This window comes from Pseudothauera lacus (assembly GCF_003034845.1).
In the GTDB taxonomy this organism is placed as follows: Bacteria; Pseudomonadota; Gammaproteobacteria; order Burkholderiales; family Rhodocyclaceae; genus Pseudothauera; species Pseudothauera lacus.
Genome location: NZ_PZKC01000002.1, coordinates 281442 through 337085 on the forward strand (window position 1 = coordinate 281442; position 55644 = coordinate 337085).

Consider the following 55644-nt stretch of genomic DNA (forward strand, 5'->3'; position numbering starts at 1 on the left):
GCCTGATCTGCAACAGCCGCAACACCGACCGCGAAGACGAGCTGATCATCGCCCTGGCCGAGAAGCTGGGCACCCAGATGATCCACTTCGTGCCGCGCGACAACGTCGTGCAGCACGCCGAGATCCGCCGCATGACCGTCATCGAGTACGACCCCAAGGCCAAGCAGGCCGACGAGTACCGCATGCTGGCGAAGAAGATCATCGAGAACACCAAGTTCGTGATCCCGACGCCTTGCACCATGGACGAACTCGAAGAGCTGCTGATGGAGTTCGGCATCATGGAAGTGGAAGACGAGTCCATCGTCGGCAAGACCGCCGCCGAGCTCGCCGCCGAAGCCGCTGCCGCCTGATCGTCCGCCAGGGCGAAACCCGCCCGGCGGCGCGCGCGCCGCGTGTTGCCGCCGGGTATCGAGCAAACCTAAGCATGCCGTGCACGGATTGGTGTCGGCATGGACAGGAGAAGCAGGATGTCTACGCTCACCCGTGAAGAAACCGAGAGCCTGATCCAGGAGGTTCTCGAGGTTTATCCCGAGAAGGCCAAGAAGGACCGCGCCAAGCACCTGGCGGTCAATGACCAGTCGATCGAACAGTCGAAGAAGTGCATCACCTCCAACCGCAAGTCGCAGCCGGGCGTGATGACCATCCGTGGCTGTGCCTATGCCGGTTCGCGCGGCGTGGTGTGGGGTCCGGTCAAGGACATGATCCACATCTCCCACGGCCCGGTCGGCTGCGGTCAGTATTCGCGCGGCGGCCGTCGCAACTACTACGTCGGCGCCACTGGCGTGAATACCTTTGCCGAGATCAACTTCACCTCCGACTTCCAGGAGAAGGACATCGTCTTCGGCGGTGACAAGAAGCTCGCCAAGATCATGCAGGAGATCGAGCAACTGTTCCCGCTGCACAAGGGCATCTCGGTGCAGTCCGAGTGCCCGATCGGTCTGATCGGCGACGACATCGAGGCCGTCTCCAAGAAGGCTGCGAAGGAAATGAACAAGGTCGTCGTGCCGGTGCGCTGCGAAGGCTTCCGCGGCGTGTCGCAGTCGCTCGGCCACCACATCGCCAACGACGCCATCCGTGACTGGGTGCTGTCCAACCGCGACGGCCAGCACTTCGAATCCACCCCCTACGACGTCACCATCATCGGCGACTACAACATCGGCGGCGACGCCTGGGCTTCGCGCATCTTCCTCGAAGAGATGGGCCTGCGCGTGATCGCCCAGTGGTCCGGTGACGGCACCATCGCCGAAATGGAAAACACCCCGAAGGCGAAGCTGAACCTGCTGCACTGCTACCGCTCGATGAACTACATCAGCCGCCACATGGAAGAGAAGTACGGCATCCCCTGGATGGAGTACAACTTCTTCGGCCCGACCAAGATCGAGGAAAGCCTGCGCCGCATCGCTGCCTTCTTCGACGACTCCATCAAGGAGAAGTGCGAGGCGGTGATCGCCAAGTACAAGCCGATGATGCAGGCCGTCATCGACAAGTACAAGCCGCGCCTGCAGGGCAAGAAGGTCATGCTCTACGTCGGCGGCCTGCGTCCCCGCCACGTCATCGGTGCGTACGAAGACCTCGGCATGGAAGTGGTCGGTACCGGTTACGAATTCGCCCACGGCGATGACTACGACCGCACCATCAAGGAAATGGGCAACGCCACGCTGCTGTATGACGACGTCACCGGCTTCGAGCTGGAAGAGTTCGTCAAGCGCATCAAGCCCGACCTGGTCGGCTCCGGCATCAAGGAAAAGTACATCTTCCAGAAGATGGGCATCCCCTTCCGCCAGATGCACAGCTGGGACTACTCCGGCCCCTACCACGGTTATGACGGCTTCGCGATCTTCGCGCGCGACATGGACATGACGCTCAACAACCCGTGCTGGGGCAAGCAGACCCCGCCGTGGAAGAAGAGCGCCGACGCCGACGAAGTGAAGGCCGCCGCCTGAGCTCATAGCCATCAGGCGGGTGCCGGCCCCAAGACGGCACCCGCCGCAAGGAATCAACCTCATGCCCGCGTCCACGGATGAGTGGCGCAGGCCAAGGAGCCTCAAATGCAGATCGTTGACGACATCAAGCCCTGCTACCCGCTGTTCCGCGATGACGACTACAAGGAGTCGCTGAAGAACAAGCAGGACCTGTTCGAAGAGAAGGTGCCCGACGACAAGATCGCCGAAACCTTCGAGTGGACCACCACCAAGGAATACCAGGAGCTCAACTTCGCCCGCGAAGCGCTCACCATCAACCCCGCCAAGGCCTGCCAGCCGCTGGGCGCGGTGCTGTGCGCGCTGGGCTTCGAGAAGACCCTGCCCTACGTGCATGGCTCGCAGGGCTGCGTGGCCTACTTCCGCACCTACTTCAACCGCCATTTCAAGGAGCCGATCGCCTGCGTGTCCGACTCCATGACCGAAGATGCGGCGGTGTTCGGTGGCCAGAAGAACATGTTCGACGGTCTGGAGAACGCCAAGGCGCTCTACAAGCCCGAGATGATCGCGGTGAGCACCACCTGCATGGCCGAAGTCATCGGTGACGACCTCAACGCCTTCATCAACAACTCGAAGAAGGAAGGTCACATCGCCCAGGACTACCCGGTGCCCTTCGCCCACACCCCGTCCTTCGTCGGCAGCCACACTACCGGCTGGGACAACATGTTCGAGGGCATTGCGCGCTACTTCACCCTCAACACCATGGAAGGCAAGGCCCCGGGGCAGAACGGCAAGCTCAACTTCGTGCCGGGCTTCGAGACCTACCTGGGCAACTACCGCGTCATCGCCCGCATGATGAAGGAGATGGGCGTCGAGGCGAGCATCCTCTCCAACCCCACCGAGGTGCTCGACACCCCGTCGGACGGCGAATACCGCATGTACGCCGGTGGCACCACGATGGATGAGGTGAAGGACGCCCCCAACGCGTTCAACACCATCCTGCTGCAGCCGTGGCAGCTGGAAAAGACGAAGAAGTTCGTCGAAAACACCTGGAACCACGAGGTGCCCAAGCTCAACATCCCGATGGGCCTGGCCTGGACCGACGAGTTCCTGATGAAGGTCTCCGAGATCACCGGCAAGGAAATCCCCGCTTCGCTGGAACTGGAGCGCGGCCGCCTGATGGACATGATGCAGGACAGCCACACCTGGCTGCACGGCAAGAAGTTCGCCCTCTACGGCGATCCGGACTTCGTCATGGGCATGACCCAGTTCCTGCTCGAACTCGGCGCCGAGCCGCTGCACGTGCTCTCCAACAACGCCAACAAGCGCTGGGGCAAGGCGATGGACAAGCTGCTGGCCTCCAGCCCCTACGGCGCCAAGGCCAAGGTGTATGTCGGCAACGACCTGTGGCACCTGCGCAGCCTGTGCTTCACCGAGAAGCCCGATTTCCTCATCGGCAACTCCTACGGCAAGTACATCCAGCGCGACACCGCCCACAAGGGCCCGCAGTTCGAAGTGCCGCTGATCCGCCTCGGCTTCCCGATCTTCGACCGTCACCACCTGCACCGCATGACCACCCTGGGCTACGAGGGCGCGATGTACATCCTCACCACCCTGGTCAACGCCGTGCTCGAGAAGCTCGACGACGAGACCCGCGGCATGGGGACCACCGACTTCAACTACGACCTCGTCCGCTGAACAGCGGCCGTTGCGCGGCGCCGCCCCCGCAAAGGGGGCGGCGCCCGTCCAAGGAGTTCACATGGCCAACATCATGATCCGCAAGACCGCCGAGGGCGGGCTGTCGTTCTACCTGCCCAAGCGCGACCTGGAAGACAACATCGTCTCGATCGAATTCGACCAGGCCGACAAGTGGGGGGGCGAGCTGAAGCTGGCCAACGGCGGTACCTACTACGTCGACCCGATGGATGCACCGCCCAAGCTGCCGATCTCGGTGCGGGCGAAGCGCGTCGACGCCCCGGAATGACACGCTAGGAGAAACATCATGGCGCTCAAGATCCTGCAATCCGAATGCACCTCCTGTGGGGACTGCAAGCCGGTATGCCCGACCAAGTCGATCACCGACAAGGGCGGCATCTTCAAGATCAACCCGGATTCCTGTACCGAGTGCGAGGGCGAGTTCGACGAGCCCCAGTGCGTTGCAGTGTGCCCGGGAACCGACAGCACCATCGTCCCGCTCGCAGCCTGAGCCGGACCCCGGCGCTGCGGCGGCAGCCGTCGCCGTGGCGCCCCGCATACCCTGGAGAGCCCCGCCATGAACGCCCCCGTACCCAACGGCAGCCCGGTCTCGCGCGAAACCGCGCTGCGCATCGCCATGGCCGCGCGCACCCTGCCCGGCGTCAATGTCGCCGCCTTCGTCCATGCGCTCGGTGAACGTCTCGGCCTGCCGGTCACTGACGAGAAGCTCGCGCGCATGACCGTGGCCGATCTCAAGGCCATGCTGCAGGGCGACGAGATTGTCGACCCGGGGGTCGAAGGCAGCGTGCTGAAGAGCGCCGTACGCTACCTGTGGGGCGAGGGCCTCGCCGACGACGCGCCGCTGCCCGACAGCGACGTGCCGCAGGGCGCCGGCGCGCTGACCGTGGCGGTGGCTTCCAACAGCGGTGAACAGCTCGATGGCCATTTCGGCTCGTGCAACCGTTTCCTCATCTACCGCGTCGCCGAAGACGGCATCTGGCTCACCGGCGTGCGCTCAACGCTGGAGGCCGACGGCGCCGAAGACCGCAACGCCGCCCGTGCCGAACTGCTCGCCGGCTGTCAGCTGGTGTACGTGCAGTCGGTCGGCGGTCCGGCCGCCGCCAAGGTGGTCCGTGCCGGTGTCCATCCGGTGAAATTTCCCGCCGGCGGGGCGGCGCGCGAGGTACTCGCGCAACTGCAGCGCGTGCTCGGCAGCCCGCCGCCGTGGCTGGCGCGTGCCCTGGGCCGCGAGGCACAGTCGCTGGCGCGCTTCGTGCCCGGGGCCGAGGCCGAGGCCGAAGCATGAACGCCGGGATCGTTGCCGAGGCCTGCGCGCTGATCGCCCGTCTCGGCCATGGCGAGGCCGGCCTCGCCGCGCTGCGCCAGCAATGGCCGGCGCTGCGCTTCGTGGCCTGCGCCGATGACGACGTGCCGCCGCGCCTCAAGCCTGCCGCCAGCGGTGAGGGCTGGGCGCTCTACTACATCGCCGGGGGCGAGCACTGCCTGGCGCTGAGCAGCGATCCGCAGACCGCCATCGGGCTGGTGCTGGCCGAGTGCGCGCCCGACGACTGAAGGCGCGCATGGCATAGAATCGCCGGGGTGAGTACGTCCGCCCCGCACTGCCGCCTCTTTCTCGCCCTGTGGCCAGGGCAGCGCCTGCGCACGGCTCTAGCACGCCATCGCGACGCCTGGAGCTGGCCGCCTGCGGCGCGGCGGGTACGCACCGACAAGCTCCACCTCACCTTGCACTTCATCGGCGCCTGGCCGCAGGCGCGGGTGGACGCGCTGGCCGATGCGCTGGCCGTACCCTGCAGGCCCTTCACCCTCACTCTTGGCCGCGCCGTGCCGTGGTCCGGCGGCCTCGCGGTGCTGGAGCCGTGCGCTGCCGATAGCGCCCTCGGCGAACTCCATGCCAGCCTCGCCGCGGCCCTGGAAGCGGCTGGCGCGGCGGTGGAAGCGCGCCCCTTCCGTCCCCATCTGACCCTTGCGCGACGTTGCGCCGGCGCCCGTCCGCCCGCACAGGAGCCCGCATTGCGCTGGCCAGTGAGCGGGTACGTGCTCGTGGCTTCCGCCGCGGATGGCAGCTACCAGATACTGCGCCGTTACCCCTGCGCGCTCCGGGGCGACTGATGACACGCATCTTCGGTTTCCCGCCCATCGCCACCGCGCAGGCGCGCATCCTCATTCTCGGCAGCATGCCGGGGCAGGCCTCGCTCAAGGCCGGCGAGTACTACGCCCATCCGCGCAATGCCTTCTGGCCCATCATGGGGGAACTGCTCGGCTTTGCCGCGCAGGCCGACTACGGCACTCGCGTTGCCGCCCTCGACGCTGCCGGGGTGGCGGTGTGGGACGTGCTGAGCTCCTGCGTGCGTCCCGGCAGTCTGGATGCCGACATCGACACGGCGACCATGGTGGCGAACGATTTTCGTGCCTTCTTCGCCGTCCATCCGCGCATCCGGCGGCTCTATTTCAACGGCGCGGCAGCCGCAGCCAGCTATCGCCGGAGCGTTCTTCCGCAAGGCGAGTGGGCGGATTATCCGGCGCTGCGCCTGCCGTCCACCAGCCCCGCCCACGCCGGCCTCTCCCTGGCCGCCAAGATCGCCGCCTGGCGCGCTCTGGAGCGCGATCTGGGGGAGTAAAAAGGACTCGTTCCGGTTAATGACATACGGGAATTGCGGCGCGCTTTCAAACTTAATGTGGTTCAACTAAAGTTGGAAAAAATGCATCCGTAAACGGATCATCGCAATCCTCCGCCGCAGGCGGGGGCTGTGTCGCTGTCAGCCGGGGTCCATGAGGCCGCTCCCGATGGCGTGAAGTGAGTGGAAGGCGCCCAGAGAATGCGCCCACCGTAATTTCGCTTGTCAGGGAGAGTCATCATGCTGGATGCAATGAAGCTGAGGACGAAGATCGTCCTTCTGGTGCTGGCCGCCTTTCTCGGCCTGAGTACCGTCATCACCCTCGGTGCCATCGCCGTGCGCGGCGATCTGATGGATGCGCGCAAGCTGCAGATCAAATCGGTGGTCGAGTCCTCCCTGCAGATTGCTGCCGCCTACCATGCGCGCGCCGCCGCCGGTGAACTCAGCGAGCGCGAGGCACAGGAGCTGGTCAAGCGCGCGATGCACGACATGCGCTTTGGCGGTGCCGACGGCAAGGCCGAGTATGTCTACATCTGGTCTACCGACGGGGCCTCGGTGATGCACCCCATCCGTCCGGAGTGGGCCGGGCGCAACATGACTGCCGAGATCAAGGACGGCCAGGGGCGTTACACCATCCGCGACATCCTTGCGGTAGCCAACAGCGCCGGCGCCGGCTTCGTCGATACCTCCTTCCCGCGCCCCGGGACCACCGCGGCGGTGGACAAGCTGCAGTACGTTGCCACCTTCAGGCCGTGGAACTGGGTGATCGGCACCGGGGTGTACGTCGATGACGTCAAGACCGCCTTTGTCGCCCGTCTCAGCGTCGACCTGGCCATCAGCGGCGTGATCATGGTGATCATCGTCGGCCTCGGCGTGCTGATCGCGCGTTCGGTGCTGCGCCAGATCGGCGGCGAGCCGGCCGAGGCGCTGGCGATCATGGAGCGCGCGGCGGCTGGCGACCTGACCGTGGACGTGCACGCCGCGGCGCCCGACAGCATGCTCGGCGGCCTGTCGCGCATGCTGCGCTCGCTGCGCGAGATCGTCGCTCAGATCGCCAGCGGCGCGCAGACCCTGAAGGACACCGCGGAGAGCATCTCGCACGCCTCCGGGCAGGTGGCGGTGGCCTCCAGCCGGCAGGCCGACTCGACCTCGTCGATGGCGGCGGCGATCGAACAGATGACGGTGTCGATCAACCACATCTCGGATTCCGCCCGCGACACCGAGGACAACTCCTCGGCAGCAGCGCATATGGCCGAGGGGGGTGAGCAGAAGGTTGCCACGGCGACCGACGAGATGCAGCGCATCGCCGGCACGGTGTCGACCGCCGCGGACAAGATCCGCTCGCTCGAAGCGCGCACCAACGAGATCTCCTCGATCGCCGGGGTGATCAAGGAAATCGCCGCGCAGACCAATCTGCTTGCCCTCAACGCCGCCATCGAGGCGGCGCGTGCCGGCGAACAGGGCCGTGGCTTCGCCGTGGTCGCCGACGAGGTCAGGAAGCTCGCCGAGCGCACCTCGGCGGCCACCGAGGAGATCGGCGGCATGATCGGCGCCATCCAGGGTGACACCAGCAGCGCGGTGGGCACCATGGACCAGGCCCTGCCGCAGGTCGAACGCGGCGTTGAACTGGCCCAGGAAGCGGCGCAGTCGCTGCGCGACATCCGCGACGGGGCCAGCACCACGCTGTCGCGCATCCGTGACGTGGCGCTGGCCACGCGCGAGCAGAGCGCGGCGAGCAACGCCATCGCCCAGCAGGTCGAGAGCATCGCGCAGATGGTCGAGGAGACCAGCGCGTCGATGCAGCAGACCGCCGAATCGGCGCACAGCCTGGAGCGCGTGGCGCGCGACCTCGGCGACCTGGTGGCGCGCTTCCGCTACTGAGGCGCCCGCTGCCCGGCGGCGCGGTGTTCCGCCTGCCGGAGGCGGCGGCGAAAGCGTGCTCAGGCCGGCGGCAAGCGGCGCATGATGTCGAGAAATGCGCCAAGGATTGGCGATTCATCGTTGCGGCGATAGAGGCAGGCCAGTTCGATACCGGGCGGCGGGTCGGCCTTGATCTGCCGGTAGATGACCCCCGGCAGTTTCAGGCTGCTCGCCGCCTGCGGCGTGACGCAGATGCCGAAGCCGCTTGCCACCAGGGCTATCGCCGTGACCACATCGGTGACTTCCTGGACCACGTTCGGCACTCCACCAGCGCTCCGGATCAGGTTCAGCACATCGTGGGCAAAGCTGACTCGCGTGTTGCGTGGATAGAGGATCAGTGGCTCGTCGACGATCTCTGTAATGCGGATGGACTTCTGTCGTGCCAGCGGATGCTTGCGATTGAGGGCGATCACCAGCGGCTCGAAATGGACGGTTTCGACCACGATGTCGGGCTCCGTCGGTACATGGCGGTTGAAGCCGACCGTGATCTGGTGTGCTCGCAGTGCTTCCGTCTGCTCGGCCTTGGTCATCGGATAGAGCGCAATCTCGACTTCCGGATACTGATTGCGGAACTCCAGCAACAGGCGGGGGATGTGGTTGAGGATCGCTGATCCGAAAATGCCGACATCCAGCCTGCCGATCTGCCCGCGTGCTGCCTTGCCGGTGCGCTCCTCGGCGACCTTGACCATCCCGAGGATGCGTTGCGCCTCCGCCAGCAAGGTCTTTCCTGCAGTAGTCAGCTCAACGCCGCGGGTGCTGCGCAGGAAGAGGCGGGCGCCGATGATCTCTTCCAGTTGCTGAATCTGACGGGTCAGCGGCGGCTGGGAGATGTGCAGGCGCGCTGCTGCCCGGCCGAAGTTCAGCTCCTCGGCGAGGGCGACGAAGTACCGCAGGTGGCGCAGTTCCATGGTGTGTCTGATGATACCTGTCAGGTATCAATCCATGCAAATTAGGAATTAGACGGCATGGCGTGAGGCTCGTAAGGTTCGCCTTGGTCGGTTACGGCAAGAAACGGCATCAAGTCGTTCGGGAGACAAGGACTTGGACAAGCACCGGATCACCATCGAGGATACGTGCGAAAGCTATCTGCAGTCAGGTCTGCAGACGGTGCTGGCGGGCATGGCGGCACTTGGTCGCAAGCACATTCCGGTCGGCTGTCACGGCGGCGGCTGTGGTGTCTGCAAGATTCAGGTGACCGCAGGAACCTACGAAAAACGCGTGATGAGCCGTGCGCACATCAGCGCAGAGGATGAAGCCAGTGATCGCGTCCTGGCCTGCAGAATCTGGCCCACCAGCGACTTGCGGCTGAAGGTGCTGGGCAAGATGGGCAAGAGCCTTTGCTGTGAGACTGCGGCATCGGGAACAGCCAACCCGTCGTCAAAAAAACTCTGAAGGAGGAGGTAAGGAAATGGCATTGACTGGAGTATTGCGTCCGGGCCACGTGCAGATGCGGGTGCTGGATCTGGAAGAAAGCGTCAAGTTCTACGGCGACGTACTCGGCCTCGTCGAGACCGGCCGTGATGCGCAGAACCGGGTCTATTTCAAGACCTGGGACGAACGTGACCACAACAGCTTCATCATCCGTCAGGCTGACAAGGCTGGCCTGGATTTCTACGCCTTCAAGGTCGACAGCAAGGCATCGCTCGACAAGTTCGAAGCCGATCTGCGCGCCTACGGCGTCAGCACCGAGCGCATTCCGGCCGGCGAAATGCTCGAAACCGGCGAGCGCGTGCGCTTCGAGATTCCCAGCGGGCACCTGATCGAGCTCTATGCCGAGAAGAAGGATGTCGGCAACGGCTTGCCCTACGTCAACCCGGAAGCCTGGACCGCACTGGCCGAGAAGGGCATTGCGCCGATCCGCATGGACCACATCCTGCTCTACGGACCTGATATCGAGAAATCGCAGAAGATCTTCGAAGATGTGCTCGGCTTCTACCTGGTCGAGCATGTGGTGCTGGAAGACGATACGACCGATCTGGCCATCTGGCTGTCCTGCGCCACCAAGGCACACGACCTCGCCTTCGTTCGCCATCCTGAGCCGGGCAAGGTGCACCACGTCGCCTTCCAGCTCGAAAGCTGGGAGCGCGTGCTGCGGGCCGCCGACATCATGACCATGAACAAGGTCACCATCGACATGGGCCCCACCCGCCACGGCATTACCCGCGGCACCACCATCTATGCCTTCGATCCATCCGGCAACCGTTTCGAGACCTACTGCGGCGGCTACTCGTCCTACCCGGACTGGCAGCCGATCAAGTGGACCGTCGACGAAGTCGGTCGCGGCATCTTCTATCACGACCGCAAGCTCAACGACGCGTTCCTGTCGGTGGTGACCTGAGCAATGGAAGTCGCGTCGACAACGCCTGGCATTACCTGGGCAGCGGCCTCTGCTGCGGCGCAAGCCGCAGTACGCCACGCCGAGTCCAAGGGCTGGAAGATCAACGTTGCAGTGGTTGATCGCAGCGGCAGTCTGATGGCTTTCCTGCGCATGCCGGGCGCCTTTCTGCATTCCATCGACCTGGCCATCGACAAGGCCTACACCTCAGCCAGCTTTGGTTTTCCGACCAAGGCGTGGATGGGCGCCGTCGGTCACGACGAGGGCATGAAGCTCGGTTTCTCCAGCCAGCCGCGCCTGATCGTCTTTGGCGGAGGCTTGCCGATAGGCATGGGCGACGACTGGATTGGCGGTATCGGGGTTTCCGGCGCATCGGAAAGCGAAGACGAGGAATGCGCCAGGGCAGGACTGGTGGCCATCGGCCTCGCCGCATGACAGTTCTGAATGAGGAGCAGCATGAAGCAGATTGACAATTTCATCGACGGTGCCTACGTCGGCGGCAGTCGGCGCTTCGACAAGCGTTCGCCGTTGAACAACCACATCATTGCCAGTGTTGCCGAAGCGGGACGGTCCGAAGTCGATGCCGCCGTGCAGGCGGCCCGGGCTGCGTTGGCCGGGCCCTGGGGCAAGCTCGCCGTCAATGAGCGTGTCGATCTGCTGTACGGCGTTGCCAACGAGATCAACCGCCGCTTCGACGAATTTCTTGAAGCGGAGTGCGCCGACACCGGCAAGCCGATGAGTCTGGCGCGGCACATCGATATCCCGCGCGGCGCGGCCAATTTCAAGGTCTTTGCCGACACGGTGAAGAACGTGGCCAGCGAGTGCTTCGAGATGTCCACGCCGGATGGGCACGGTGCCATCAACTACGCCATCCGTCGGCCGGTCGGTGTGGTGGCGGTCGTCTGCCCGTGGAATCTGCCGCTGTTGCTGATGACCTGGAAGGTCGGTCCGGCGCTGGCCTGTGGCAATACGGTGGTGGTCAAGCCTTCCGAGGAAACGCCGCAGACGGCGACCCTGCTTGGTGAAGTCATGAACGCCGTTGGTGTGCCGAATGGCGTATACAACGTGGTGCACGGCTTTGGCCCCGATTCGGCGGGGGAATTCCTCACCACCCACCCCGGTGTCAACGCCATCACCTTCACCGGCGAAACCCGTACCGGCGCCGCCATCATGAAGGCCGCCGCCGAAGGTGCCCGCCCGGTTTCCCTGGAAATGGGGGGCAAGAACGCCGCCATCGTCTTTGCCGATTGCGACTTCGACGCTGCCGTCGAGGGCACGCTGCGCTCCTGCTTCGCCAACTGCGGGCAGGTCTGCCTCGGCACCGAGCGCGTCTATGTCGAACGGCCGATCTTCGACAAGTTCGTCGCAGCGCTGAAGAAGGGTGCGGAAAGCATGAAGCTCGGCGCGCCGGCGGATCCTACCACCGGCCTGGGGCCGCTGATTTCCCGCGAGCACCAGGACAAGGTGCTTTCCTACTATGCCAAGGCCAGGGCCGAAGGCGCCACCATCGTCACCGGTGGCGGCGTACCGGACATGCCGGGCGATCTGGCTGACGGCTGCTGGGTGCAGCCGACGATCTGGACCGGGCTGTCCGACGAAGCCTCGGTCTGCCGCGAAGAGGTATTCGGCCCCTGCTGCCATGTTGCGCCCTTCGACAGCGAAGAAGAGGTCATTCGGCGCGCCAACGACAACGTCTATGGCCTGGCGACCGCCATCTGGACCACCGATCTGGCGCGGGCCCACCGTGTTGCCGGCAGGGTCGAGGTCGGCATTGCCTGGGTCAACAGCTGGTTCCTGCGTGATCTGCGTACCCCCTTCGGCGGTGCCAAGCAGTCCGGTATCGGCCGTGAAGGCGGCGTTCATTCACTGGAGTTCTACACCGAACTCAAGAACATCTGCATCAAGCTCTGACCATGGACAAGTCACTCATCCTCACTCTTGGCGACGAGCTCTTCGCGGCACTGACCTCCGGCCAGGCCGTCGAGCCGCTGACCACGCGCTTCCCGGATATCAGCGTCGACGACGCCTATCACATTCAGCAGCGCATGATCGCGCGCCGGCTGGAGCAGGGCGAACGGGTCGTCGGCAAGAAGATCGGTGTGACCAGCGCAGCGGTCATGAACCTGCTCGGTGTGCACCAGCCCGACTTCGGCTACATGCTCGACAGCATGAGCTTCAGCGAAGGTGAGGCGGTGCCCATGGAGCGGCTGATCCAGCCCAAGGCCGAAGGCGAGATTGCCTTTGTCATGAAACGCGACCTGATGGGCCCGGGAATCACGGCTGCCGACGTGCTGGCTGCAACCGAAGGCGTCATCACCTGCTTCGAGATCGTCGACAGCCGCATCCGTGACTGGAAGATCAAGATCCAGGATACCGTCGCCGACAACGCTTCCTGCGGTGTCTTCGTGCTCGGTGACCGCCTGGTCGATCCGCGCCGCGTCGATCTGGCCACCTGCGGCATGGTCCTGGAAAAGAACGGCGAGATCGCCTGCACCGGCGCCGGGGCGGCCACGCTCGGCAATCCGGTCAACGCCGTCGTCTGGCTGGCCAACATGCTCGGCACCCTGGGCATTCCCCTGAAGGCCGGCGAGATCGTGCTGTCCGGCTCCCTGGGGCCAATGATCCCGGTCCAGGCCGGCGACAACCTGCGTTGCACCATCGGCGGCATCGGTGGCTGCTCGGTGCGCTTCATCTGACTCCAGGCAAGGGAAGTTCATGTCCAAGAAAATCAAGTGCGCACTGATCGGCCCCGGCAACATCGGCACCGACCTGCTTTACAAACTCAAGCGCAGTCCGCTCCTGGAACCGGTCTGGATGGTTGGCATCGACCCCAGCTCGGAAGGCCTGCAGCGGGCGCGCGAGCTCGGTCTGAAGACCACTGACCAGGGTGTCGACGGCTTGCTGCCGCACGTCGAAGCCGACGGCATCCAGATTGCCTTCGATGCCACTTCTGCCTACGTGCACGCCGAAAACTCGCGTCGGCTGAACGAGCGCGGGGTGATGATGATCGACCTCACGCCGGCGGCCATCGGCCCGTACTGCGTGCCGCCGGTCAATCTCCAGCAGCACATCGGTCAGCGCGAGATGAACGTCAATATGGTCACCTGCGGCGGTCAGGCGACCATTCCCATGATCTACGCGATTTCGCGCGTGCAGGCGGTGAAATACGGTGAGATCGTCGCCACCGTCTCGTCGAAATCGGCCGGTCCCGGCACGCGCAAGAATATCGACGAATTCACCCGTACCACCGCCAGCGCTGTCGAGAAGGTTGGCGGAGCAAAGCAGGGCAAGGCGATCATCATCATCAACCCGGCCGAACCGCCGCTGATCATGCGCGACACGGTCCACTGCCTGACCGAGGAAACGCCCAAGGCACAGGAGATCATGGATTCGGTGCACGACATGATCAAGGAGGTGCAGAAGTACGTGCCCGGCTACCGCCTGGTCAACGGGCCGGTGATCGATGGCAACCGTGTCTCCGTCTTCCTGGAGGTGAAAGGCCTGGGCGATTTCCTGCCGACCTATGCCGGCAATCTGGACATCATGACGGCCGCCGCCGCCCGCACAGCGGAGATGTTTGCCGAAGAACTCATCAAGGGTGCAGTGACGCTCCAGTAAGGAAATGACCATGAATCTGCACGGCAAGAAAATCACCGTCCACGACATGACCCTGCGGGACGGCATGCACCCCAAGCGTCACCTGATGACCCTGGATCAGATGCGCAGCATCGCCACCGGCCTGGACGAAGCGGGTGTGCCGCTGATCGAAGTCACCCACGGCGATGGTCTGGGGGGGTCTTCGGTGAACTACGGTTTCCCGGCGCACACCGATCAGGAATATCTGTCCACCGTCATTCCCTTGATGAAGCAAGCCAGGATCTCGGCCCTGCTGCTGCCCGGGATCGGCACCGTCGACCACCTCAGGATGGCGCACGAACTGGGGGTGCGCACGATACGCGTGGCTACCCATTGCACCGAGGCCGACGTCTCCGAACAGCACATCACCCTGGCCCGCAAGATGGACATGGACACCGTCGGCTTCCTGATGATGAGCCACATGGCCTCTGCCGAACGACTGGTCAAGGAAGCGCGCTTGATGGAAGCCTATGGCGCCAACTGCATCTACGTCACCGACTCGGCCGGCCACATGCTGCCGGGCGATGTCAGGGAGAAGCTCGGCGCCGTGCGTGCCGCCCTGAAGCCGGAGACCGAGCTGGGTTTCCACGGCCATCACAACCTGGCCATGGGGGTTGCCAACTCCATTGCCGCTGTCGAGGCCGGTGCCGTGCGCATCGATGCCGCCGCCGCCGGTCTGGGGGCGGGGGCCGGCAATACGCCGATGGAAGTGTTTGTCGCCGTATGCGACATGATGGGTATCGAGACCGGTGTCGATGTCGCCAGGATTCAGGATGTGGCGGAAGACCGCGTGGTGCCGATCATGGATCACCCGATCCGCATCGACCGCGATGCGCTGACGCTGGGGTATGCCGGCGTCTATTCCTCCTTCCTGCTGTTCGCCAAGCGGGCAGAGAAGAAGTACGGCATTTCGGCGCGCGACCTGCTGGTCGAACTGGGCAAACGCGGCATGGTCGGCGGCCAGGAGGACATGATCGAGGATGCGGCGCTGACCATGGCCAAAGAAAGGGGGATAAGCGCATGAAACTTGATCAGGCCAGCATCCTGCAACTCGCCGAACACCTGGAAGACTGCGAGCTCGAAGCACGGGATACGCTCAAGGTCACCGACCAGCATCCGGACATGGACTGGGACGACGCCTACGCCATCCAGGACGAGATCCGCCGCCGCAAGCTGGCCCGTGGGGCCCGCATCGTCGGCCTCAAGGCCGGCCTCACCTCGCACGCCAAGATGAAGCAGATGGGCGTCGAGTCACCGGTTTTCGGTTTTCTCGCCGACACCTTTGTCGTGCCGGATGGCGGTGAGGTGAGGATGGATGAATTGATCCACCCCAAGGTCGAACCGGAGATCTGTTTCGTCACCAAGGCGCCCTTGCGCGGCCCCGGTTGCCACATTGCCGCCGTTCTGGCGGCGACCGATTTCGTCATGGCCGGTATCGAAATCATCGATTCCCGCTACCGCGACTTCAAGTTCGACCTGAAGAGTGTCGTTGCCGACAACTGCTCATCCTCACGCTTTGTCGTGGGTGGCCGTATCGCTGATCCTGCCGATGTCGACCTGCGCACCCTGGGCGTGGTCATGGAGAGGAACGGCCAGCTCATCGGCCTCGGCGCCGGCGCTGCCGTCCTTGGTCACCCGGCTGCCGCCGTGGCCATGCTGGCCAACCATCTGGGTGCGCGTGGCGAGGAGATTCCGGCGGGCAGCCTGATCCTGTCCGGTGGCATTACCGAAGCCGTCGCCGTCGAACGCGGCGACCACGTCAACCTGAGAATTCAGGATCTGGGCTCGGTCGGCTGCAAGTTCATCTAAGGAGATTATCGTGCCCATTGCCCAGATCTACCTGCTGGAAGGGCGTACCGACGAGCAGAAGCGCGCGGTCATCGAGAAGGTGACGCGTGCTTTGCAGGAAGCTGTCGATGCGCCGGCTGAGAACATCCGCATCTGGATCCATGAAATACCGAAGACGAACTGGGGGATCGCAGGCGTCACCGCAGCGGATCTGAACCGCTGACGGCCAGCAGGAGAGGCCTCCCGTCAGGGGGCAGGCCGTCCGCCCGCTGAGTGCGGGTGCGGCGGGTTATCATCGCGGCCATGAGTGACGCCGCGCCTCTCGATGTCTTCACCTGCCCGCTCGACGGCATCCGCCTCATCGAGGCCTCCGCCGGTACCGGCAAGACCTGGAGCATCTGCGCGCTCTATCTGCGCCTGCTGATCGAGCGCGAGCTCGACATCGAGCGCGTGCTGGTGGTCACCTTCACGCGCGCCGCTACCGCCGAGCTGTCGGCGCGCATCCGCGAGCGCATCGTGGACACCCTGCGCGTGCTCGATGGCGGCGCGTGCGGCACCGACCCCTTCGTGCCCGACCTGCTCGCCGCCGCGGCACGTGCCGGCCAGACGCCGGCCGCCTTGCAGGCCCGCCTGCGCCACGCCCTGCAGGTTTTCGACGAAGCGGCGATCTTCACCATCCACGGCTTCTGCCAGCGTGTGCTGGCCGACACTCCGTTCGCCGCCGCGCTGCCCTATGCGCTCGAACTGGTCGAGGACGACAGCGCGCTGCGTCGCGAGGTCGCCGAGGACTTCTGGCGCCGCCGCGTCGCCGGTGCCGCGCTGCCGGCCCTGCTGGCTCGCGAGCTGGGCGCGCGCGGCGACTGTCCGCAGCGCTGGGCGGGCGTGCTGCAGCGCTACATGGCGCGCCCATGCGCACAGGCACTGTGGGATGCGGTGCCGGCGGACGCTCTGGAGCGTGCGACGGTGGACCTGGAGGAGGCCTGGGCGGCGCTGCCCGCGGCGGCTGTTGACGAGGCTGTGGCGGCACTGGCGGCCCCCGCGGTGAAGCTGCACCGCAGCACCTACAAGCCGGAAGCCATCCTTGCCGCGGCCCGTCAGTGGCGGGCGTGGCTGGCCAGTGGCGATCCCGCCGCGCCCCTGCCGCCGGCGCGCGAACGCAAGCTCCAGCTGCTTGCCGCGAGCATGCTGGCGGAGAAATCTACCGGCGGCGCGGCCCCGCCCGCGCATCCCTTCTTTGCTGCCGCGCAAACCCTGCTCACCGCCCGCGAGGCCTGCGAAGAGGCCGTGCACGGCGCGCGCCAGCAACTGCTGCGCGCCTTTGTCGACGAGGCCGCCGCTGACCTGCGCGCGCGCAAGCTCAGCCGCCGCCAGATTGCCTTCGACGACATCCTGTGGAACGCCCGCGAGGCCCTCAGCGACGGCGCCCGGCCGTGGCTCGCCGCCGACCTGCACGCGCGTTATCCGGTGGCCCTGATCGATGAATTCCAGGATACCGATCCGCTTCAACTGGAGATTTTCTCCAGCATCTACCAGCGTCCTGCGGCGCGTGGCACGCTGTTCCTGGTCGGTGACCCCAAGCAGGCCATCTACAGCTTCCGCAGCGCCGACCTGTTCACCTATCTGCAGGCCCGCAGCGAGGCCGATGCGCGTTACGCGCTGGCCCACAACCAGCGTTCGGCGCCCGCGCTGATCGACGCCTGCAACCGCCTCTTCGCCGCCAACCCGGCGCTTTTCATGCTCCCCGGCCTGGACTACGTGCGCGTCGCTCCGGGCAGCCGGCAACGTCCGCCGCTGACCGATGCAGGCAGCAGCGACGGCGCCGCACTGCGGCTGTGGCAGCTTCCGCCGGCGGCCGATGACCCCGAACGCCGCCTCAGCCGGGCGCAGGCGCTTGAACGCGGCGCCGCCGCCAGCGCCGCGGAGATCGCCCGTCTGCTGGACGGCGCCGGGCGCGGCGAAGTGCGCATCGGCGAGCGCGCGCTGCTGCCGCAGGACATCGCCGTGCTGGTGCGCAGCCACCGCCAGGGCGCGCTGATGCGCCGCGCCCTCGGCGCGCTGGGGGTGGGCAGCGTCGAACTGGCGCAGGCCAGCGTCTATCTCAGCGCCGAGGCCGAAGAGCTCGAACGCGTCCTGCTGGCGATCGCCGAGCCGGGGCGCGCACCGCGTGTGCTCGCCGCCCTCGCCACCGTCGCCATGGGGCGCGATGCCGCCACCCTGGCGGCACTGGCTGCCGACGAGCGCCGCCTGCCGGAGGAGCTGGCGCGCTTTGCGCGCTGGCGCGAGATCTGGCTGAGCCGCGGTTTTGCCGTCATGCTGCGGCGCTGGATGGTGGACGACGGCGTTGCAGCGCGCCTGCTCGGCAGCGCCGATGGCGAGCGCCGCCTGACCAATCTCATGCATCTGGCCGAGCTGTTGCAGCAGGACGCCGGCAGTGCCGCACCGGAAGCCCTGCTGCGCACCCTGGCGGCGCGGCGTGGCGGCGAAGGCGGCGGCGAGGCCGCCCAACTGCGCCTCGAATCCGACCGCAATCTCGTCCACATCGTCACCATCCACCGCGCCAAGGGGCTGGAGTACGGCGTGGTGTTCTGCCCCTTCCTGTTCGACGGCCACGTGCGGCGTGAGGGCGACGAGGGGCTGCGTGCCTGGCATGGCGAGGACGGCCGCCTGTTCCTCGATGCCCGCCGCCAGCTCGATGACGATGAGGCACAGGCGGTGGCCGCGCGCATCCGCCTCGAAAGCGCTGCCGAGGATCTGCGCCTGATCTACGTTGCGCTGACCCGCGCGGTGTATCGCTGCTACCTGGTCGTGGGTTGCTACGGCCGTCAGCACGGGCGCGGTTACAGCCACAGCGAGAGCACGCGCAGCCTGCTCAACTGGATGGTCGCCGGTAGCGGCTGCGCGCCGGGGGCGTGGTTCGACGGCAGGCCTGCGGTGGCCGACATCGAGGCCGCCTGGCAGGCGCTGGCAGGCGCGGCGGACAGCGCCGGCGCGCCCGCGATCAGCATCGCCACGCTGCCCGCCGGCAACACCGTGGCACTGCCGCCGGCGTTCGTCGGTGCGGCGCAGCCGGAGGCCCTGGTGCCGCCGCCGCTGCCGGCAGGGTGGCGCATCGGCAGTTTCAGCGCGCTGATCTTCGGCGCCAGCCACGAACAGGCCGCGCGCGACCACGACGCCCATGCCGGCACGGAGGTGGCGCTGCGCGACGACGCCGGGGCGCAGCCGGAGGCCAGCGACATCCTGCGCTTTCCGCGCGGCCCGGCCGCTGGCGACTGCATCCATGCGGTGTTCGAGCGCCTCGTGTTCACCGCGCCGGAGAGCCGCGCGGGTGCCATTGCGCGCGCCCTCGCAGAGCATCCGCAGAGCCTTGCCGGCGTCTCCGAAACCGAGGCCGGACCCCGCCTGCAGGCCATGCTGGCAGGCATGGTGGATGACGTGCTGGCCGCCGAGATCGTCCCCGGCCTGCGCCTTGGCAGCGTGCCGGCAACGCGCTGCAGCGTCGAGCTGGGCTTCCACCTGCCGGCCCCGCAGCTCGATGCGGCGGCCCTCAACGCCTGGCTGGCTACGCACGGCTACGACATGCCGCAGCTGAGCTTTGCGGCGCTGTCGGGCTACCTGAAGGGCTATATCGATCTGGTCTTCGAACATGACGGGCGCTACTGGGTGGCGGACTGGAAGTCCAACCATCTCGGCGATCGAGTCGAAGACTACGCTGCGCCCGCCCTCGATGCGGCGATGCGTGCCCACGGCTACCATCTCCAGCACCTCATCTACACCCTCGCCGTGCACCGCCACCTGCGCCGCGCGCTGCCGGACTACGACTATGAGCGCGATTTCGGCGGCGTGCTCTACCTCTTCGTGCGCGGCGTGCGCCCGCACTGGCGCGTCGATGGCGCCGCCGCCGGGGTCTGGCGTCACCGCCCGGCGGCGGCGGTGATCGCCGCCTTCGATGCCCTCGTCGGCGCGGTCTCCACGCCCGTTGCCGACGCCGTCTGAGCCCGCGATGTCCGACCACGCCGCCCTCGACCTTGCCACCGGCTTTGCCGAGCACCTCGCCGACTGGGCGCGGGCGCTGGGCGCGCCGCCCGCTGCGCTGGCAGCGCTGCGCCGCGTCGGCCGCCAGCTCGCCCTTGCCGGCAGCGCCGGGCACGTCTGCGTGCCGCTCGCCGAGCTTGCCGAGGACGGCGATGTCGCCGGCCTGCGCGCCACCCTGCTGGCCAGCGCCGTCGTCGATGCCGGCCCGCCGCCCTCCGGCAGTGCCCGGCCGCTGGTCGTCGATGCCGACGGCCGCCTCTACCTGCGCCGTCATTTCGATCTCGAAGGGGCCCTCGCGGACCTCTTGCGCGCGCGTGCCGCGGCGCCCGACGCGGTGCTCGACGAGGAGGCGGTGGGGGCGCTGCTGGCACGCTTCTTCCCGCCTCGCGCCGGCGCCCGCCCGGATCGCCAGCGCCTGGCCGCGGCGCTGGCGCTGCTGCGCCCGTTGACGGTGATCAGCGGTGGCCCCGGCACCGGCAAGACAACCACCGTGGCGGCCCTCCTGGGTTGCCTGCTGAGCCTGCAGCCGACGCTGCGGGTGGCGCTCGCGGCGCCCACCGGCAAGGCCGCCGCACGCATGCTCGAAGCCCTGCGCGCGCGCGCTGCGAGTCTGCCCGCCGCGCTGCGCGCCTGCCTGCCCGAGGAAGCGTGGACGGTGCACCGCCTGCTCGGTGTCACCGCCACCAGCGGGCGCTTCCGCCACCATGGCGGGCATCTGCTGCCGTTCGACGTGGTGGTGGTTGACGAGGCCTCGATGCTCGATCTTGCCCTCGCTACCAGTCTGGTAGAGGCGGTGCCGCCGGGGGCGCGTCTGATCCTCCTTGGCGACAAGGATCAGCTCGCCGCCGTCGAGGCCGGCGCGGTGTTCGCCGAACTCTCCGCCGGCAGTCGCTGGCGTGCCTCCACCGCGGCGCGCCTGGCCGCACTGGCAGGGGCGCCGCCGGTTGCGGATGGCGAGGCAGGGGCCTTGCCCGACAGCGTGGTGTGGCTCACCGAAAGCCACCGTTTTGCCGCCGGCTCCGGCATCGGCCGTCTCGCCACCGGTATCAACGGCGGCCATGCGGCCGCCACCCTGGCTTGGCTGCGCGATGCCGCCGACGGCGCCGTGCAGTGGCTCGACGACGACGGCCGCCAGCCTGGCGCCGCGCTGCTGGCCGCCTGCGAGGCGGGCTATGGTGACTACCTCGAGGCCCTGCGCTGCGCCCCGCACGACCCCGCCACGGCCTTCGCCGCCTTCGAACGCTTCCGTATCCTCGCCGCCGTGCACGACGGGCCGCGCGGCGTGGCGGCGCTCAACCGCCACCTCGGGCAATACCTGCGCGCGCGCCTGGGCCACGCCCCCGCTGCCGGCAGTGCGTGGTATCCGGGGCGCCCGGTGATCGTGCTGCGCAACGACTACGTGCTCGGGCTCTACAACGGCGACATCGGCCTCACCCTGGCGGATGCCGACGGCCGCCTGCAGGTCTGCTTTCCCGCAGCGGGCGGAGGCTTTCGCACCCTCGCGGCGCTGCGCCTGCCCGAACACGAAACCGCCTTCGCGCTCACCGTGCACAAGGCCCAGGGCTCGGAGTTCGACGCCGTGCTGATGGTGCTGCCGGACGCCACCGCGGCGGTGCTGAGCCGCGAGCTGCTCTATACCGGTGTCACCCGCGCGGCGCGCCAGGTGACGCTGGCCGGCAGCGCCGCAGCCTTTGCGGCGGCCTGCGGACGGCGCACGCTACGCCACTCCGGCCTTGCCGCGCGCCTTGCGGAACGCCCGTCGACGACTGTCCCGCAGCCGCCATCAGGGTATTGACCCGCATGTCTCACCCCGTCCCTGCTGCGGGTGCCGATACGCTCGCCGTGGCACGCCGTACTCGCTCGCGCCGCCTCGACGTCGTGTCAGCTACGCCTTCGGCGCCGCTCGCTCCGTGCGGCGCACCACGACGGCGCCTCGACCCCCTCGTGACGTGCCTGTGTGGGAAATGCGGGTTTACCCGGCAACGAAATGCGCTATCCCGTTCGCCCTGAGCCCTTCGGCTACGCTCAGGAGAGCCTTGTCGAAGGGCGTTCGTGCCGACTGCGCTTCGACAGGCCGAACGGTATCTGATTGCCGGGTTAATAGGACAGCGGTGCTGGCGCTTATACCGGGCCGCGACCGCCGTGCCTGACTTCGATGGTGTCGGCCAGCGCCGCTTCCAGCGCCACCTCGGCTCCCCTGGGCTTGTAGTCCTTGAGCGCGCTACAGACCGTGGCGACCTTTTCGCCGGCGCTCTGGCCCTTGAGGTCACCCTTCTCCAGGCGCAGTTCTTCGAGCAGCTCGTTCCACACCATGCCGTCTTCCAGCGGCAGCAGCTTGAAGCCGACCCCGTCCAGCGTCAGTTGCATGGCCTTGCCGATGTTGTTCACGAAGAACACCGCCTGCATGTCGGCAGCGAAGTCCTTGCCATAGCGCTCGACGAACAGCGGCAGCTTGGCGATGTCGTCGAGCAGGCCGGCGGCCAGCACCAGCTTCTCGGCGTTGGCCAGCAGCACCGACTGGCGCACGCTGGCGGTGGGCGGCTTGCGGCGGCCGGAGGCATCGGCGATCTCGCCTTCGGTCAGCACCAGATCGCCGCGGTAGGCGGTGAGGCCGGCGCCGGCCGCTTCGGTGAAGTTGGAGTTGAACAGCAGGTTCTGTTCTTCGTAACGCTTGAGCAGCATGTCGCGACCTCTTGCAGTGGGTGAAATGCCACCCTTCAGCAGGAACTGCGCCAGCCTTTCCTGGCCGGCAGGCGCGCCGCAAACCCGCGCCCTGCCGCGCGCGGTGATCTGCCGCAGCGTCGTTGGGGGCGGCGCAGGCGGCGGCTATGCGACAGATTGTCGGATTTGCGACGTCGTCTGCGTTTCAGGCCGGTACGCCCAGTACCACGTGCGAGGCCTTGATCACGGCGGTGGCGGCGACGCCCGCTTTGAGGCCGAGTTCGTTGACCGCATCGCGGGTGATCACCGCCATGACCTCGGTGCCGCCGGGCAGGGCAATGCAGACCTCGGCATTCACGGCGCCGACCTCCACCGCCTTCACGGTCCCTGCCAGCTTGTTGCGCGCGGAGAGCTTCACCCCTGAGGCGTCGGTGAGCACCATCACCCATGGAGCCTTGACCAGTGCAATGACTGCGCAGCCGGTGCTGAGGCCGAGTTCCTTGAGGCTGGTCAGGGTGACGACGGCGGTGAGGTGGTCACCACCGCCGAGGTCGATGTCCACCTCGGCGTTGACGGTGCCGGGACGGGTGGCGGCGACCTTGCCGCGGAAGATGTTGCGTGCGCTGACTTTCATCGTGGGCTCCTGTTCGCGAAATGTCGGTTTGTTGACGCGCTGTATTGTTGGCTACATAAAATGAAGCTGCGGCAGCGCAGGCCTGCGCCGGCAGACTCTAGTTCGTGCGCCTGTATTGGAGCAACCATAACGGCTGAAATAACGCCCTGGGCGGTTGGCACGAATATCGCTGTATACGGACATAAACAGATCATCCGAGGTGTTGAAGATGAATTCATGCGCAGTCTCCGACGAGGTGCTGCACGGTCTGTTGCGCGATGACGTGCCGGCAGGAGACCTTACGACCGCAACCCTGGGAATAGAAACCTGTCCGGGGCGGCTGACGTTCCGTGCCCGTGGTGCGATGCGAGTCTGTGGCGTCGAGGAAGCAGTCCGGCTGTTCGAGCTCGCCGGTGCGGCACAGTGCCGGCCCGCCGTGAGGTCGGGCACCGACGTGGCGGCGGGTGCCGAGCTGCTGCATGTCGAGGGCAGCGCCGGTGCGCTGCACCGGGCCTGGAAGACGGCCCAGATCCTGGTCGAATGGATGAGCGGGGTGGCCGGCAGTGCGGCCGCCATTGTCAGCGCCGCGCGGCCATTGCCGGTGGCCTGCACGCGCAAGAGCGTACCCGGTACCAAGGCGCTGTCGATCAAGGCGGTGTGTGCCGGTGGTGCCATCGCCCACCGCCTCGGTCTGTCGGAGACCCTGCTGGTGTTTGCCGAGCATCGCCTCTTTGTCGATGACTGCGCCGCTGCCACCCTGCGCCGCCTGCGCGCGCGGCAGCCCGAGAAGCGCGCCGTCGTCGAGGTCGCGGATATCGATGAGGCCATGGTGTGGGCTGCGGCGGGGGCGGAAATCCTGCAGCTGGAGAAGTTTCCTCCGCAGGCGGTGGCAGCGCTGCGCGGGCGCCTGCACGCCGCAGGACTGACACCGCTGCTGGTGGCGACCGGCGGTGTAGGGGCGCATAACGCGGCGGCCTACGCTGCAGCGGGGGCCGACATGATCGCCACCTCGGCACCGTACGGAGCTCCGCCCGCCGATGTCGCGGTGGGCTTCGAACGCCTGCGGGGAGGGGTGGCGGATGTGTGAGGGCGCCTTCAGCATGGGACTGGCCGCCAGTTGCCGGCGCCTTGGCAATGGTGCCCGCGTTGAGTGGCGCCAGGGGTTGCCCTCGCACTGGCGTGATCAGGTCATTGCGGCGCTCGATTTCGACATTCACCGCGACCCCGAGCTGGCAGCCGAACGCATCTTCGGCCGCGACGAGGACGGTGAGCCGTGCTACTACGCGCACCGCTGGACGCTCAGCGCGCCGTGCTCGGACGATGACGAGGAGTTCTACATGGTGGCGACCGCGGGCGAGTCGGTCACCGCCTGGCGTCTGCGCGACGGGCGCTGGCTGGTGTGCCGTGTGGTCCTCGGCAATGAGCGCTGCACGCCGCCGCAGCCGTTCTACCTCTTCAGTGAGCGGATGCCGCGTTGAGGTGGAGCCGTATCGGGTCCGTCGTCCGCGGCTGTCGCACAGCTTGTGTCGGATTACGGACTCGTTGTAGCGTTAACTACATAAAGAAACGCGTGCATTTCGCGGCTTTGCAGGCGTTTCGTCAGCAGGAGCGTGAGCAGAGCTGGTTGTCGATCCCGGCGCGTTCTGGCACGTTTATCGCTATATACATCGAAACATATAAGGAGCGAGCATGAGCCCGCAATGTCCCGAGCGTTTTCTCGGCCGCCTGTCGATCGATGCCCCAGCCGGCAGCGCGCTGTCCGACACCCGGGTGCGCCTGCTGGAGGCGATCGACCGCCTCGGTTCGATCAATCAGGCCGCCAAGGCGGTGCCGCTGTCCTACAAGGCGGCGTGGGATGCGGTGGACAGCCTCAACAACCTGTCGCCCGAGCCGCTGGTGGTGCGCGTGACTGGTGGACGCCAGGGCGGCGGCACGCTGCTCACCGACTACGGGCGGCGCATGGTGGCGATGTACCGGGCGCTGGAGATCGAGACCCAGGCGGCGCTCGAGCGGGTAGCCGCGCGCCTGGTCGACGACGGTCCGGTAAGCATCGACGAGTTCCGCCGCCTGATGCAGCGCATGGCCATGAAGACCAGCGCGCGCAACCAGTTCTCCGGCCCCATCGTCGCGTTGCGCGACGGCGAGGTGGATTACGAGGTGCGCCTGCGCCTGGACAGGCACACCGAGATCGTCGCGGTGATCACCAAGGCCAGCGCAGAGAACCTCGCCCTGGCGATCGGCAAGGAGGTGTTCGCGCTGGTCAAGTCGTCCTCGGTGCTGCTGTCCACCGACGGCGAGATCCGCCTTACCGCACGCAACCAGCTGTGGGGCGAAATCTCCGCCATTCATGAAGGCTCGGTGAACGACGAGGTCACCCTGCTGCTGCCTTCGGGCAAGAACGTCACCGCCGTGGTCACCCACGGCAGTTGCGAAAACCTTGGCCTGGCGGAGGGTACCCGCGCCTGCGCCATCTTCAAGTCGTCCAGCGTGATCCTGGCGACCTATGACTGATCCTGTCCCGATGGAGTGACGCTCATGAAACGCGTGTTTGCCAAACTGCTGTCCGGAGGCGCCCTCGTGCTGGCTCCCGTCCTTGCCCAGGCCGCAGAGGTCCAGGTTGCCGTGGCGGCCAACTTCACTGCACCCATGCAGAAGATAGCGGCCGAGTTCGAGAAGGCGAGCGGGCACCGCGTCCTGCTGTCTTATGGTGCTACCGGGAAGTTCTACGCGCAGATCATCAACGGCGCCCCCTTCGAGGTCTTCCTCGCGGCCGATGATCGCACCCCGGCGCGGCTGGAGAGTGAGGGGCGCATCGTCCCGGGGAGTCGTTTCACCTACGCGATAGGCAAGCTGGTGCTGTGGTCGGCGCGCGAAGGCTATGTGGATCCGCAAGGCGAGATATTGCGCCGCGGTGGGTTCCGGCATGTCGCGATTGCGAGCCCCAAGACTGCGCCTTATGGTGCGGCCGCCATCGAGGCCTTGACCCGCCTGGGTCTGCTCGATGCGGTCCAGCCCAAGTTCGTGACCGGTGAGAACATCTCGCAGACCTACCAGTTCATCTTTACCGGAAACGCCGAACTGGGCTTCGTCGCACTGTCCCAGGTGATGGAGGAAGGGCGCGTTACCGGGGGGTCTGCGTGGCTGGTGCCCACCGACCTGTACCCCGAGATCCGTCAGGACGCGGTTATCCTCTCCCGCGGGGCGAGAAATCCGGTTGCTGTGGAACTGGTCGAGTTCCTGAAGGGCGAGAAGGCGCGGGCCATTATCCGCGCCTACGGCTACGAGTTCTGAGGCGCGTCCGGCATGCTGACCGAAGTCGATCTCGCCGCCATCCGCCTGACCCTCAAGCTGGCCACGGTGACCACCGTGATCCTGCTCATCGTCGGCACCCCGATCGCCTGGTGGCTGGCGCGCACGCGCTCGAAGTGGAAGGGCGTGGTGGGCGCGGTGGTGGCGTTGCCGCTGGTGCTGCCGCCCACCGTGCTGGGCTTCTATCTGCTGGTGGCGATGGGGCCCAACGGCCCGGTCGGACGCTTTACCGAGAGCCTGGGGCTGGGCACCTTGCCGTTTACCTTCCCCGGGCTGGTGGTGGCCTCGGTGTTCTATTCGCTGCCCTTCGTCGTGCAGCCGGTGCAGAACGCCTTCGAGGCGGTCGGCGAGCGCATGCTGGAGGCCGCTGCCACGCTGCGCGCCGGCCCGCTGGATACCTTCTTCAGCGTGGTCGTGCCACTCGCCCGTCCCGGCTTTGTCACTGCAGCGGTGCTGGGCTTTGCCCATACCGTCGGCGAATTTGGCGTGGTGCTGATGATAGGCGGCAATATTCCGGAGAAAACTCGCGTGGTGTCGGTGCAGATCTACGATCATGTCGAGGCGCTGGAGTACGCCGAGGCCCACCTGCTGTCGGCCGGCATGCTGGCCTTCAGCTTCGTGGTGCTGCTCTTCCTCTATACCCGCAAGGGCGTGCGCGCATGGAAATGAACGCTCTGAGCGCGGACGGCATCCGTGCCCGCTGCCGGGTGGACTGGCCAGGTTTCACGCTCGACGTGGACCTCGACCTGCCCGGCCGCGGTGTGACTGCGCTGTTCGGCCACTCCGGCTCGGGCAAGACCACGCTGCTGCGTTGCATTGCCGGGCTGGAGCGCGGCGTCGGCGAGGTTTTGTTCAAGGGCACCGTGTGGCAGGACAGCGCGCACGGCGCCTTCCTTCCCACCCACAAGCGCCCCTTGGGCTACGTGTTTCAGGAAGCCAGCCTGTTCCCTCACCTGTCAGTGCGCAGGAACCTTGAGTTCGGCCGCAAGCGCGTCGGCGGGCAGCACCGCGTGTCGCTCGACCACGCGGTTGAGTTGCTGGGTATCGGTCACCTGCTGGAGCGTATGCCGGGTGGGCTCTCGGGGGGCGAGCGCCAGCGCGTGGGGATCGCCCGGGCGCTGGCCACCAGCCCCGAGCTGCTGCTGATGGACGAGCCGCTGGCCGCGCTGGACCTCAAGCGCAAGGCCGAGATCCTGCCCTACCTGGAACGCCTGCATGACGAGCTGGACATCCCGGTGCTCTACGTCAGCCATTCTCCGGACGAGGTCGCCCGCCTGGCCGATCATGTGGTGCTGATGGAAGAAGGGCGCGTGGTCGCCAGCGGCGGACTGGGCGAGACCCTGGCGCGTCTCGACCTGCCGCTGGCCTTCGCGGAGGACGCCGGGGTGGTCATCGAGGCCACGGTGGGCGAGCATGACGCGCGCTACCACCTCACCCGACTGGACTTTGCGGGCGGCAGTGTTTTTGTCGCCCGGCGCCCGGAAGCCCCCGGCAGCCGTCTGCGCTGCCGCGTGCATGCGCGCGACGTCAGCCTGGCGCGCGAGCGGGTGGAGGGCACCAGCATCACCAACCTGCTGCCGGCGACGGTGACCGAGATCGCCGATGCCGATACCCCGGCGCATGTGCTGGTGCGCCTGGAGGCCGAAGGTACGGCGCTGATCGCGCGCATCACGCGGCGCTCGCTGGACCAGTTGCAGATCGAAACCGGGCTGCGCATGTGGGCGCAGATCAAGGCGGTGGCGCTGCTGGGCTGAGGGCCGGCGGACGATGGGCTATCATTGCCCCTTTCAACCGCCGGATGCAGCCGCCATGCTTCACTGCCGCACCATCCCTGTAACGCCCTTCGAACAGAACTGTACGCTGCTGTGGTGCGACGCCACGCGGCGCGCAGCGGTGGTCGATCCGGGCGGCGACGTCGAGCGCATCCTCGCCGCCGTGCGCGAGGAGGGGGTGGAGGTCGACAAGATCCTCATCACCCACGGCCACATCGACCATGCCGGCGGTACCGCGAAGCTCGCCCGCGCCTTGCAGGTGCCGGTGGAGGGGCCGCAGGAGGAAGACCGCTTCTGGATCGACGGCATGCCGCAGCAGAGCAGGATGTTCGGTTTCCCGGATGTGGAGAGTTTCGAACCCACACGCTGGCTCAATGACGGCGACACCGTCACCGTCGGCAAGGAGACCCTGCAGGTCATCCATACCCCGGGGCACACGCCGGGGCATGTGGTGTTCTTCCATCCCGGCAGCCGTCTGGCCATCGTCGGCGACGTGCTCTTTGCCGGCTCCATCGGGCGCACCGATTTTCCGCGCGGCGATCACGCCACCTTGATCGCCTCGATCCGCGAGAAGCTCTTCCCGCTCGGCGACGACGTCTGCTTCCTGCCCGGTCACGGGCCGCGCTCCACCTTCGGCGACGAACGCGCCGACAATCCCTATGTGGGGGACTACGCATGAGAGTGGCACTGCTCGAAGACGATCCGGTGCATAGCGACACCCTCAGCGCCTGGCTGCGCGAGCGTGGCGACGACGTTCATGTGTTCCCCTGCGGGCGCGACTTCATCCGCGTGGTCGGGCGCGAGAGCTTCGACCTCTGCCTGCTCGACTGGTCGCTGCCCGATACCACCGGGCAGGAAGTCCTGCGCTGGCTGCGCGTCGACCGCCAGGACGACACCCCGGCGATCTTCGCCACTGCCCGCGATGCCGAGGAGGACGTGGTGGCAGCTCTGGGCGGCGGTGCGGACGACTACATCGTCAAGCCGCTGCGCCGCTTCGAGACCCTCTCGCGCATCGACGCGGTGATGCGCCGCGCCCGCCCGGTGGCTGCCGAAACGGTGCTGGAGGCGGGCATCTACCGCTTCGATACGCAGGGCAAGACGGTCAGCGTGGATGGCGCAGCGGTCGAACTGACCGAAAAGGAGTTCGACCTCGCCCTCTTCCTGTTCCGCAACCTTGGCCGCCTGCTCTCCCGCGGCCACATGCTCGAAGCGGTGTGGGGGCGCAGTCCCAACGTCGCCACGCGCACCGTCGATACCCACATCAGCCGCGTGCGCACCAAGCTCGGCCTGCGCCCCGAGCGCGGCTTCCGCCTCAGCCCGACCTACAACTACGGCTACCGCCTCGAGCGCATCGAGGCGGCCTGATCAGTCGCGCTTGAGCGCGTCGCGGATTTCGCGCAGCAGCTTGATGTCTTCCGGTTCCGGCGCCGGTTCGGCGGGTGCCGGCGGCGGTTCGGCGCGCTTCAGCCGGTTCATGGCCTTGATGGCGAGGAAGATGGCGAAGGCGATGATGACGAAATCGATCGCGGTGTTGATGAAGGCGCCGTACTTGATCAGCGGTGCGCCGGCCTTCTCCGCTTCGGCGAGGGTCGCGAAGGTTTGCTCGCCGAGGTTGATGTAGAGGTGGCGGAAGTCCACCCCGCCCATCAGGCGGCCGAGGATGGGCATCATGATGTCCTTCACCAGCGAATCGACGATCTTGCCGAAGGCCGCGCCGATTACCACGCCGACGGCCAGGTCGACGACATTGCCGCGCAGGGCGAATTCCTTGAATTCCTTGATGAAGCTCATCGCATTCTCCGGTAGGTGGGCGGTTCTCCGGGCCGCGGCCGCGGGGGCGGAGCCTCTGCAGTGGCGCGGTGCCGGAATGGATCATAACCACCCGCCATGGTGCAGTACAGTCTGCCCGGATGGTGGAGGTATTGCATAATCTTGCAGTGTTGCCGCTGCAAGTGACTACACTGGCCCTCCATCTCCGCATGTCACCGATACCATGACTGCCTGCCGCCGCATCCTCGTCCTTCTCGCCCTGTCATTGTCGATGGCGCTGCCGACGCTGGCGCGCGCCGCTGACGAGATCCGCTACCGCGTCGTCGCCGGCGATACCCTGATCGGCATCGGCGAACGCTTCCTCACCCGCCCGCAGGCCTGGCCGCGGCTGCAGGCGCTCAACGGCATTGAAGATCCCTACCGCATCCCGGTCGGTACCGAGTTGCGCATCCCGCGCGCGCTGCTGCGCCCCGAACCGCGCGTGGCGCGGGTGGTGGCGCTGCGCGGAGAGGCCTTTGCGGATGGCCTCGCACTTGCCGAAGGGGCGGAGGTGGCCGCCGGTGCGGAACTGCGTACCGCGGCCGACGCCCACCTCGTGCTGGCCTTCCCCGATGGCGCGCTGGTCGCCCTGCCGGCGGCCTCCAGCGCCCGTCTGCAGGCCCTCCATGGCTACCGCCTGGCGCCTGGCGAAGAGGTGCGCGTGCGCGTCCACGACGGCCGCGTGGAGGCCACGGTGCCGCCGCAGCGTGGGCCGGCGGCGCGTTTCCGTGTCGACACGCCGACCGCGGTGATCGGCGTGCGCGGCACCGCCTTCCGGGTCGCCGCCTCGCCACAGGGCAGCCGCGCCGAAGTCACCGAAGGGCGCGTGGCGGTGCAGGCCGGCGGGCGGCAGCGTGAGCTGGCCGCAGGTTTCGGCGTCCTTGCCGCGGCCGATGGCCGTCTCGGTGCGGCGCGCGCGCTGCCGTCGGCGCCGGCGGTGGACGGCCTGCCCGACTTCTTCGACGATCCCCTGCCGCGCTTCGCGCTGCCCCTGAGCGCCGGGGTTGCCGCCTGGCGCTACCAGCTTGCCGCCAGTGCGGACTTCATCAAGGTCCTCGGCGAACATGCCGGCAGCGCTGAGGCCCGCTTCCCCGGCCTGCCCGACGGCGATTACTTCCTGCGCGTGCGTGCGATCACCGCCGATGGCCTGGAAGGCCACGACGCCGTGCATGCCTTCCGCCTCAAGGCGCGTCCGGAACCACCTTTCCTCGCCGAACCGGCGGCTGCCGGCAAGGTCGCTGCCGGCAGCGTTGCCTTCAGCTGGAGCGGGGCACCGGAAGCAGCGCGCTACCGCCTGCAGATCGCCGCCGCCGAGGGCTTTGCGGCGCCGCTGGTGGATCGCGCGGACATCGCCGCCACCGCTGTCGAACACGCGCTGGACGCCGGCGAGTACCAGTGGCGGGTGGCCAGCCTGCGTGCCGACGGCGACCAGGGGCCGTGGTCGCCGGCTGCCGCCCTGGCGGTGCGCCCGCCGGCGGAGCTTACCGAAGCGCCGCAGATCGCCGGCGACACCCTGGTGTTCCGCTGGAACGGCGAGGCCGGCCAGGTTTATGACTACCAGTTCGCCGGCGATGAGGCCTTCACCCAGGTGCGCGCCGAAGGGCGGGTGGTGGAGCCCGGTGTCGAGCTGCCGCGCCCGGGGCCGGAGACGTATTTTATGCGCGTGCGCGCGATCGATGCCGACGGCTTCGTCGGCGCCTGGTCGGGCGCCCAGCGCGTCGTCGTGCCGGCGGACTTCCCGTGGTGGATGCTGTTCCTGCCCCTGCTGGCGCTCTGAGCCGCCTGCGCCGCGTCCTTGGCGCGCCGCTGGCCGAGTGGCTGGCGGTGCTGCTGATCTGCGCCGGGCTGGCCGCCGGGGCCTCGGCGTGGGGCTGGCTGTGGCGTGTTGACAGCCTGCTCTACGATGCCGCCATGGCCACCCAGCGCCATGACCCGGACGTGGCCGTGCGCATCGTCGCCATCGATGACCGCAGCCTCGCCGAGATTGGCCGCTGGCCGTGGCCGCGCGCGGTACATGCGCAGCTCGTCGAGCGTCTCCGCGAGGCCGGTGCGGCAGTGGTGGTGCTCGACATCATCCTTGCCGAGGAGGATCCCCACGACCCCGCCGGCGATGCCGCGCTGGCGCGCGCGATGGCTGCCCACGGGGCCGTGGTGCTGCCGGTCACCCATGGCACCTACGGCGCGCGCAGCGCCGGTGAAGCCCTGCCGGCGGCGCCCTTTGCGGCGGTGGCGGCGGCCTTCGGGCACATCCACATCGAACTCGACCCCGACGGCATCGCCCGTTCGGTCTATCTGTGGGAGGGCATGCGCGCGCCCCACCATCCGCAGCTCGCGCTGGCGGCGCTGGAACTGCTGGAGCCGGCCACGGCGGCGCGCTTCGCCCGCCCGCAGGTCGAGCCGGCGGATGGCTGGCGGCGCGATGCCTGGCTGCACGTGCCCTTCATCGGCCCGCCCGGCAGTCACCCCTACCTGTCTTATGTAGACGTGCTGCGCGGCGCGCTGGCGGCGGGCGAGCTGCGCGGGCGGGTGGTGTTCGTCGGTGCCAGCGCGGTGGGAATGGGCGACATCGTGCCCACACCCACCTCCGGCCACGCGCGCCCGATGCCCGGTGTGGAGGTGCACGCCACCGTCTTCGGCGCCCTGCGCAATGGCAGCGGGATCCACAGCATCGAGCGCAGCACCGTGGCCTGGCTGGCGCTTGCGGTGGTCGCTGCACTGATGGCGCTGATGCTGCGCGCCGGCCCGCGCTTCACCCTGGTGGCGGCGTTCGCCTGCGCGCTGGCGGTGCTCGCGGGGAGCTGGCTGCTGCTGCGCGGCGCGCAGCTGTGGCTGCCGCCGGCGGGCATGCTGGCCGGCTGCGTGCTGGCCTACCCGCTGTGGAGCTGGCGCCGCCTGGAAGCCGCCCAGCGTTATCTGGATAACGAGCTGCGCGCCCTGCAGCGCACCGGCGAGAGCTTCGGCCTGGCGCTTGCCGGTGCGCCTGCGGGCAGCGTCATCGATCCTTTTCGTGCGCGCATCGACATGGTGCGCGCCGCGGCCCGGCGTGAGCGCGACCTGCAGCGCTTCGTCGCCGACACCCTCGACGCGCTGCCGGTCGGCGCCATGGTGGCCGATGCCGGCGGGCGTATTCGCCTGGCCAACCGCCAGGCCGCCGACCTGCTCGGCTGCAGCGCGCCACAGGCGCAGCACGATGCGCTCGCCGCCATGCCCTGGCCGCCCGCGCTGGCGCGTGCTGCCGGCCTGCCGGCGCCGGCGGCCGGTACCAGTGTGGCGGTGGAGGCCAGCACCGATTCCGGGCGGGCCCTGCTGGTGAGCGCCGCCGGCCTTGCCGGGGTGGCCGGGGAGGGCGGCGGCGTGGTCATCGGCATTGCCGACATCACTGCGCTGCGCGCCGCCCAGCGTGCCCGCGAGGACACCATGCACTTCCTCTCCCATGACCTGCGTGCGCCGCTTACCGCCATCCTCACCCTCGTCGAGGGCGAAGGCGGCGTACCGAGCGGTGACGGCAAGAATGCCCAGCGCCTGCTGCGCCATGCCCGCGGTGCCCTCCACATGGCCGACCAGCTGCTGCGCCTGAGCCGTGCGGAGGCGCTCGATCCGGCGCGTTTCCGCGAGCTCGCCGTGGATATGGTGGTAATGGACGCCGCCGACGAGGTGTGGGCGCTGGCTCGCGGCAAGGATGTGCTCGTCGATACCCGCATCGAGGTCGGCGAAGCGCAGCTCCCCGCCCTCATCCTCGGCGATGGCGAACTGCTCTGCCGTGCGCTGGTGAATCTGCTCACCAATGCCATCAAGTATTCGCCGCCCGGGGGAACGGTGGACCTCGTCCTCAGCGCGGCGGCTGGCGGCTGGGCCGTAGCGGTAAGCGACAGCGGCCCCGGCATCGCCCCCGAACACCTGCCGCGACTGTTCCGCCGCTTCGGGCGAGTGCCGTCGGCCGAGCGCCGCGATGGCATCGGCCTCGGGCTGTTGATGGTGCGCACCGTGGCCGAGCGCCACGGCGGTTCGGTGGATGTGCGCAGTGCCGAAGGCCAGGGCAGCACCTTCACCCTTTTCCTGCCCGCACAGCCGAGCTGAGGGGACGTGTTGAGGCGCTTCTGGAAATGGCTCCGGCGGGCATTGCTGGCCGTCCTGCTGCTGCTCGCCCTTGCCGCGGCGGTGCTGTACTGGCGCGGCGAGGCGTGGCTGCGCGCGGCGCTGGAAAGCGCGCTGCAGGCGCAGCTGCAGCCGCCGGCGCGGCTGGCTGCGGCGCACTGGCAGCTGTGGCCGCAGCAGCGCTTGCGCGTGCACGGCCTGCGCATCGGCGCCGAGGCTGCGCCGCAGTTGCAGGTCGACAGCGTCGAGGTCTTGCTCGACCGCGATGCGCTGCGGCGCGGGCAGATCGTCATCGACACGCTCGCCGTCAGCGGGGTCGAGCTTCATTTGCAGCGCCTTGCCGATGGCAGCTGGAACGTCGACCACTGGCTGCAGCCGCGCCGCGCGGCGGCGGGCACGCCGCCGGCCCTGCCGGCGCTGCGCGCAGTGGACGGCAGGGCCTTGCGGCTGCGCATCGACGCTGTCGACGGCGTGCCCGCCGTGGAGGTCGCAATCGCCACGCTGACGCTGAGCGCGGCGGTGGATGTGCTGGATGGCGGAGCGCTGGTGGTTGACGCGGAAGTGCGCAGCGCGGCGCCGCAGGCCCATGCCAGGGCTGAAATGGCCGTCGACTACCGCATCGACGATGGCGCGCTGTGGGTGGACGTGCTCACCCTGGAGGGCGGAGGCGAGGCACGGCTGGCGGCGTCGCCGGACGCCCCCGTGGAGCACTGGCAGGTGCACGAGGCGACCCTGGAGGGGCGCGGCTGGCAGTTTGCCGGTGGCGGCGTGCGCGCCGCGGAGCATGCCGCCGCAGCGCTGCACCTGAGTGGCGCGGGGCGTCAGCTGCGCCTGCGTGGAGCGCTCGATGCCTTCGCGTGGTCAGCCGACTGGCGTCTCAGCGGCTGGCTGGCCGCCGAGCTCGACGCCCCCGCGATCACCCTGCACAGTACCGTGGCGGCCGTGCCGGGGCGCTTCGAGGGCCAGGTCGACGGCCGTGCCGAGGGCAGCGCGCTGCGCGGCGGCTGGCGCTACGATGGCGAGCGCAAGCCGCCCGTACAGCTCGACCTCGCCATCGACGAGGTCGATGGCGAGGCCTGGCGCGCACACCTGCCGGCCGACGCTGGTGGCGGCGGCAGCACGCTGCCCGATTGGCAAGGCTGGCCGCTGCAGGGCCGCGTGCATATTGGTCGCCTGCGCCTTGGCGAGGTGCTCGCCGAGGATGTCGTGGTGAGCCTGGATTGAGTGCGCTCCGTGCGGCGCAGCGCGGTGGCGCCCCGAGCCTCCTGTGACGTGACGATGCGCGGAATGCGGCTCAGACCACGGCGACGCTGAGGCTGCCGATGCCCTCGATCTGCCCTTCGAGGCGGTCGCCGGGGCGCACCGGGCCGACGCCCTCCGGGGTACCGGTGAAGATCAGGTCGCCGGCGCAGAGGCGGTAGTAGCGCGAGAAATAGGCCACCACCTCCGCCACCGACCAGATCATGTCGGCCAGATCGCCGTGCTGGCGCACTTCCCCGTTGACCTTCAGGGTGATTGCCCCTGCATGCGGAACCGCGCCACCGGCGGGAACGATCGCCGACAGCGGCGCGGAGGCCTCGAAGATCTTGCCGATGTCCCACGGCCGCCCCTTGGCCTTGGCTTCGCCCTGGAGATCGCGGCGGGTCATGTCCAGCCCCACCGCATAGCCCCAGATGCACGCTGCGGCCTGTTCGACGCTGAGATTCTCGCCGCCGCTGCCGAGGGCAACGACCAGCTCGAGCTCGTGGTGGACGTCGTTGCTGGCGAGCGGGTAGGGGAAACGCCCGCATTCGCCATCGGCCACCGGCAGCACGCAGTCGGCGGCCTTGGTGAAGAAGAACGGCGCTTCGCGACTGGGGTCGCCGCCCATCTCACGGGCGTGGGCGGCGTAGTTGCGCGCCACGCAGTAGATGCGGTGCACGGGAAACAGTCCGCCGCCGCGCACCGGCACGGCGGGCTGGGGGGGCGGGGCAATGACGTAGGGCGTGGTCATGGAAGAGCCTCTGTGAGGTATGCGACAGGATCGCCGCCATTGTCGCATCCGGCGGGCGGCGGTGGCAGGGCGCGTGCGCGCAGCGCGGCGGTTCGGGCATTGGCACGCATCGTGCTGAAAACCGGGGGGATTGATGCAAGCGCTTGACCGGGCGAATGGGTCGATGTTCTAATGCGAATCATTCTTGCTAAGATTGTGATGCAACATCCCATGAGCGAATCAGACAAGCAGGGTGCCGCCGGGCAGCCGCCGGCCGCGGAAGCACAGGCTCCCGCCAGGGCCGACGAGCAGCCGGTGCCCAGCGAAGCGCTGCTGCAGGGACGCAGCTGCGTGATGATCCGCCATGGAGATGCCGTGTATGCGCTGCGGGCCACGCGGGCCGGCAAGCTCATACTGACCAAATAGTTTCGTGCGCTGGTCGCATTCTTGTTCAGGGACTAAACTGCCATGTACGTCTGTGTGTGCAATGCGGTAACCGAACGTCACATCCACCGGGCTGTCGAGCAGGGTGCGCAGCGCATGCGCGACCTGCGCACGCATCTGGGGATCGCGGCCGACTGCGGCCGTTGTGCGACCTGTGCGCATTCGTGTCTGAAATCCGCTCTGGCCGGACGCGACACGGCCGTCGCCGCCTCTGCCACGCAGGCCTTCCCCGCAGGGCTCTCACTGGCATTGGAGGCATCATGAAAGGCGACAAGAAGGTCATCCAGTATCTCAACAAGCAGCTCACCGTCGAGCTCACCGCAATCAACCAGTATTTCCTGCATGCACGCATGTACAAGAACTGGGGACTGGTGCGTCTCGGCAAGCACGAGTACGAGGAGTCCATCGAGGAGATGAAGCATGCCGACAAGCTCATCGAGCGTGTGCTCTTCCTCGAAGGCCTGCCCAACCTGCAGAACCTCGACAAGCTGCTGATCGGCGAAAACGTTCCCGAGTGCCTGCAGGGCGATCTGAAGCTCGAACAGGGCGGCCGCGCGCTGCTGGTCGAGGCCATCGCCTACTGTGAGTCCTGTAAGGACTACGTGTCGCGCGAGATTCTCGAAGAGATTCTCGAGGACACCGAGGAACACATCGACTACCTCGAAACCCAGCTCGACCTGATCGACAAGGTCGGCCTGCAGAACTACCTGCAGTCGCAGATCGAGGGCGGTTCCTGACCGCACCGCGCGGCGCCGGTTGCGCCGCCTGCCAGCCAGTGCCCGGCATGCGACGGGCCAGCCAGCGTACGTAAAGATGAACACAGGACTGCTGAGCCATGTCGCATCCGAAAACTCTGCCCGCCCGCCTCTTCGGCGCCGCCTTCGCGGTACGCCGGGTGGCGCTCTACCTTGCCGCTGCGGCCCTGCTGATGAACTTCCTCATTGCGCCGTCGCCGGTGACGGCCTTGCTGTGACGTGCGTGGCTACGGCGGAGAGGGGGCGATGAGCGCGGCCAGCCCGGCGCTTGCCGGCAGCGGCTGGTTCGCCGCGCCAGCGCAGGTGCCCACCCGGCGCGCCGCGCCGGCGGCGCTGCGGCCGGCGCAGCGGCGCGCGCACCGTCTCGGTCGAGGTGCTGCCCTCGCCGTCGTGCTGGGTGCGCACATCGGCGGCATCTACGCGCTGACGCAGATGGACTGGGAGGCCGTGCGCATTGCCGAGATGCCCATGCAGGTGGCGCTGATCGCCGCGCCGGTGGTTTCGCCGCCAGCCGCCTTGCCGCCGGCCCCGCCTCCGCCGCAGCCCGAAGTGCGCCCGCAGCCCCGTCCGCAACCGCCCAGGCCGCGGCCGGTAGCGCAGCCGCGCCCGCAGCCGGCGCCGACCGCGATCACCACCGAAACGGTGGAGGAGCCGCCCGCAGAGGCCGCCGAGGAGGCCGCCCCCGCCGCCATCGACAGCGCTGCGGCGCCGGTCAGCGCGCCCGCCACGGCGCCGCTCACGGGCCAGCCCAGCGAGGGTGTGGCAACGCTTACCGAAGCACGCTTCGATGCCGATTACCTGAACAATCCCGCGCCCGCCTATCCGGCGCTGTCGCGGCGCATGCGCGAGGAAGGGCGGGTGATGCTGCGCGTGCGGGTGTCTGCCGGCGGCCAGCCCGAGCAGGTCGATCTGTCGGCCAGTTCCGGTTCCGGTCGTCTCGACAATGCCGCCCGCGAGGCGGTGCGGCGCTGGCGCTTCGTGCCCGCCAAACGCGGCGGCCAGGCCGTGGAGTCGTGGGTGCTGGTGCCCGTGGTTTTCAAACTTGAAGGATGATGAACGTGGAAATGCATGAAACCTTCGGTCTCGCCCACCTCTGGGCCCAGGCCGACCTGCTGATCAGAGGGGTGGCCTTTGTCCTGGTGGTGATGTCGGTGGCGAGCTGGTACCTGATCCTCGTGCGCAGCGTCCGCCAGTTCCGCGCCCGTCGCCACGACCGCGCGGTGGAGGCCTTCTGGTCTGCGCCCAACCTGCAGGACGGCCTCGCCCGCCTCAGCCGGCTGGCGCCGGATTCGCCTTTCGAGGCGCTCGCCCGCCAGGGCGTGGCCGCGGTCGAGCACGTCAGCCAGCACACCCATCGCCAGACCCTCGGCGGCACCCTGGATGCCGACGAGTTCGTCACCCGCGCCCTGCGCAAGTCGATCGCGCTGTCCACCGCGCGTCTCGAATCCGGCCTCACGGTGCTCGCCTCGATCGGTTCCACGGCGCCCTTCGTCGGCCTCTTCGGCACCGTGTGGGGCATCTACCATGCGCTGGTGAACATCAGTGCCTCCGGCCTCGCCACCCTCGACAAGGTTGCCGGCCCGGTTGGCGAGGCGCTGATCATGACCGCCTTCGGCCTCTTCGTCGCCATCCCCGCGGTGCTCGGCTACAACGCCATCAGCCGCGCCAACCGCGTCGAGCTCTCCGAACTCGACGCCTTTGCCCATGACCTGCATTCCTGGCTCAGCACCGGTGCGCGACTGGCCGACCAGCCCGCCACGACGGCGGCCCGGCCGCAGGCTGCAACTGCGGTGCCTGCGCAGGCCGCGGTACAGGGAGCGCTGTAATGGCTTTCGGCGGCTTCAACCAGGGCGGCGGCCAGGCACCGATGAGCGAGATCAACATGGTGCCGCTGATCGACGTCATGCTGGTGCTGCTGATCGTCTTCATGATCACCGCGCCGCTGCTCACCCACGGCGTCAAGATCGACCTGCCGACGGCCTCCAGCGCGCCCAACCAGGAAAAACCGGAAACCGTCGCCCTGGCCATCGACGCCAGCGGCCAGCTGTTCTGGAACGACCAGCCGCTTGCCGACAGCGAGCTCGACGCGCGCCTTGCCGTTGCGGCGCAGCAGGAGCCGCAGCCCGAGTTGCACCTGCGCGCCGACCGTGACACGCGCTACCAGAAGATCGCCGAGGTGATGTCGGCGGCGCGTGCCGCGGGGGTGCAGAAGCTGGGCTTCATCACCGTGCCGGCGCAGTAGCCCGTCCGGCTGCCTTTGCCGACCGTCACCGCAAAAAGACAAAGCCGCCCAAGGGCGGCTTTGCAGTAATCGGGTGTGGCAGGGTTCAGTCCTGCTTGCCGCGTACGCGGATGATCACGTCGACCTCTTCGAGCTCGATACCGGGCGGTAGCTGCGGAACACCGACCACGGTGAGCTCGTCGGCGGAGACATCGGTGACCTTGCCGGTGTTGACGTCGTAGAGGTGGTAGTGCGGCGCGGTGTTGGAATCGAAAACCACGCGATCGGCGTCGATGATGAGTTCCTTGACCAATTTCTTCTCGCGAAACAGCTTCAGGGTGTTGTAGACCGTGGCCCGCGACGTCTCCGGAACCGTCTGGCGCACCTCGGTGAGGATCTGCTCGGCGGTCATGTGCACCGGCCGCGGCAGCAGCACGCGGGCGATCTCGAGTCGTTGCAAGGTCACGGGAACGCCGGCGTTACGCAGCAGGTCGGCGATGTCCCGGGAGGCTAGTCTGTCCATCTCTGCAAGGGCCTGTCTTGATCCTGGTCATGGTTTGGCCGGATTGCGGTGCCGGCGCATAAGCGGATTCTAAGCCAACAGGTATATGCGCAAGGTAAAAAAAACGTCACGCTGCAAGAACGCCCCCACCCCGTCGGGGAGGGGGCGTCGTGCGATGCCGGAGCCCTTACTGGAAGGGGTTCGGGCGCGGGGTGGCGTTGCTGGACGGCGGCAGGATCGGCAGGGCGATCTGCGGCTGGTCGCCGGTCAGGGTCTTCAGGAAGGCGACGATGCTGTCCACTTCATCCTTGCTGTAGGTGCGGCCCAGCTGCAGGCGGCCCATGATGTCCACCGCTTCTTCCAGGGTGGCGGCTTCGCCGTCGTGGAAGTAGGGATAGGTCATCTCGACGTTGCGCAGGGTCGGCACCTTGAAGTTGAAGCGGTCGGCGTCGACACCGGTCACCGCGGAACGGCCTTCGACCGGCGAAGTGCTCTGGTACGGCTCGACCAGGCCCATGCGCTGGAAGGAGGTGCCGCCGGCGGCGGGACCGTTGTGGCAGGCCACGCAGCCGCTGTCGCGGAACAGGGTATAGCCGGCCAGTTCCTTGGCGCTGAGGGCCTTGTCGTCACCCTGCAGCCACTGGTCGAAGCGCGAATTCGGGGTCACCAGGGTTTCCTCGAACTCGGCGATGGCGCCGGTGACCATGCCGATGGTGATGCGGTCGCTGCCATAAACGGCCTTGAACTCTGCGACGTAGCCGGGGATGGACTGCAGCACGTCAAGGGCCAGCGCGTGCGGCATGTTCATCTCGATGTCGGCCTGGATCGGACCGCCGGCCTGTTCGACCAGGTTGGCGGCGCGGCCGTCCCAGAACTGTGCCAGCGCGAGGCTGGAGTTCAGCACCGTGGGGGCGTTGACCGGGCCTGCCTTCCAGCCGTGGCCGATGGAGGTCTTGAGGTTGTCGGTGCCGCCACGCGACAGGTTGTGACAGGTGTTGCAGGAGATGATGCCGGACATCGACAGGCGCGGTTCGAACCACAGTTTCTTGCCCAGCTCGACCTTCGCCGGGTTGGACGAAACGTAGGGCTGGATGGGCTTGATCGGTTCGTCGCGAACCTGCTGCGCCCAGGCGGCGGTGCCGGCAGCGGACAGGGTAAAGGCAACTGCTGCGCCGAGAGCCTTCATTTTCATGGTGCACTCCTCACGTGAGAGAAATCTTGCTGCCCTGGATGGGCGTCAAACATTAGAACGGGTCTAAATCGGAAACCGCATTTAACACCTTGGTGCCAGCGTGGCTTTTGACGCAGATCAGAAGAATCTCGCCTGCTCCGCGGCGCTGATGGTGCTCGTGTCCTGCAATACGATACAAAGCCGTCGCGCGCCCTCCGCTATGCTCCGCACACTGCCACCCTGTGGCCCCTGCAACCGATGGAAATGAGTCCCGCCGTGTCCTCCGCTCCCCGCTCCCGCCGTACCCGCGTCGTCGTCGCCGCCCTGGCCGCCGCGCTTCTTGCCGCAGTTGCCTACGGGCTCTGGCAGCACTATGGCCAACGGCAGACGCCGGCCGATCAGTACCAACTGGTCAGTGTCGAACGCGCCGATGTCGAGGATGTCGTTACCGCCACCGGTACATTGCAGCCGCTGAATTACGTCGATGTCGGTGCCCAGGTCTCCGGCCAGCTCAAACGCTTCCACGTCGAGATCGGCACCGAGGTGAACAGCGGCGCCCTGCTTGCCGAGATCGATCCCACGGTGCTGCAGTCGAAGGTCGATGCGACGCGCGCGCAACTGCGCAACCAGCGTGCCCAGCTGATGGATCGTGAGGCCTCCCTGACGCTGGCCGAGATCCAGCACCGCCGCCAGCTCAACCTCATCGCCGAGCAGGCCACCACCGAGGAGGCGGTGCAGCAGGCGGAGGCTGCGTTGCGCTCGGCGCGGGCGCAGATCGAGGCCCTGCGGGCGCAGATCGAGCAGACCGAATCGAATCTGCGTGCCGACGAGGCCAACCTAAACTACACCCGCATCTACGCGCCCATCGACGGCACCGTGGTGTCGATCACCGCGCGCCAGGGCCAGACCCTCAATACCAACCAGCAGGCGCCGACCATCCTGCGTATCGCCGATCTGTCGACGATGACGGTGCAGACCCAGGTCTCCGAGGCCGACGTCAGCCGCCTGCGCGTCGGCATGGAGGCCTACTTCACCACCCTCGGCAATCCCGGGCAGCGCTGGTACGGGCGCTTGCGCAAGATCGAGCCGACGCCCACGGTGACCAACAACGTGGTGCTCTACAACGCCCTCTTCGACGTACCCAACCGCGACGGCCGGCTGATGTCGCAGATGACCGCACAGGTGTTCTTCATCGTTGCGCGCGCGCAGCAGGCGCTCATCGTGCCGATGGCGGCCCTCAACAATCTCGCTCCCCAGGGCGCTGCGACCGAGCGCCCGCGTCAGCGCCCGCAGGGCGCCGAGGGCATGGCACAGCGCCGTCCTGACGGCGAGCGCCGTCCGCCCGCTGAGCGCCGCAATGGCGACGGGCCGGCGCGCACTGCGGGAGCTGGCAATGCGGATGGTGGCGGCACGGCGCCAGCGCCCGGACGGCTCGCCACGGTGCGCGTGCCGGCGGCCGACGGCAGCGTCGTCGAGCGCGAGGTGCGCATCGGCGTCACCAGCCGTATTGCCGCCGAGGTGCTGGAAGGGCTGGAGGAGGGCGCCCAGGTCGTTGCCGGGCTGCGCCAGGGCAGTGCGGCCGGTGGCCAGCCGCCCGCCGGCATGCCGAGGATGCCGCGCTGATGCAGACCGAACCGCATGTCGCAGCCTTGCGCGCCGAGGGCGGCGAAGCGCTCATCGAACTGCGCGGGGTGACGCGCAGCTTCCGCAACGGCGAGCTTGAGGTGCAGGTCCTGCACGGCGTCGATCTGCGCATCGAGGCCGGAGAGTTCGTCGCCATCGTCGGCGCCTCGGGCTCGGGCAAGTCGACGCTGATGAACATCCTCGGCTGCCTCGATCGTCCTTCGTCGGGGAGTTACCGCTTCATGGGGCGGGATGTCTCTGCTCTCGACTCCGACGAGCTGGCGCGCCTGCGCCGCGAGGAGTTCGGTTTCGTCTTCCAGAGCTACAACCTCATCGGCGGCGCCAGCGCGCTCGAGAATGTCGAGGTGCCGGCGCTCTACGCCGGCATGCCGCCGCCCGAGCGCCACGCCCGCGCCAGTGCGCTGCTCGGCGACCTTGGCCTTTCCGACCGTCTCGACCACCGCCCCAGCCAGCTCTCCGGCGGGCAGCAGCAGCGCGTGTCGATAGCCCGCGCGCTGATGAACGGCGGGCGCATCATCCTCGCCGACGAGCCCACCGGGGCGCTCGACAGCAAGAGCGGCGCCGACGTCATGCGCCTGCTGCAGGGGCTGGCGGCGGCGGGGCACACCATCATCCTGATCACCCACGCCCGCGAGGTAGCGGAGGTCGCCGAGCGCATCATCGAGATCCGCGACGGCCGCATCGTCACCGATCCCGGGCCGCGCGGCGGCGCGCGCGAGACGCCGGACTTCGCGCCCCATGTGGACCGCACGTCGTCGCTGACCGATCTCGTCGAAGCCACCCGCACCGCCGTGCGCGCGCTGCGTGCGAATGTCTTCCGCACCGTCCTCACCCTGCTCGGCATCGTCATCGGCGTGGCCTCGGTGATCGCCATGCTGGCGATCGGCGACGGCGCCAAGAAGGCGGTGGTCGACAGCATCAGCGCGATGGGCAGCAACCTGCTCACCATCCGCCCGGGGGCGCCCAACATGCGCGGCCGCGGCGGCATCACCACACTGGTGCCGGAAGACGTCGCGGCCATCCGCGAACTGCCCAACGTGCTCGCCGCGGCGCCCGAACAGAGCACCACGGTGACCGTGCGGCGCGCCGATCTCGACCATCGCACCGAAGTCATGGGCACCTCGGCCGACTACATCAAGGCGCGCACCTGGCCGCTCGCCCAGGGTACCTTCTTCTCGGTCGATGACGAGACGCGCTACGCCCCGGTGGCGGTGCTCGGCCAGACCGTCGCCCGGGCACTGTTTCCGGAAGGGGTGCAACTCGGCCAGTTCGTCCTCCTCAACAACATCCCCTTCCAGGTCGTCGGGCTGATGTCGGCCAAGGGGGCGACTTCCTGGGGGCAGGATCAGGACGACGCCATCTTCGTGCCCTTCACCACCGCCAGCCTGCGCCTGACCGGCCAGCGCCATCTGCGCAGTGTCACCGTGGCGGTGCTCGACGTCGATCGCATCGACGCCACCCAGGAGGAGGTCCACAACCTGCTGCTCACCCGCCACGGTGTCGAGGACTTCCAGATCCGCAACATGGCCTCGATCATCGAGAGCGTGTCGGCGACGCAGAACACCATGACCATCCTGCTCGGCTCGATCGCGGCGATCTCGCTGCTGGTCGGCGGCATCGGGGTGATGAACATCATGCTGGTGTCGGTCACCGAGCGTACCCGCGAGATCGGCATCCGCATGGCCACCGGCGCACGGATGAAGAACATCCTGCAGCAGTTCCTCGTCGAGGCGGTGGCGGTGTCCGCGCTCGGTGGCCTCATCGGCGTGATCGTCGGGCTCAGTGTGGCGGCGCTCATCGAGCGCCTCGGCACCCCCATCGAGTATTCCCTCGCCCCCGTGGTGCTGGCCTTCGGCTGCGCCTTCGCCACCGGCCTGGTATTCGGTTACCTGCCCGCCCGCAAGGCGGCGCGCCTCGACCCCGTCGTCGCCCTGGCTTCGGAATGAGTGTCCCCATGTCCCCTGTACCTGTACACCATCATCCCCTGCGTTTCTCCCTGCCGCGGCGCCGCGCCCTCGCCGCGCTCCTGCTCACCCTCGGCGTCGGTGGCTGCGCGCTGCCGCTCACCCACCCCGGCGGCGCCCTGGAAGTGCCGGCAAACTGGGCCGAAGCCGGCGCCGCCGCGAACGCCGCGACCATCGACGGCGAATGGTGGCGGGGCTATGGCTCCGCCGAACTGGAGGTGCTGATCGACGCTGCCCTTGCCGGCAGCCCCGATCTCGCCGCTACCGCCGAGCGCGTCCTGCAGGCCGAGATCGCCGTGCGCTCGGCGGGCGCCTCGCTGTTTCCGGGTATCGACCTCAACCTGCGCAGCAACGTCAATGAGAGCCGCAGCGCCGGTGTCAGCACGCGCGCCGAGGGCTCCTCGGCGACGCTCGCGGTGAACTACGAGATCGACCTGTGGGGCAGCAACATCGCCAGCTGGCAGGGCAGCAAGGCCTCCCTGGCGGCGACCCGCCACGACTACGAGGCCGCCCGCCTGTCGCTGGTGGCCGGCGTGGCCAATGCCTACTGGCAGGTGCTGGCGCTGCGCGAGCGCATCGACATCGCCCGTCGCAACCTGGAGATCGCCGAGCGCCTGCACGCCATCGTCGAGGCGCGCTATCGCTATGGCAGCGCCTCGGCGCTCGATCTCAGCCGCCAGCGCAGCACCGTGCTCGCCGCGCGCGATGCGGTGCTGCCGCTCGAAGTGCAGGAGCGCCAGAGTCTGCGTGCGCTGGCCATCCTGCTCGGCGAGGTGCCGCAGGGCTTCGCCGTTGCCGGGCAGGCGCTGGACAGCCTGGCGCTGCCCGCCGTGGCCCCCGTACTGCCCGCCGAGCTGCTCCTGCGGCGCCCCGATCTGGCCGCCGCCGAGGCCCGCCTGGCTGCGGCCGATGCCAACATCGCCGTGGCCCGCGCCGCCCTCTTCCCGTTGAAGTTGCAGATCGGCCTGTCGAGCGTGGTGTCGAGCGCCGAGTTCGGCTTCCTCGGCCTCGGCAGCCCGGTCAATGCCGCCGGTCTCACGGTGTCGCTGATGCAGGCCCTGTTCGACGGCGGCCGCCTGCGCGGCCAGGTCGCGACCAGCGAGTCGCAGCGCCGCGTGCTGGTGGAGAACTGGCGCAAGGCCGTGCTCACCGCGCTCAAGGAGGTTGACGACGCCCTCGGCGGGGCCGAGCGCGTGCGCATCCAGGAGCACACCCAGCGCGAGATCCGCGACGAGACCGCGCGCGCGCTGCGCCTCTCCGAGCTGCGCTACAAGGAGGGCAGCGATGCCCTGGGTACCCTGCTCGATGCCCAGCGCAGCCTTTTCTCGGCCGAGGATCAGCTCGTCCAGCTGCGCCTCGCGCGCCTGCAGGCCAGCGTCGACCTGTTCAAGGTACTGGGCGGTGGCTGGCACGCAGAGGGCGCCGGAAGCGGTGCCTGAGCGCGCGCTGCGGTGCAAGAAAACAACACGCACTTGGTAATAGCTATGAGAACCGTTATCATTCGACTAAATCTTGTAACAACTCAGCCAGCCACCTGAGGCGCGCGCCAGCCGCGCACCCCCTTTCAGGAAGCCAGCCACTTCCATTGTCATATTCACGAAAGGGGTTCATCTCATGGCTTACGCCCAGCGTGCCACGGCGTTCGTACGTCCCGTCCTGCGGCCCTGCGCCGCAGCGCTTGTCCTTGCCTTCTCCGCCAACCAGGCCGGCGCCCAGGAGGCCACCCAGCTCGGCGACGTGGTGGTGTCGGCATCCGGCTTCGAGCAGAAGATCACCGATGCGCCGGCGAGCATCACGGTAATCACCCAGGAAGAGCTCGCCAAGCGCCCCTACATTACCCTGATCGATGCGATCAGCGATGTCGAGGGCGTGGATGTCGGCGAGACCTCGGACAAGACCGGCCAGAAAACCATCAGCATGCGCGGGATGGGTTCCGACTACACCCTGATCCTGATCGACGGCAAGCGCCAGAACAACCACGGCGACATCTACCCGAACAGCTTCAGCGGCAACCAGTTCAACCACATCCCGCCGCTCGATGCCATCGAGCGCATCGAGGTCATCCGCGGACCGGCGTCGACGCTGTACGGTGCCGATGCCCTCGGCGGGGTGATCAACATCATCACCAAGAAGAACGTCACCAAGTGGACCGGCTCGGTCACCTACGGCCGCAGCTTCCAGTCCAACAGCGATTTCGGCGACAACAGCACGCTCGACTTCAGCGTCCGCGGTCCCGTCGTGCCCGGCCTGCTGGCAGTGAGCCTGCGTGGCAGCCGCTACGAGCGCGACGCTTCGTCGCCGCAGTATGACTCCTCGGTGGCCCCGGACGGCACCGTGCACCGCCGCAGCCTTGGTTTCGGCGGTGGCGGACGGACGGTGGACAACACCAATCAGGCACTCGGCTTCAGCCTCTTCTTCACTCCCGACGAGCGTCAGCGCATCACCTTCGACTACGACCAGTCGCGCCAGGTGTACGACAACGAGCCGGTGATCGACCCGGTCACCGGCAACAGCAGCTTCCCGCTCGGCACGGTGGACAGCATCGAGACCATCTGGCGCGTCGGTAATTACTGCGCAGGAGCGACTGGAAACAACGCGGCCGCATGCGCGGGTAACGGCGGGGTGTGGACCCAGCGCGCAGACCCTCGCGTCGGCTATCTCGACGAGCAGGAATTTACCCGTGAATCCTGGTCGCTCTCGCACGAAGGCAAATGGGACTTCGCCACCAGCTTCGTTGCCCTGTCCTACATCGAAACCGACAACAAGGGCCGCACATTGCCGTTCACGGTGGCCGAGCGCAACCAGCTGCTGGCGCTGTGGAATGCAGTGCCGGGGGCCAATGCGGCGGCCAAACTGGCCAACATGACGCCCGCCCAGCGTGCCCAGCTGGAGGCTTTCCTGCCGCGCCCGAAGCGCATCCTGCAGAGCAACCAATACACCCTCGACGGCCGCCTCGATATCCCCCTGCACAACCTTGCCGGCGACCATCTGCTGGTGGTGGGCACCCAGGTCATCGACGGCGAACTCAAGGACGGTGTTTTCGGCATGGAGTCCGGCACGCCCGGCAAGGCCCAGGAGCACAAGATGTGGTCGCTGTTCGTCGAGGACAACTGGATGCCGACGGAGGCCTTCACGCTCACCGCCGGGCTGCGTTACGACGACCATGACGTCTTCGGCAACAACGTCTCGCCGCGTATCTATGGCGTTTATCGCCTCGATCCGCAATGGACCGTCAAGGGCGGGGTGAGCACCGGGTTCAAGACCCCCAAGACCACCCAGCTCTATGATGGCATCGTCGGCTTCGGCGGCCAGGGCACCTCGCCGATGTTCGGCAATCCCAACCTGGAGCCGGAGACCAGCCGCAACACCGAGCTGGCGATCTACTGGAACCACCCGCGCCGCCACAGCTTCAATGCCACCGTGTTCCGCAACGACTTCGAGGACAAGATCGCCTCGCAGCCCTGCGGTGCGGGTACAGGGCTGGTGTGCGCCAGCACCGGCGAGTATGCCAACCTCGGCTACGCGACCTCGTCGATCAGCACCAACATCGACAGCGTGGTGATCAAGGGCGTGGAACTCGCCGGGCGCTGGCAGATTGCCGACAACTGGGCCCTGCGCGGCAACTACACCTACACCGACAGCGAGCAGCGCAGCGGTGCGAACAAGGGGCGTCCGCTGGGCAACAGCGCCAAGCACATGTTCAACGCCACCCTCGACTGGCGGCCGCTGCCGGACCTGGACGTCTTCCTGACCATGGAGGCGCGCTCCAAGCGCTACCGCGGGCAGATCAACAACCAGGCCGCCTACTTCAAGGACTACGAGATCTTCCACCTCGGCGCGACCTACCGGGTGAGCCGCAACATCACCATCAACGGCCGCATCAACAACCTGCTTGACCAGGACTTCACCACCTACAAGACGACCTTCGTGACCTGCTCCAGCGGCACAACGTGCATCAATGGGTGGCAGCCGAGCTATCTCGACGATTACAACAACAAGGATGCCGCGCGCAATTTCTGGATCAGCGTCAATGCCAGCTTCTGAGCGTCGCACTTGCTGACTCGGTAACCAAATACCGCTCGTCCTGAGCCTGGCCGAAGGGCTCAGGGCGAACGCTGCGGGGTATTGGATTGCCGGGTAGCAGGTTTTGTGGGTCCGCCCCGGGGCGGACCTACAAAACGGTACAAGAAACAGCCGCCGTAATATTGGTAAGAATCGTTATCACTCGTAGAATCGAACCTCGTTTTGTTGCACCGCACTGATCACACTTCCGCTCCGCATATGCCGACCTATCCGCCACCTGTTGTCGAAGCCGCGCCCGCGCCGCAGCAGGCTTTGCGCCGGCAGGCGCCGGCACGCCGCGCATGGTGGCTGAAGACGCTGTATGAATGGCACTGGGTAAGCTCGGCGATCTGTCTGTTCGGCATGTTGCTGTTTGCCGTCACCGGCATCACCCTCAACCACCCCGATCTCATCGAGGCGCGTCCGCAGGTGGTCAATGAAGTGCGCACCGTACCGCCGCAGCTCGCCGAACTGCTGCGTGCCGAGGCCACTGACGAGCGCGCCCGGCCGTTGCCGCGGGTGGTGCGCGAATGGCTGGGCGCGGAGCTCGGGCGCGGCATCCCGGCGCTGGCGGCGGAGTGGTCTGCGGACGAGATCTATCTGGCGCTGCCGCGCCCGGGCGGCGATGCCTGGGTGAACATCGACCTGCGTGCCGGCGAGGTGGAGTACGAACTCACCGACCGCGGCGTCGTCGCCTGGCTCAACGATCTCCACAAGGGCCGCAACAGCGGCACGGCGTGGAGCTGGTTCATCGACATCTTCGCACTGGCCTGCGTGGTGTTCTCACTCACCGGCCTGTTCATCCTCTGGATGCATGCGCGCAACCGCCCCCTGGTGTGGCCGATGGTCGGCCTCGGCGTGGTGCTGCCGCTGCTGCTGGTGATCCTGTTTGTCCATCAATGAGACTGTCCCTGCCATGAAACGTACCCTCCTGAGTGCCGCGCTGCTCACCTTTGCCCCCGTGCTGGTTGCCGCCGAACTCCACGTTGATGTCGAGCTGCCCGCCTTCAACGCCCCCGACTACCGCCGTCCTTATGTGGCGGTGTGGATCGAAAGGCCGGACAACAGCGTCGCCGCCAATCTGGCGGTGTGGTACGACGCCAAGATGCGCAACAACGACGGCATCCAGTGGCTCAAGGACATGCGCATGTGGTGGCGGCGCATCGGCCGTGACCTCCAGGTGCCCATCGACGGCGTCACCAGCGCCACCCGCGCGCCCGGCGTGCACCGCCTCAGCTTCACCGCCGGGCAGGCTCCGCTCGGCCAGCTGCCCGCTGGCGAGTACCGTCTGCTGGTGGAGGCCTCGCGCGAGCACGGTGGCCGCGAGGTGGTCAGCGTGCCGCTGAACTGGCCGCCGCAGGCCGCCGCCAGCGCCACCGTCCGCGGCGAACACGAGCTTGGCGCGATCACCGTGCAGCTCAAGCCCTGATCCGCGCGCCGCGCCCGCTCCCCAACCATCTCGCAGAGGAATCATCCATGACCGTCCGCCCCCGCCTTGCCGTTGCCGCGTTTGCCCTTTCCCTTGCCGCGCCGTTTGCCGGTGCTCATGAAGCGTGGCTGCTGCCGTCGTCTACGGTGCTGTCTGCCCCCGGTTACGTCACGCTCGATGGTGCCGTCTCCAACCAGACCTTCCACTTCAACTACCGGCCGATGATGATCCGCGACAATCTCGCCATCACCGCGCCGGATGGCACTGCCGTGCAGCCCGAAGGACTGACCCAGGGCAAGCTGCGCACGGTGTTCGACGCCAACCTGGCGGTGGCCGGCACCTATCGCGTGGCGCTGACCAACGCCAGCGTGATGGCGAGCTGGAAGGAAGGCAGCGAGACCAAGCGCTGGCGCGGTACCCATGAAGCGCTGGCCGCCAACGTGCCTGCCGATGCAGCGGAGCTGAGCGTGCGCGAAGGTGTCGGGCGCATCGAAACCTTCATCACCGTTGGCAGCCCGACGCCGGTGACGCCCACCGGCCTTGGCCTGGAGATGGTCTCGGTGACCCACCCCAACGACCTCTACGTCGGCGAGGCGGCGACCTTCGGCTTCGTCATCGACGGCAAGCCGGTTGCCGACGTGAAGGTCGAACTGATGGCCGGCGGCATGCGTTACCGCGACCAGCTCGACAAGATCACCTTGCATACCGACGCCAGGGGCCAGGTCACCCACACCTGGGCGGAGCCCGGCATGTACTATCTGAAGGCTGTGATCGATGACCGCGGCGGGCGCATCGCCAACGCCGAACGCCGCCTGTCCTACGTCGCCACCCTGGAGGTGCTGCCGCAGTGATGCATGCGGCAGTATGCACAACGGCGGCACAGCGCCGATGATGGCCGTCGAGTGGCCGCGCTATGCCGCGGCCGCGGCGGTGCTGCTGGGCTATGCGGGCTTGTGTGTGCAGGTGTGGCGCCAGGCCCGGCGCCGTGCCGGGGATGCGGCGGATGCATCGCCTGCCGGAGCTGGCGCGGTGCTGGTGGCCTACGCCAGCCAGACCGGTTTTGCCCACGAACTCGCCGAGGAAGCCGGTGCGGCGCTCGCTGCCGCCGGCGTGGCGGCGCGGGTGCGCGCCCTTGGCGGCATCACTGCGGCTGAACTGACAGCGGCGCGCGAGGTGCTGTTCATCGTCAGCACCTGCCGTGAAGGCGATGCGCCCGATAATGCGCAGTCCTTCGTGGACGGCCTGATGAGCGCGACCCCCGCGCTCCACGGCCTGCGTTACGGCCTCCTCGCCCTGGGTGACCGCAGCTACGCGCATTACTGTGCCTTCGGTCGTCGGCTCGATGCTTGGCTGCATGCCTGCGGTGCGCAGGCGATGTTCCCGCGCATCGAGGTCGATGCCGCCGACGCCCAGGCGCTGGCGGCCTGGCGCCACCGTCTCGCCGAGGCGGCCGGAATTGCCGAGGGCATTGCCGACAGCACCGCGCCCGCGTACTGGCGGCTGCGCTCGCGCCGCCTGCTCAACCCCGGCAGTGCCGGACAGCCGGCCTGGCATGTCGAACTGGAGCCGGTCACCGGCCCGCAGGGCGATGGCGCGGCCACCACGCTGCCGCATTGGCAGGCCGGCGATCTGCTGCAGATATTCCCGCCCGGAGACGATGCCCGGCCGCGCCTCTACTCCATAGCCTCGCTGCCCGCCGACGGTGCCATCCATCTGCTGGTGCGTGCCATCCGCGGTGCCGACGGCACGCCGGGGCGGATGTCCGGCCTGCTTGCCGGCGTGGCTGCGCAAGGCACGGTTTTTCGTGCCCGGGTGCGCGCCCACGACAACTTCCGCCTTGGCGCCAACGCCACCCGGCCGCTGATCCTGATCGGCAACGGCACCGGCCTTGCCGGCCTGCTCGCCCACCTGCGCCAGCGCGCACGCGCTGGCGACGGGCGCAACTGGCTGGTCTTCGGCGAACGCAGCGCCGCCCACGACGCCTTCCACGACGAGGAGCTTGCCGCACTGGAGGCCGCCGACCTGCTCGCGCGCTGCGACCGCGTCTATTCACGTGACACACCGGCAGGCGAATACGTCCAGCACCGCCTGCTGCGCGCCGCCGACACCGTGCGCGAGTGGGTGGCGGGCGGTGCGGCGATCTACGTCTGCGGCAACGCCGTGGGCATGGGGCCGGCGGTGCATGAAACCCTGTGCGCCGTGCTCGGCGACGCCGTCGTCGCGCAACTCGCCCGTGACGGCCGCTACCGCCGCGACATCTACTGAGCGCGGCGCTGCCGCCGTGCCCCGTCTTCACCCTTGACCGAGGAAAAAGGAGTTTCCATGACCAAGACCCTTGCCCTGCTGGCCCTCAGCACGCTGCCCGTGTTTGCGCTCAACGCCCACGCCGATCAGCCGCCCCCCAACCGCGTCGACCACTATCAGGCCGCGAAGGCCGACAGCACCGAGGAAGTGATGGCCAACCTGCGCGAGGCCAACGCCAAGCTCGCTGCACTGCTCGCCGGTGAGGTCGACGATTACGCCATCCACGACATCCACAGCCTGTGCTACACGCTGGAAGACTCGCTGCTGCGCCTGTCGGAGGAGTTCCAGGCCCTCCATGGCATCGTTGCCGACATGCATTTCGCCAGCGAAGGGCTGAAGCGTGAGGCCGTGATCGACTACGGTGAAGCCTATCTGGCCGAGGTCGGCAAGCTGCTCAAATGAGGCTGCGCCGTCCTGCCGGGGAATGCCCCCGGGAGGACGGCGCGCGATGACCGCGCAGGCTGCCTTCAGCGTGCCTGGGCGGTGTCCAGAAGCCCTTCAAGGGCGTTGCGGGAGGCGTCCACCGTGGGGTCGGTGCAGTAGCATTCGAGGTGGTCGAGCGCCAGCCGGGCCTGACTTTCCGCCCGTGGGCAGCCCGACTCGACGAAGTGATGGAGGTGCTGGACGGCGCTGCTGACCAGGTTGAGGATGGTGCGGGTGTCGCTGGCGTGCATGGTCTCCTCCTGCGCCGTTAATGATAACCATTATTATCAATACTGCAAGCACTCTGTCGCGTCTGTGCCCCGGCCGCGTGTCCGGACAACGGCTATAGCGCGAGCAGGAAGGCGTGCACGGCGTCGAGTTCGTCGGCGTCCAGCTCCAGGCGCTGCAGACGCGTGGAGGTCTGTGGAAACAGCGGATCAGCGGCCTGCCCGGCGTTGCCGGGTTGGGGCCGGGGCATGCCGGCGTTGTACATGTTGAGCACGCCGCGCAGGCTGGCGAAGCGGCCGTTGTGCATCCATGGCCCGGTGTTGCCGACCTGGCGCAGCGTCGGTGTGCGGAAGCGCCCGACGTCGGCGGGATCGCCGCTGACCATGTAGCGGCCGAGATCTTCGTACTGGCGGCCGTACCAGGTCAGGCCGAGGTTGTGAAAGTCATGGTCGGTGAGGAGGGCGCCATGGTGGCAGCTCATGCAGCGCCCCTTGGTGCGGAACAGATGCAGGCCGAGCAGTTCGCGCTCGTCGAGGGCGGCGCGCTCGCCTGCGAGGAAGCGGTCGAAGCGCGTTTGCGGCGGCAGCAGGGTGCGTTGATAGGCCGCCAGCGCGGCGGTGATGCGCTCCAGGGTGATTGCTGCCCCATCCTCGCCGGCGGCCCCGAAAGCTCGCGTGAACGCTCCCGGGTAACCGTCGATGGCGGCGAGCTTGGCGGGCAGTTCGTCGAGCGCCATCGCCATCTCGTCCGGATGGGCGATGGGGCCGGCGGCCTGTTCTTCAAGGCTTGCCGCGCGGCCGTCCCAGAACAGTGATGAGGCATGGCCGACCCCCAGCACGGTCGGGGTGTTGCGGCTGCCCAGGCGGCCTTCGTGCCCGGCCGACAGCGCCTGGGTGTCGGCAAATCCGTGGGTGGGGCGGTGGCAGCTGGCACAGGCGATGAGGTCGGAGCGCGACAGCCGGGGGTCGAAGAACAGCCGCTCGCCGAGGGCCGCCTGGGCGGGGTCGACCGCAGGCGGCGGCAGGCTGTCGATTGGCGCCATCTCGGCCCAGTTGCCGTCGTCGACGCCCTGCGGCTGCGGCCAGTTGGCGGGCTCGCCGGCGTAGGCGGCACGCACACAGGCCATGTCCCAGCCGGTGGCGCTGTCGTGACAGGCGACGGCGGGGTGAAGGGCGGACGGCGCGGCGAGGGCGCCGCCGGCAGCGAGGAGGAGGGCGCACAGGGCGCGCAGCGAGGGGATGGGGCGAGGTGGCATGGCGATCGGTTCGACGGTATTGAAGCCTGGAGGGCGGCACCTCGCGTGAGGTGCCGCCAGCGTGCTCAGAAGCGGTAGCCGAGTTCGATCCAGAACTGGCGGCCTTTTTCGTAAATGATGCCGTTGCTGCCATCCTGGATCTCGTTGGTGCGATCGAGCACGTTGTCGATCGACAGGGCGACGAAGGCTTCCTGCCCGGCCACCGTGGGCAGCGCCCAGTTGATGCGCATGTCCCAGGTGACGGCGGGGCGGAAGGTGGTGAGCACGTAGTTGTTGACGGTCATGCCACCGCATTCGGCCGAACCTTGACGGGTGAACTTCTGATAGCTGTCGCGATAGCTGAACAGATTGCCGATGGTCAGGCGGTACTGCGGAAGCTGGGTGACGAGGTGCAGGCGTGCGGTCAGCGGGCGGTTGAAGTTGTCGGCCGGGCGCTCGTGCCACTCCATGCAGCGGCCGTCGTAGCGCACCGGGTCGCGTTCCTGGGCAAGGGTGATGAGGTCCTCATACTCGGCATGGGAGCTTTGTACGTCGGTGTAGTCGATGCCGAGGGAGACGGTGCTCAGGCTCGTGCCGAAGCGCAAGGGGTGTTCGGTCTCGACGGTGAATGCGGCAGTGCGTGCCTTGCTGCTGCCATCATTGGTGAACACATTGCCACCGGCAGAATGCGGGCGGCGGACGACCTGGTCATGCTCGTTGCGCCTGACGAGCTTGAGTCCCCAGCGCGCGCCGATCCAGCTCTGGCTGAGGCTGAAGACCGTTTCGTCGCTGTACGGTGTCTTGAGGCCGTCGAGATTCTCGCGGTAGTTGCGCCAGGTGGTCGTGGGCGTGTATGTCCAGTCGGTGAGCACGCCGCCGCTGAGGCTGCGCGTGCCCGAGGTCTGCAGGGCAAGGACGTGCTGCTTGACGTAATAGCTCATGAAGTTCTGGCTGTAGTAGCGGTTGGCGCCGACTTCGATGCGGGTGGCGTCATTGCCGAAGACATCCCAGAACAGCGCTGCGCGGGGCGAGATGGTGGACTCGGGGTTGAGGTCGTCCTTCTCGTAACGG

58 protein-coding genes (2 of these 58 running past the window's edge) are annotated in these 55644 nt (G+C 67.7%); 48 read left to right on the top strand and 10 right to left on the bottom strand.

The features are described from left to right. From nifH to C8261_RS03335, 10 genes are all read left to right on the top strand, one after another. Positions 1-350, top strand: partial view of a nitrogenase iron protein gene (gene nifH, locus C8261_RS03290; RefSeq protein ID WP_107492233.1) — the 3' end only. Its footprint begins 547 nt before the window's first position; 350 of the gene's 897 nt are visible here — the last part of the coding sequence; its start codon lies beyond the left edge, outside the window; it ends in the stop codon at positions 348-350. 117 nt (positions 351-467) lie between these two features. After that, positions 468-1943: a nitrogenase molybdenum-iron protein alpha chain gene (gene nifD / locus C8261_RS03295; protein WP_107492234.1), complete on the top strand. Its 1476-nt coding sequence runs from the start codon at positions 468-470 to the stop codon at positions 1941-1943. Between the two features lie 105 nt (positions 1944-2048). After that, a complete protein-coding gene (gene nifK, locus C8261_RS03300) occupies positions 2049-3617 on the top strand; it encodes a nitrogenase molybdenum-iron protein subunit beta (RefSeq protein WP_107492235.1) in 1569 nt (522 codons plus the stop codon). A gap of 61 nt (positions 3618-3678) precedes the next feature. Further along, positions 3679-3903 carry a putative nitrogen fixation protein NifT gene (nifT, locus tag C8261_RS03305; RefSeq protein ID WP_107492236.1) on the top strand — a complete coding sequence of 75 codons (225 nt, stop codon included), beginning with the start codon at positions 3679-3681 and terminating at the stop codon, positions 3901-3903. 18 nt (positions 3904-3921) lie between these two features. After that, a complete protein-coding gene (locus tag C8261_RS03310; RefSeq protein ID WP_107492237.1) occupies positions 3922-4125 on the top strand; it encodes a 4Fe-4S dicluster domain-containing protein in 204 nt (67 codons plus the stop codon). A 66-nt stretch (positions 4126-4191) separates the two neighbouring features. Then, positions 4192-4920, top strand: a complete 729-nt coding sequence (locus C8261_RS03315; RefSeq protein WP_107492238.1) for a dinitrogenase iron-molybdenum cofactor biosynthesis protein — start codon at positions 4192-4194, stop codon at positions 4918-4920. Beyond that, positions 4917-5186 (top strand): DUF6129 family protein, encoded by a 270-nt coding sequence (locus tag C8261_RS03320; RefSeq protein ID WP_107492239.1) that lies wholly within the window; start codon positions 4917-4919, stop codon positions 5184-5186. The genes C8261_RS03315 and C8261_RS03320 overlap by 4 nt, the downstream gene beginning before the upstream one ends. Before the next feature lie 27 nt (positions 5187-5213). Continuing rightward, positions 5214-5744, top strand: a complete 531-nt coding sequence (thpR, locus tag C8261_RS03325; RefSeq protein WP_107492240.1) for an RNA 2',3'-cyclic phosphodiesterase — start codon at positions 5214-5216, stop codon at positions 5742-5744. After that, positions 5744-6253, top strand: a complete 510-nt coding sequence (locus tag C8261_RS03330) for a DNA-deoxyinosine glycosylase (RefSeq protein WP_107492241.1) — start codon at positions 5744-5746, stop codon at positions 6251-6253. The genes thpR and C8261_RS03330 overlap by 1 nt, the downstream gene beginning before the upstream one ends. A gap of 249 nt (positions 6254-6502) precedes the next feature. Continuing rightward, positions 6503-8131 carry a methyl-accepting chemotaxis protein gene (locus C8261_RS03335; RefSeq protein WP_235864817.1) on the top strand — a complete coding sequence of 543 codons (1629 nt, stop codon included), beginning with the start codon at positions 6503-6505 and terminating at the stop codon, positions 8129-8131. Between the two features lie 59 nt (positions 8132-8190). Here C8261_RS03335 and C8261_RS03340 read toward each other — a convergent pair whose 3' ends face one another. After that, positions 8191-9078, bottom strand: coding sequence for a LysR family transcriptional regulator (locus C8261_RS03340; protein ID WP_107492243.1), 888 nt, complete (start codon positions 9076-9078; stop codon positions 8191-8193). 133 nt (positions 9079-9211) lie between these two features. Here C8261_RS03340 and C8261_RS03345 point away from each other — a divergent pair, with 133 nt between their 5' ends. From C8261_RS03345 to recD, 11 genes are all read left to right on the top strand, one after another. Beyond that, positions 9212-9562 (top strand): 2Fe-2S iron-sulfur cluster-binding protein, encoded by a 351-nt coding sequence (locus C8261_RS03345; RefSeq protein ID WP_107492244.1) that lies wholly within the window; start codon positions 9212-9214, stop codon positions 9560-9562. A gap of 16 nt (positions 9563-9578) precedes the next feature. Next, positions 9579-10508 carry a catechol 2,3-dioxygenase gene (locus C8261_RS03350; RefSeq protein WP_107492245.1) on the top strand — a complete coding sequence of 310 codons (930 nt, stop codon included), beginning with the start codon at positions 9579-9581 and terminating at the stop codon, positions 10506-10508. 3 nt (positions 10509-10511) lie between these two features. Next, positions 10512-10940 carry a GlcG/HbpS family heme-binding protein gene (locus tag C8261_RS03355; RefSeq protein WP_107492246.1) on the top strand — a complete coding sequence of 143 codons (429 nt, stop codon included), beginning with the start codon at positions 10512-10514 and terminating at the stop codon, positions 10938-10940. Positions 10941-10961: 21 nt separating this feature from the next. Then, positions 10962-12416 (top strand): 2-hydroxymuconic semialdehyde dehydrogenase, encoded by a 1455-nt coding sequence (locus C8261_RS03360; protein WP_107492247.1) that lies wholly within the window; start codon positions 10962-10964, stop codon positions 12414-12416. Positions 12417-12418: 2 nt separating this feature from the next. Next, positions 12419-13201, top strand: a complete 783-nt coding sequence (gene dmpE, locus C8261_RS03365) for a 2-oxopent-4-enoate hydratase (protein ID WP_107492248.1) — start codon at positions 12419-12421, stop codon at positions 13199-13201. Between the two features lie 19 nt (positions 13202-13220). Then, positions 13221-14123, top strand: coding sequence for an acetaldehyde dehydrogenase (acetylating) (locus C8261_RS03370; protein WP_107492249.1), 903 nt, complete (start codon positions 13221-13223; stop codon positions 14121-14123). 10 nt (positions 14124-14133) lie between these two features. Continuing rightward, positions 14134-15165: a 4-hydroxy-2-oxovalerate aldolase gene (dmpG, locus tag C8261_RS03375; RefSeq protein ID WP_107492363.1), complete on the top strand. Its 1032-nt coding sequence runs from the start codon at positions 14134-14136 to the stop codon at positions 15163-15165. Then, positions 15162-15950, top strand: a complete 789-nt coding sequence (gene dmpH, locus C8261_RS03380) for a 2-oxo-3-hexenedioate decarboxylase (protein ID WP_107492250.1) — start codon at positions 15162-15164, stop codon at positions 15948-15950. The genes dmpG and dmpH overlap by 4 nt, the downstream gene beginning before the upstream one ends. A gap of 10 nt (positions 15951-15960) precedes the next feature. Next, entirely contained in the window at positions 15961-16152 is a 192-nt protein-coding gene (locus C8261_RS03385) for a 2-hydroxymuconate tautomerase (protein WP_107492251.1), read from the top strand. An 80-nt stretch (positions 16153-16232) separates the two neighbouring features. Further along, entirely contained in the window at positions 16233-19922 is a 3690-nt protein-coding gene (gene recB, locus C8261_RS03390; protein WP_107492252.1) for an exodeoxyribonuclease V subunit beta, read from the top strand. 7 nt (positions 19923-19929) lie between these two features. Next, entirely contained in the window at positions 19930-21756 is a 1827-nt protein-coding gene (gene recD / locus C8261_RS03395) for an exodeoxyribonuclease V subunit alpha (protein WP_107492253.1), read from the top strand. A gap of 326 nt (positions 21757-22082) precedes the next feature. Here the strand turns inward: recD and C8261_RS03400 are convergent, their stop codons facing one another. Together C8261_RS03400 and C8261_RS03405 are read right to left on the bottom strand one after the other, a co-directional pair. Then, positions 22083-22643, bottom strand: a complete 561-nt coding sequence (locus C8261_RS03400) for a hypothetical protein (protein ID WP_107492254.1) — start codon at positions 22641-22643, stop codon at positions 22083-22085. Positions 22644-22827: 184 nt separating this feature from the next. After that, positions 22828-23256 carry a TOBE domain-containing protein gene (locus tag C8261_RS03405; RefSeq protein WP_107492255.1) on the bottom strand — a complete coding sequence of 143 codons (429 nt, stop codon included), beginning with the start codon at positions 23254-23256 and terminating at the stop codon, positions 22828-22830. Between the two features lie 208 nt (positions 23257-23464). On the opposite strand from C8261_RS03405, the gene modD reads away from it, so the two are divergent. The 8 genes from modD (at position 23465) to C8261_RS03445 (ending at position 29681) form a co-directional block, all read left to right on the top strand. Further along, complete coding sequence (gene modD, locus C8261_RS03410; RefSeq protein WP_107492256.1) at positions 23465-24322, top strand: ModD protein; 858 nt, start codon at positions 23465-23467, stop codon at positions 24320-24322. Then, on the top strand, positions 24315-24713 hold the full coding sequence (locus C8261_RS03415; RefSeq protein WP_107492257.1) for a hypothetical protein: 399 nt from the start codon (positions 24315-24317) through the stop codon (positions 24711-24713). Before modD ends, C8261_RS03415 begins: the two co-directional genes overlap by 8 nt. A gap of 211 nt (positions 24714-24924) precedes the next feature. After that, on the top strand, positions 24925-25746 hold the full coding sequence (locus C8261_RS03420; protein WP_107492258.1) for a TOBE domain-containing protein: 822 nt from the start codon (positions 24925-24927) through the stop codon (positions 25744-25746). A gap of 24 nt (positions 25747-25770) precedes the next feature. Beyond that, the gene (gene modA, locus C8261_RS03425; RefSeq protein ID WP_107492259.1) at positions 25771-26526 is read left to right on the top strand and encodes a molybdate ABC transporter substrate-binding protein; all 756 of its coding nucleotides are present in this window, start codon (positions 25771-25773) and stop codon (positions 26524-26526) included. A gap of 12 nt (positions 26527-26538) precedes the next feature. Beyond that, complete coding sequence (gene modB, locus C8261_RS03430) at positions 26539-27213, top strand: molybdate ABC transporter permease subunit (protein ID WP_107492260.1); 675 nt, start codon at positions 26539-26541, stop codon at positions 27211-27213. After that, the gene (gene modC, locus C8261_RS03435) at positions 27210-28298 is read left to right on the top strand and encodes a molybdenum ABC transporter ATP-binding protein (RefSeq protein WP_107492261.1); all 1089 of its coding nucleotides are present in this window, start codon (positions 27210-27212) and stop codon (positions 28296-28298) included. The genes modB and modC overlap by 4 nt, the downstream gene beginning before the upstream one ends. A 55-nt stretch (positions 28299-28353) precedes the next feature. Next, positions 28354-28995 carry an MBL fold metallo-hydrolase gene (locus tag C8261_RS03440; protein ID WP_107492262.1) on the top strand — a complete coding sequence of 214 codons (642 nt, stop codon included), beginning with the start codon at positions 28354-28356 and terminating at the stop codon, positions 28993-28995. Beyond that, entirely contained in the window at positions 28992-29681 is a 690-nt protein-coding gene (locus C8261_RS03445; RefSeq protein WP_181358829.1) for a response regulator transcription factor, read from the top strand. Before C8261_RS03440 ends, C8261_RS03445 begins: the two co-directional genes overlap by 4 nt. Here the strand turns inward: C8261_RS03445 and mscL are convergent, their stop codons facing one another. After that, positions 29682-30107: a large conductance mechanosensitive channel protein MscL gene (gene mscL / locus C8261_RS03450; protein ID WP_107492263.1), complete on the bottom strand. Its 426-nt coding sequence runs from the start codon at positions 30105-30107 to the stop codon at positions 29682-29684. It lies immediately after the preceding gene. 202 nt (positions 30108-30309) lie between these two features. Between mscL and C8261_RS03455 the strand changes: the two genes are divergently transcribed. The 3 genes from C8261_RS03455 to C8261_RS03465 are packed head-to-tail and all read left to right on the top strand — an operon-like array spanning position 30310 to position 35444. Continuing rightward, positions 30310-31902 carry a FecR domain-containing protein gene (locus tag C8261_RS03455; protein ID WP_107492264.1) on the top strand — a complete coding sequence of 531 codons (1593 nt, stop codon included), beginning with the start codon at positions 30310-30312 and terminating at the stop codon, positions 31900-31902. Further along, positions 31869-34202 carry a CHASE2 domain-containing protein gene (locus C8261_RS03460; protein WP_146161639.1) on the top strand — a complete coding sequence of 778 codons (2334 nt, stop codon included), beginning with the start codon at positions 31869-31871 and terminating at the stop codon, positions 34200-34202. The genes C8261_RS03455 and C8261_RS03460 overlap by 34 nt, the downstream gene beginning before the upstream one ends. A gap of 9 nt (positions 34203-34211) precedes the next feature. Then, a complete protein-coding gene (locus C8261_RS03465) occupies positions 34212-35444 on the top strand; it encodes an AsmA family protein (protein ID WP_181358830.1) in 1233 nt (410 codons plus the stop codon). A 70-nt stretch (positions 35445-35514) separates the two neighbouring features. Here C8261_RS03465 and C8261_RS03470 read toward each other — a convergent pair whose 3' ends face one another. Further along, complete coding sequence (locus C8261_RS03470) at positions 35515-36213, bottom strand: fumarylacetoacetate hydrolase family protein (protein WP_107492267.1); 699 nt, start codon at positions 36211-36213, stop codon at positions 35515-35517. Between the two features lie 210 nt (positions 36214-36423). Here C8261_RS03470 and C8261_RS03475 point away from each other — a divergent pair, with 210 nt between their 5' ends. From C8261_RS03475 to C8261_RS03500, 7 genes are all read left to right on the top strand, one after another. Then, entirely contained in the window at positions 36424-36618 is a 195-nt protein-coding gene (locus C8261_RS03475) for a hemin uptake protein HemP (RefSeq protein WP_107492268.1), read from the top strand. 42 nt (positions 36619-36660) lie between these two features. Then, positions 36661-36900 (top strand): (2Fe-2S)-binding protein, encoded by a 240-nt coding sequence (locus C8261_RS03480; protein ID WP_107492269.1) that lies wholly within the window; start codon positions 36661-36663, stop codon positions 36898-36900. Next, positions 36897-37373: a bacterioferritin gene (gene bfr / locus C8261_RS03485; RefSeq protein ID WP_107492270.1), complete on the top strand. Its 477-nt coding sequence runs from the start codon at positions 36897-36899 to the stop codon at positions 37371-37373. The genes C8261_RS03480 and bfr overlap by 4 nt, the downstream gene beginning before the upstream one ends. A 98-nt stretch (positions 37374-37471) precedes the next feature. Continuing rightward, a complete protein-coding gene (locus C8261_RS17285) occupies positions 37472-37609 on the top strand; it encodes a hypothetical protein (RefSeq protein WP_181358831.1) in 138 nt (45 codons plus the stop codon). Positions 37610-37637: 28 nt separating this feature from the next. Further along, on the top strand, positions 37638-38444 hold the full coding sequence (locus C8261_RS03490) for an energy transducer TonB (RefSeq protein ID WP_107492271.1): 807 nt from the start codon (positions 37638-37640) through the stop codon (positions 38442-38444). A 5-nt stretch (positions 38445-38449) separates the two neighbouring features. Continuing rightward, positions 38450-39217, top strand: coding sequence for a MotA/TolQ/ExbB proton channel family protein (locus tag C8261_RS03495; protein WP_107492365.1), 768 nt, complete (start codon positions 38450-38452; stop codon positions 39215-39217). Further along, a complete protein-coding gene (locus tag C8261_RS03500) occupies positions 39217-39633 on the top strand; it encodes an ExbD/TolR family protein (RefSeq protein WP_107492272.1) in 417 nt (138 codons plus the stop codon). Before C8261_RS03495 ends, C8261_RS03500 begins: the two co-directional genes overlap by 1 nt. An 85-nt stretch (positions 39634-39718) precedes the next feature. On the opposite strand, the gene C8261_RS03505 is transcribed toward C8261_RS03500, so the two are convergent. After that, positions 39719-40135 (bottom strand): Fur family transcriptional regulator, encoded by a 417-nt coding sequence (locus C8261_RS03505; RefSeq protein WP_107492273.1) that lies wholly within the window; start codon positions 40133-40135, stop codon positions 39719-39721. Between the two features lie 166 nt (positions 40136-40301). Beyond that, positions 40302-41306, bottom strand: a complete 1005-nt coding sequence (locus C8261_RS03510) for a cytochrome-c peroxidase (protein WP_107492274.1) — start codon at positions 41304-41306, stop codon at positions 40302-40304. A gap of 243 nt (positions 41307-41549) precedes the next feature. On the opposite strand from C8261_RS03510, the gene C8261_RS03515 reads away from it, so the two are divergent. The 9 genes from C8261_RS03515 (at position 41550) to C8261_RS03555 (ending at position 53090) form a co-directional block, all read left to right on the top strand. After that, positions 41550-42908: an efflux RND transporter periplasmic adaptor subunit gene (locus tag C8261_RS03515; protein ID WP_328588035.1), complete on the top strand. Its 1359-nt coding sequence runs from the start codon at positions 41550-41552 to the stop codon at positions 42906-42908. Beyond that, a complete protein-coding gene (locus tag C8261_RS03520) occupies positions 42908-44875 on the top strand; it encodes a MacB family efflux pump subunit (RefSeq protein ID WP_107492276.1) in 1968 nt (655 codons plus the stop codon). Before C8261_RS03515 ends, C8261_RS03520 begins: the two co-directional genes overlap by 1 nt. 8 nt (positions 44876-44883) lie before the next feature. After that, on the top strand, positions 44884-46332 hold the full coding sequence (locus tag C8261_RS03525; protein WP_107492277.1) for an efflux transporter outer membrane subunit: 1449 nt from the start codon (positions 44884-44886) through the stop codon (positions 46330-46332). Between the two features lie 175 nt (positions 46333-46507). Continuing rightward, positions 46508-48937 (top strand): TonB-dependent receptor domain-containing protein, encoded by a 2430-nt coding sequence (locus C8261_RS03530; RefSeq protein ID WP_107492278.1) that lies wholly within the window; start codon positions 46508-46510, stop codon positions 48935-48937. 237 nt (positions 48938-49174) lie between these two features. Beyond that, complete coding sequence (locus tag C8261_RS03535; protein ID WP_107492279.1) at positions 49175-49858, top strand: PepSY-associated TM helix domain-containing protein; 684 nt, start codon at positions 49175-49177, stop codon at positions 49856-49858. Positions 49859-49871: 13 nt separating this feature from the next. Further along, entirely contained in the window at positions 49872-50384 is a 513-nt protein-coding gene (locus C8261_RS03540; protein ID WP_107492280.1) for a DUF2271 domain-containing protein, read from the top strand. A gap of 47 nt (positions 50385-50431) precedes the next feature. Continuing rightward, positions 50432-51235 carry a DUF4198 domain-containing protein gene (locus tag C8261_RS03545; RefSeq protein WP_107492281.1) on the top strand — a complete coding sequence of 268 codons (804 nt, stop codon included), beginning with the start codon at positions 50432-50434 and terminating at the stop codon, positions 51233-51235. Positions 51236-51272: 37 nt separating this feature from the next. Continuing rightward, the gene (locus C8261_RS03550; protein ID WP_107492366.1) at positions 51273-52649 is read left to right on the top strand and encodes a flavodoxin domain-containing protein; all 1377 of its coding nucleotides are present in this window, start codon (positions 51273-51275) and stop codon (positions 52647-52649) included. Positions 52650-52706: 57 nt separating this feature from the next. Then, entirely contained in the window at positions 52707-53090 is a 384-nt protein-coding gene (locus tag C8261_RS03555; RefSeq protein WP_107492282.1) for a DUF6746 family protein, read from the top strand. Positions 53091-53155: 65 nt separating this feature from the next. On the opposite strand, the gene C8261_RS03560 is transcribed toward C8261_RS03555, so the two are convergent. From C8261_RS03560 to C8261_RS03570, 3 genes are all read right to left on the bottom strand, one after another. After that, complete coding sequence (locus tag C8261_RS03560; protein ID WP_107492283.1) at positions 53156-53362, bottom strand: hypothetical protein; 207 nt, start codon at positions 53360-53362, stop codon at positions 53156-53158. 92 nt (positions 53363-53454) lie between these two features. After that, positions 53455-54594, bottom strand: a complete 1140-nt coding sequence (locus C8261_RS03565; RefSeq protein WP_107492284.1) for a cytochrome-c peroxidase — start codon at positions 54592-54594, stop codon at positions 53455-53457. 65 nt (positions 54595-54659) lie between these two features. Next, on the bottom strand, positions 54660-55644 hold the end of the coding sequence (locus C8261_RS03570; RefSeq protein WP_107492285.1) for a TonB-dependent receptor. Its footprint extends 1787 nt past the window's final position; only the last 985 of its 2772 coding nucleotides appear in the window; its start codon lies beyond the right edge, outside the window; its stop codon occupies positions 54660-54662.

Bases quoted from the DNA above. Each gene is read 5' to 3' on its own strand.
- dmpG (WP_107492363.1), top strand. From the start codon at position 14,134: ATGAATCTGCACGGCAAGAAAATCACCGTCCACGACATGACCCTGCGG.
- C8261_RS03405 (WP_107492255.1), bottom strand. From the start codon at position 23,256: ATGAAAGTCAGCGCACGCAACATCTTCCGCGGCAAGGTCGCCGCCACC.
- C8261_RS03470 (WP_107492267.1), bottom strand. From the start codon at position 36,213: ATGACCACGCCCTACGTCATTGCCCCGCCCCCCCAGCCCGCCGTGCCG.
- C8261_RS03535 (WP_107492279.1), top strand. From the start codon at position 49,175: ATGCCGACCTATCCGCCACCTGTTGTCGAAGCCGCGCCCGCGCCGCAG.
- C8261_RS03440 (WP_107492262.1), top strand. From the start codon at position 28,354: ATGCTTCACTGCCGCACCATCCCTGTAACGCCCTTCGAACAGAACTGT.
- C8261_RS03310 (WP_107492237.1), top strand. From the start codon at position 3,922: ATGGCGCTCAAGATCCTGCAATCCGAATGCACCTCCTGTGGGGACTGC.
- recB (WP_107492252.1), top strand. From the start codon at position 16,233: ATGAGTGACGCCGCGCCTCTCGATGTCTTCACCTGCCCGCTCGACGGC.
- C8261_RS03540 (WP_107492280.1), top strand. From the start codon at position 49,872: ATGAAACGTACCCTCCTGAGTGCCGCGCTGCTCACCTTTGCCCCCGTG.
- C8261_RS03315 (WP_107492238.1), top strand. From the start codon at position 4,192: ATGAACGCCCCCGTACCCAACGGCAGCCCGGTCTCGCGCGAAACCGCG.
- C8261_RS03545 (WP_107492281.1), top strand. From the start codon at position 50,432: ATGACCGTCCGCCCCCGCCTTGCCGTTGCCGCGTTTGCCCTTTCCCTT.
- C8261_RS03565 (WP_107492284.1), bottom strand. From the start codon at position 54,594: ATGCCACCTCGCCCCATCCCCTCGCTGCGCGCCCTGTGCGCCCTCCTC.
- C8261_RS03320 (WP_107492239.1), top strand. From the start codon at position 4,917: ATGAACGCCGGGATCGTTGCCGAGGCCTGCGCGCTGATCGCCCGTCTC.
- C8261_RS03550 (WP_107492366.1), top strand. From the start codon at position 51,273: ATGATGGCCGTCGAGTGGCCGCGCTATGCCGCGGCCGCGGCGGTGCTG.
- C8261_RS03350 (WP_107492245.1), top strand. From the start codon at position 9,579: ATGGCATTGACTGGAGTATTGCGTCCGGGCCACGTGCAGATGCGGGTG.
- C8261_RS03515 (WP_328588035.1), top strand. From the start codon at position 41,550: ATGAGTCCCGCCGTGTCCTCCGCTCCCCGCTCCCGCCGTACCCGCGTC.
- C8261_RS03400 (WP_107492254.1), bottom strand. From the start codon at position 22,643: ATGCTGCTCAAGCGTTACGAAGAACAGAACCTGCTGTTCAACTCCAAC.
- C8261_RS03520 (WP_107492276.1), top strand. From the start codon at position 42,908: ATGCAGACCGAACCGCATGTCGCAGCCTTGCGCGCCGAGGGCGGCGAA.
- C8261_RS03480 (WP_107492269.1), top strand. From the start codon at position 36,661: ATGTACGTCTGTGTGTGCAATGCGGTAACCGAACGTCACATCCACCGG.
- C8261_RS03455 (WP_107492264.1), top strand. From the start codon at position 30,310: ATGACTGCCTGCCGCCGCATCCTCGTCCTTCTCGCCCTGTCATTGTCG.
- C8261_RS03360 (WP_107492247.1), top strand. From the start codon at position 10,962: ATGAAGCAGATTGACAATTTCATCGACGGTGCCTACGTCGGCGGCAGT.
- C8261_RS03530 (WP_107492278.1), top strand. From the start codon at position 46,508: ATGGCTTACGCCCAGCGTGCCACGGCGTTCGTACGTCCCGTCCTGCGG.
- C8261_RS03370 (WP_107492249.1), top strand. From the start codon at position 13,221: ATGTCCAAGAAAATCAAGTGCGCACTGATCGGCCCCGGCAACATCGGC.
- dmpH (WP_107492250.1), top strand. From the start codon at position 15,162: ATGAAACTTGATCAGGCCAGCATCCTGCAACTCGCCGAACACCTGGAA.
- C8261_RS03560 (WP_107492283.1), bottom strand. From the start codon at position 53,362: ATGCACGCCAGCGACACCCGCACCATCCTCAACCTGGTCAGCAGCGCC.
- C8261_RS03525 (WP_107492277.1), top strand. From the start codon at position 44,884: ATGTCCCCTGTACCTGTACACCATCATCCCCTGCGTTTCTCCCTGCCG.
- C8261_RS03420 (WP_107492258.1), top strand. From the start codon at position 24,925: ATGAGCCCGCAATGTCCCGAGCGTTTTCTCGGCCGCCTGTCGATCGAT.
- C8261_RS03500 (WP_107492272.1), top strand. From the start codon at position 39,217: ATGGCTTTCGGCGGCTTCAACCAGGGCGGCGGCCAGGCACCGATGAGC.
- bfr (WP_107492270.1), top strand. From the start codon at position 36,897: ATGAAAGGCGACAAGAAGGTCATCCAGTATCTCAACAAGCAGCTCACC.
- modB (WP_107492260.1), top strand. From the start codon at position 26,539: ATGCTGACCGAAGTCGATCTCGCCGCCATCCGCCTGACCCTCAAGCTG.
- nifK (WP_107492235.1), top strand. From the start codon at position 2,049: ATGCAGATCGTTGACGACATCAAGCCCTGCTACCCGCTGTTCCGCGAT.
- dmpE (WP_107492248.1), top strand. From the start codon at position 12,419: ATGGACAAGTCACTCATCCTCACTCTTGGCGACGAGCTCTTCGCGGCA.
- C8261_RS03490 (WP_107492271.1), top strand. From the start codon at position 37,638: ATGAGCGCGGCCAGCCCGGCGCTTGCCGGCAGCGGCTGGTTCGCCGCG.
- C8261_RS03415 (WP_107492257.1), top strand. From the start codon at position 24,315: ATGTGTGAGGGCGCCTTCAGCATGGGACTGGCCGCCAGTTGCCGGCGC.
- C8261_RS03555 (WP_107492282.1), top strand. From the start codon at position 52,707: ATGACCAAGACCCTTGCCCTGCTGGCCCTCAGCACGCTGCCCGTGTTT.
- modC (WP_107492261.1), top strand. From the start codon at position 27,210: ATGAACGCTCTGAGCGCGGACGGCATCCGTGCCCGCTGCCGGGTGGAC.
- nifT (WP_107492236.1), top strand. From the start codon at position 3,679: ATGGCCAACATCATGATCCGCAAGACCGCCGAGGGCGGGCTGTCGTTC.
- C8261_RS03475 (WP_107492268.1), top strand. From the start codon at position 36,424: ATGAGCGAATCAGACAAGCAGGGTGCCGCCGGGCAGCCGCCGGCCGCG.
- modD (WP_107492256.1), top strand. From the start codon at position 23,465: ATGAATTCATGCGCAGTCTCCGACGAGGTGCTGCACGGTCTGTTGCGC.
- nifD (WP_107492234.1), top strand. From the start codon at position 468: ATGTCTACGCTCACCCGTGAAGAAACCGAGAGCCTGATCCAGGAGGTT.
- modA (WP_107492259.1), top strand. From the start codon at position 25,771: ATGAAACGCGTGTTTGCCAAACTGCTGTCCGGAGGCGCCCTCGTGCTG.
- C8261_RS03335 (WP_235864817.1), top strand. From the start codon at position 6,503: ATGAAGCTGAGGACGAAGATCGTCCTTCTGGTGCTGGCCGCCTTTCTC.
- C8261_RS03340 (WP_107492243.1), bottom strand. From the start codon at position 9,078: ATGGAACTGCGCCACCTGCGGTACTTCGTCGCCCTCGCCGAGGAGCTG.
- C8261_RS17285 (WP_181358831.1), top strand. From the start codon at position 37,472: ATGTCGCATCCGAAAACTCTGCCCGCCCGCCTCTTCGGCGCCGCCTTC.
- C8261_RS03505 (WP_107492273.1), bottom strand. From the start codon at position 40,135: ATGGACAGACTAGCCTCCCGGGACATCGCCGACCTGCTGCGTAACGCC.
- C8261_RS03510 (WP_107492274.1), bottom strand. From the start codon at position 41,306: ATGAAAATGAAGGCTCTCGGCGCAGCAGTTGCCTTTACCCTGTCCGCT.
- C8261_RS03330 (WP_107492241.1), top strand. From the start codon at position 5,744: ATGACACGCATCTTCGGTTTCCCGCCCATCGCCACCGCGCAGGCGCGC.
- mscL (WP_107492263.1), bottom strand. From the start codon at position 30,107: ATGAGCTTCATCAAGGAATTCAAGGAATTCGCCCTGCGCGGCAATGTC.
- recD (WP_107492253.1), top strand. From the start codon at position 19,930: ATGTCCGACCACGCCGCCCTCGACCTTGCCACCGGCTTTGCCGAGCAC.
- C8261_RS03355 (WP_107492246.1), top strand. From the start codon at position 10,512: ATGGAAGTCGCGTCGACAACGCCTGGCATTACCTGGGCAGCGGCCTCT.
- C8261_RS03445 (WP_181358829.1), top strand. From the start codon at position 28,992: ATGAGAGTGGCACTGCTCGAAGACGATCCGGTGCATAGCGACACCCTC.